Source organism: Gammaproteobacteria bacterium (assembly GCA_011682695.1).
Taxonomy (GTDB): Bacteria; Actinomycetota; Acidimicrobiia; order Spongiisociales; family UBA4744; genus BMS3Bbin01.
In genome coordinates, this window is record JAACED010000023.1 from 1 (window position 1) to 42,969 (window position 42,969).

The 42,969-nt window shown below is 63.5% G+C and carries 34 protein-coding genes, 1 tRNA gene and 1 pseudogene; 20 read left to right on the forward strand and 16 right to left on the reverse strand.

Annotation, left to right across the window (positions count from 1 at the left end):
- From GWP04_06315 to GWP04_06330, 4 genes are all read left to right on the forward strand, one after another.
- A partial coding sequence (locus tag GWP04_06315; GenBank protein ID NIA25168.1) for a hypothetical protein occupies positions 1-2,033 on the forward strand: 2,033 nt, incomplete at its 5' end.
- On the forward strand, positions 2,030-3,766 hold the full coding sequence (locus tag GWP04_06320; protein NIA25169.1) for a hypothetical protein: 1,737 nt from the start codon (positions 2,030-2,032) through the stop codon (positions 3,764-3,766). The genes GWP04_06315 and GWP04_06320, both read left to right, overlap by 4 nt.
- The gene (locus tag GWP04_06325) at positions 3,724-4,893 is read left to right on the forward strand and encodes a glycoside hydrolase family 15 (protein ID NIA25170.1); all 1,170 of its coding nucleotides are present in this window, start codon (positions 3,724-3,726) and stop codon (positions 4,891-4,893) included. The genes GWP04_06320 and GWP04_06325 overlap by 43 nt, the downstream gene beginning before the upstream one ends.
- Complete coding sequence (locus tag GWP04_06330) at positions 4,890-7,076, forward strand: glycoside hydrolase family 31 (GenBank protein ID NIA25171.1); 2,187 nt, start codon at positions 4,890-4,892, stop codon at positions 7,074-7,076. The genes GWP04_06325 and GWP04_06330 overlap by 4 nt, the downstream gene beginning before the upstream one ends.
- A 305-nt stretch (positions 7,077-7,381) precedes the next feature.
- Here GWP04_06330 and GWP04_06335 read toward each other — a convergent pair.
- The 5 genes and pseudogenes from GWP04_06335 to GWP04_06355 form a co-directional block, all read right to left on the reverse strand.
- Positions 7,382-7,489: pseudogene (locus GWP04_06335) on the reverse strand (DNA-binding response regulator).
- Positions 7,453-7,680, reverse strand: coding sequence for a hypothetical protein (locus GWP04_06340; GenBank protein ID NIA25172.1), 228 nt, complete (start codon positions 7,678-7,680; stop codon positions 7,453-7,455). Before GWP04_06340 ends, GWP04_06335 begins: the two are co-directional and overlap by 37 nt.
- 416 nt (positions 7,681-8,096) lie before the next feature.
- Positions 8,097-10,220 carry an acetate--CoA ligase gene (locus tag GWP04_06345; GenBank protein ID NIA25173.1) on the reverse strand — a complete coding sequence of 708 codons (2,124 nt, stop codon included), beginning with the start codon at positions 10,218-10,220 and terminating at the stop codon, positions 8,097-8,099.
- A 419-nt stretch (positions 10,221-10,639) separates the two neighbouring features.
- Positions 10,640-10,945: a hypothetical protein gene (locus GWP04_06350; GenBank protein ID NIA25174.1), complete on the reverse strand. Its 306-nt coding sequence runs from the start codon at positions 10,943-10,945 to the stop codon at positions 10,640-10,642.
- Between the two features lie 155 nt (positions 10,946-11,100).
- Positions 11,101-11,523 carry a hypothetical protein gene (locus GWP04_06355; protein ID NIA25175.1) on the reverse strand — a complete coding sequence of 141 codons (423 nt, stop codon included), beginning with the start codon at positions 11,521-11,523 and terminating at the stop codon, positions 11,101-11,103.
- Positions 11,524-11,884: 361 nt separating this feature from the next.
- Between GWP04_06355 and GWP04_06360 the strand changes: the two genes are divergently transcribed.
- On the forward strand, positions 11,885-12,118 hold the full coding sequence (locus tag GWP04_06360) for a hypothetical protein (GenBank protein ID NIA25176.1): 234 nt from the start codon (positions 11,885-11,887) through the stop codon (positions 12,116-12,118).
- 73 nt (positions 12,119-12,191) lie between these two features.
- On the opposite strand, the gene GWP04_06365 is transcribed toward GWP04_06360, so the two are convergent.
- From GWP04_06365 to GWP04_06385, 5 genes are all read right to left on the reverse strand, one after another.
- Entirely contained in the window at positions 12,192-12,812 is a 621-nt protein-coding gene (locus GWP04_06365) for a hypothetical protein (GenBank protein NIA25177.1), read from the reverse strand.
- Positions 12,813-12,816: 4 nt separating this feature from the next.
- Complete coding sequence (locus tag GWP04_06370) at positions 12,817-13,062, reverse strand: AraC family transcriptional regulator (protein ID NIA25178.1); 246 nt, start codon at positions 13,060-13,062, stop codon at positions 12,817-12,819.
- Entirely contained in the window at positions 13,059-13,673 is a 615-nt protein-coding gene (locus tag GWP04_06375; GenBank protein ID NIA25179.1) for a TetR family transcriptional regulator, read from the reverse strand. The genes GWP04_06370 and GWP04_06375 overlap by 4 nt, the downstream gene beginning before the upstream one ends.
- 270 nt (positions 13,674-13,943) lie before the next feature.
- Positions 13,944-15,170 (reverse strand): MFS transporter, encoded by a 1,227-nt coding sequence (locus tag GWP04_06380; protein NIA25180.1) that lies wholly within the window; start codon positions 15,168-15,170, stop codon positions 13,944-13,946.
- Positions 15,171-15,419: 249 nt separating this feature from the next.
- On the reverse strand, positions 15,420-17,891 hold the full coding sequence (locus GWP04_06385; protein NIA25181.1) for a hypothetical protein: 2,472 nt from the start codon (positions 17,889-17,891) through the stop codon (positions 15,420-15,422).
- A gap of 260 nt (positions 17,892-18,151) precedes the next feature.
- Between GWP04_06385 and GWP04_06390 the strand changes: the two genes are divergently transcribed.
- Both GWP04_06390 and GWP04_06395 read left to right on the forward strand, forming a co-directional pair.
- Entirely contained in the window at positions 18,152-22,063 is a 3,912-nt protein-coding gene (locus GWP04_06390; GenBank protein ID NIA25182.1) for a tetratricopeptide repeat protein, read from the forward strand.
- Positions 22,064-22,695: 632 nt separating this feature from the next.
- Positions 22,696-24,288, forward strand: a complete 1,593-nt coding sequence (locus GWP04_06395; protein NIA25183.1) for a hypothetical protein — start codon at positions 22,696-22,698, stop codon at positions 24,286-24,288.
- Positions 24,289-24,506: 218 nt separating this feature from the next.
- On the opposite strand, the gene GWP04_06400 is transcribed toward GWP04_06395, so the two are convergent.
- The gene (locus tag GWP04_06400) at positions 24,507-24,851 is read right to left on the reverse strand and encodes a hypothetical protein (GenBank protein NIA25184.1); all 345 of its coding nucleotides are present in this window, start codon (positions 24,849-24,851) and stop codon (positions 24,507-24,509) included.
- Between GWP04_06400 and GWP04_06405 the strand changes: the two genes are divergently transcribed.
- From GWP04_06405 to GWP04_06460, 12 genes are all read left to right on the forward strand, one after another.
- Positions 24,845-27,607 carry a phosphoenolpyruvate carboxylase gene (locus GWP04_06405; GenBank protein ID NIA25185.1) on the forward strand — a complete coding sequence of 921 codons (2,763 nt, stop codon included), beginning with the start codon at positions 24,845-24,847 and terminating at the stop codon, positions 27,605-27,607. The two genes, GWP04_06400 and GWP04_06405, sit on opposite strands and share 7 nt — an antisense overlap.
- A 334-nt stretch (positions 27,608-27,941) precedes the next feature.
- Entirely contained in the window at positions 27,942-29,306 is a 1,365-nt protein-coding gene (locus tag GWP04_06410) for an anthranilate synthase component I (protein ID NIA25186.1), read from the forward strand.
- Complete coding sequence (locus tag GWP04_06415) at positions 29,303-29,917, forward strand: anthranilate/aminodeoxychorismate synthase component II (GenBank protein ID NIA25187.1); 615 nt, start codon at positions 29,303-29,305, stop codon at positions 29,915-29,917. Before GWP04_06410 ends, GWP04_06415 begins: the two co-directional genes overlap by 4 nt.
- A complete protein-coding gene (gene trpD, locus GWP04_06420) occupies positions 29,914-30,924 on the forward strand; it encodes an anthranilate phosphoribosyltransferase (GenBank protein NIA25188.1) in 1,011 nt (336 codons plus the stop codon). Before GWP04_06415 ends, trpD begins: the two co-directional genes overlap by 4 nt.
- Positions 30,917-31,741: an indole-3-glycerol-phosphate synthase TrpC gene (locus tag GWP04_06425; protein ID NIA25189.1), complete on the forward strand. Its 825-nt coding sequence runs from the start codon at positions 30,917-30,919 to the stop codon at positions 31,739-31,741. The genes trpD and GWP04_06425 overlap by 8 nt, the downstream gene beginning before the upstream one ends.
- Positions 31,738-32,358: an N-(5'-phosphoribosyl)anthranilate isomerase gene (locus GWP04_06430; protein ID NIA25190.1), complete on the forward strand. Its 621-nt coding sequence runs from the start codon at positions 31,738-31,740 to the stop codon at positions 32,356-32,358. The genes GWP04_06425 and GWP04_06430 overlap by 4 nt, the downstream gene beginning before the upstream one ends.
- Positions 32,355-33,575: a tryptophan synthase subunit beta gene (gene trpB, locus GWP04_06435; protein NIA25191.1), complete on the forward strand. Its 1,221-nt coding sequence runs from the start codon at positions 32,355-32,357 to the stop codon at positions 33,573-33,575. The genes GWP04_06430 and trpB overlap by 4 nt, the downstream gene beginning before the upstream one ends.
- A complete protein-coding gene (locus tag GWP04_06440) occupies positions 33,568-34,353 on the forward strand; it encodes a tryptophan synthase subunit alpha (protein NIA25192.1) in 786 nt (261 codons plus the stop codon). Before trpB ends, GWP04_06440 begins: the two co-directional genes overlap by 8 nt.
- Positions 34,350-35,420: a 3-deoxy-7-phosphoheptulonate synthase gene (aroF, locus tag GWP04_06445; GenBank protein ID NIA25193.1), complete on the forward strand. Its 1,071-nt coding sequence runs from the start codon at positions 34,350-34,352 to the stop codon at positions 35,418-35,420. Before GWP04_06440 ends, aroF begins: the two co-directional genes overlap by 4 nt.
- A gap of 447 nt (positions 35,421-35,867) precedes the next feature.
- Positions 35,868-37,187, forward strand: a complete 1,320-nt coding sequence (locus tag GWP04_06450) for an aminotransferase class I/II-fold pyridoxal phosphate-dependent enzyme (protein NIA25194.1) — start codon at positions 35,868-35,870, stop codon at positions 37,185-37,187.
- A complete protein-coding gene (gene metX / locus GWP04_06455; GenBank protein NIA25195.1) occupies positions 37,184-38,242 on the forward strand; it encodes a homoserine O-acetyltransferase in 1,059 nt (352 codons plus the stop codon). The genes GWP04_06450 and metX overlap by 4 nt, the downstream gene beginning before the upstream one ends.
- 429 nt (positions 38,243-38,671) lie before the next feature.
- Entirely contained in the window at positions 38,672-39,238 is a 567-nt protein-coding gene (locus GWP04_06460; protein ID NIA25196.1) for a hypothetical protein, read from the forward strand.
- Positions 39,239-39,504: 266 nt separating this feature from the next.
- On the opposite strand, the gene GWP04_06465 is transcribed toward GWP04_06460, so the two are convergent.
- From GWP04_06465 to GWP04_06480, 4 genes are all read right to left on the reverse strand, one after another.
- Positions 39,505-39,786 carry a hypothetical protein gene (locus GWP04_06465; protein ID NIA25197.1) on the reverse strand — a complete coding sequence of 94 codons (282 nt, stop codon included), beginning with the start codon at positions 39,784-39,786 and terminating at the stop codon, positions 39,505-39,507.
- A 276-nt stretch (positions 39,787-40,062) separates the two neighbouring features.
- A tRNA-Pro gene (locus GWP04_06470) sits at positions 40,063-40,136 on the reverse strand.
- 37 nt (positions 40,137-40,173) lie between these two features.
- Positions 40,174-41,430 (reverse strand): DUF21 domain-containing protein, encoded by a 1,257-nt coding sequence (locus tag GWP04_06475; protein ID NIA25198.1) that lies wholly within the window; start codon positions 41,428-41,430, stop codon positions 40,174-40,176.
- A 19-nt stretch (positions 41,431-41,449) separates the two neighbouring features.
- Complete coding sequence (locus GWP04_06480; GenBank protein NIA25199.1) at positions 41,450-41,818, reverse strand: response regulator; 369 nt, start codon at positions 41,816-41,818, stop codon at positions 41,450-41,452.
- A gap of 132 nt (positions 41,819-41,950) precedes the next feature.
- On the opposite strand from GWP04_06480, the gene GWP04_06485 reads away from it, so the two are divergent.
- The gene (locus GWP04_06485) at positions 41,951-42,238 is read left to right on the forward strand and encodes a WhiB family transcriptional regulator (GenBank protein ID NIA25200.1); all 288 of its coding nucleotides are present in this window, start codon (positions 41,951-41,953) and stop codon (positions 42,236-42,238) included.
- Between the two features lie 19 nt (positions 42,239-42,257).
- Here GWP04_06485 and GWP04_06490 read toward each other — a convergent pair whose 3' ends face one another.
- Positions 42,258-42,911: a hypothetical protein gene (locus GWP04_06490; GenBank protein NIA25201.1), complete on the reverse strand. Its 654-nt coding sequence runs from the start codon at positions 42,909-42,911 to the stop codon at positions 42,258-42,260.
- Positions 42,912-42,969 lie beyond the last annotated feature (58 nt).

Genomic DNA, 42,969 nt, shown 5'->3' on the forward strand with positions numbered 1-42,969 from the left:
ACTTGAGCCACTTCTATGTCAACTTGGGGAGCTGGACCTGGGACTCCAACATCACCAGTGTCATCGCCCCCCAATGGGACACCGACACTGGTCGAATCGAGGCCGTCATTCCGCTCTCGGCGTTCGCCAGCACGGGAACACCCGTCATGGGATCCTGGGCGTACATGCAGATCGTGATCGTCTACCACGACTCGGTCACCGACACCTGGTACGACGACGACCTCTTCCAGATCCACTACCGGCTCACCGATGAAGGCGAAGCTTGGCTCTACGGCAACGAGGAGGGAAGTTACATTCAGAACGTTGCCACCGACGAGGCCCGCTACTCGCCCGGGGACCCGGTGGAGATCAGCGTCACCGTCGGCAACCGGGTCGGGATTCCCATTGTCGACGCCACTCTCCAGGTGGACTTCACTCAGCAGGGTTCGACGGTGGCGCTCAGTCAAACCGAGCTCCTGTCGCTGGATCCGGGCCAGACTGGGATATTCAAGTTCATCTGGAATCCGCCCACAACCGACTACAACGGCTACAGGCTCGACTTCACGCTCACCGATGGGAACGGCGTGGTCTTGGACACCGCCGCTTCAGCAGTCGACGTGTCGTCGGACTGGGCTCGCTATCCGAGATACGGGTTCATGACCAACTATCCGACCCAGAACCCTGCCGAGAGCGACTACCGGATGGCGCGACTCAACGACTTCCACGTCAATGGCCTCCAGTTCTACGACTGGCAGTGGATGCACCATGTGCCTCTGGCAGGGACGGTGCTCGAACCGGATGCCAGTTGGGAGGACATCCAAGGACGGTTCACAAGCGGGGAAACTGTGACGAACCAGATCGATGGCGCCCATGACTACAACATGGTCGCCCAGAACTACAACCTCGCCTACGGGGCTTGGGATGGCTATGGAGAAGACGGTTCGGGTGTCGACTACCACTGGGGTATGTGGTGGGCCAACAACTGCACGGATCAGGCCGGTTTCGACCTTCCGGAGGGTTGGGCAACTCCTCGGATGTACTGGTTCAACCCCGCTGACACCGACTGGCAGACCTACATTTTCAATCGGGAAACGGATGCCATGGACGTCTACCCGTTCGATGGCTGGCACGTCGACAGCTTCGGCGATGTCGGAACCGTCTATGACTGTGCCGGGAACCTTTTGGACAATGACGTCGGCATCAGCGATTTTCTCGCCGCGGCCGCAGTTGCGCTGCCGGATAAGAAGCTGACTTTCAACGCTGTCGCCAACTTCTCCACCGACGTCCACGATGCAGCAGACCTGGAGTTCAACTACGTCGAGGCGTGGGAGACTCTCGGACAGACGACGTACGGGGATCTCAAGGACATCCTCGACAGTAACTGGGATACCACCGGCAAGCCGACGGTGTTCGCGGCGTATCTCGACTACGAATACGCCAAGACGACCACGATCCCTCAGAAGCTGTTCAACGATCCGGGAGTGCGTTTCCTCGACTCGCTGCTCACCGCTGGTGGCGGGGGCCACTTCGAACTCGGTGAAGGTCTACAGATGCTGTCCAACGAGTACTTCCCGGCATTGAATGTCGAGATGAGCGCAACGCTGCGCTCAGCGGTACGAGACCTCTACGACTTCGCGGTCGCCAACGCGAATCTCCTTTACGACCCAAACCTTGTGGACAACACCCGGACCATCGACCTGCCGGCGATCACAACTAGCACCGACGGGACTGGCGGAACTGTCTGGACCTTCGCCAGAGAGAAAGATGGATACGACATCCTGCATCTCCTCAACCTGTTGAGCGCAACAACCAACGAATGGCGCGACCCTAACGCGGATATGCCGAAACCGACTACTGAAACAGATTTCACGGTCAAGTACTACTACGGAACAGGAACGGTGAGCGGCGTTCAAGTCGCCTCGCCGGATACGGACCAGGGCGCCTACGAGGACCTGTCCTATTCGACCGGGTCCGATGTCGGTGGCGCCTACGTCGAGTTCATCGTGCCCAGACTGGAGTATTGGGACATGATCGTCGTTGGAGTCGTTCGATGATGCTCCTCGATGTCTGGCCTACCCGAGCCCAGTTTCACCCTCAGGACACGGTCGGCGTGTGGGTGAGCGTGTCGGGCGTAGAGCCCGGCACGTTGCCGATCGTTGGTCGGGTCTTCTGCGGCGGGGAGGAAGTGACCCGGTTCGATCACCAACTCGAGATCGGAGGGGACGGTGTCGGGGGAGCCGAGGTGTCGGTCACCTTGCCACCTGTTGGGTTGGCTGATGGTGGCACAGTGGGGTACGCGGTTGAGGTGACCGCGGCCTGCACGGAGACGCAGGTTCGCGCAACGACCGCCTTCGACGTCGCCGGCCACTGGTCGGCGGCGCCCCGTTACGGGTTCTTCGCCGATTTCGCCCCCGACGAGCCGCCGGTCGAATCAGAGCGACGGGCCGACGACCTGCTCAAGCTGCATGTCAACGTGGTTCAGTTCTACGACTGGATGGCCTCTCACCACTCGTTCCTGCCGGCGACTGAGGAGTTCACCGATCCGCTTGGTCGTCGCCTGTCGCATGCGGTGGTGCGTAGGAAAGTGGACCTGGTGCACCGCCGTGGCATGAGCGCTCTCGCCTATGGCGCCCTGTATGGCGCTGAGGAAGATTTCAGTGGGGAACATCCGGAGTGGCTGTTGTACGACGGTGCGGAGCAGCCGCTGAAATTGGCGGATGTGTTCTATCTACAGGACTTCAGCGAAGGCTCGGGTTGGCGCGCATGGATTCTCGACCAGTATCGTCAGGCGGTCGTCGAACTCGATTTCGACGGTATCCACATCGACCAGTACGGGTTCCCCAAGCGGGCGCTGTCGCGGGCTTCGGGCTCCTGGCGGGAGGTCGATGTCGCTGACGAGTTTCCCGGTTTTGTCGAGGAGGCGGCGTCGATGCTGCTGGGAATTCGGCCCGAGGGAGGGTCGATCTTCAACTGTGTCAACGCTTGGCCCGTGGATGAAATGGTGCGAGCCGGCGCGGACGCTGCGACCTATGTCGAGGTATGGGAGCCCAACTCCACCTATCGGGATCTCTACGAGGTTGTCCGGCAAGCACGTCGTCTCCGCCCCGAAAAGCAGGTGATCCTCGCCGCGTATCTACGTCCGTTTCACCCGGTGGACGGTCGCACCGCAGGAGCGCTCAGAGCGTTCCGGCTCGCTTCGGCTGTGATCAACGCCAGTGGCGGGTTCCATCTCATCGCCGGGGAAGGAGACGGCCTGCTCACTGAAGCCTATTACCCGAACTACGGGAGACTCGAACCAAGTGAGTTCGCCGTGCTCCGAAGCTATTCCGACTTCATCGTGCGAAACACCGCCATTCTCCATGGTGCCTCTGGGCCTGATATCGCTTGGACACATGTCGGTCCCACCAATGAGGTGATTCTGCTCAACCATTCCGAACTGGACAGCTACGGAGCCGGGGCCCGGCTCGACTCGCTCTGGGTCACCGGCCGCGACAGCAACGATGTCGTGTCATTGCAGCTGGTGAACCTGCGGGGGTTGGAGAGCGACGAATGGAACACCGGCCATCCCGAGCCTCCCCGGCCGCTCGAGGACATCGAGGTTCGGGTGCGGCTCACCGGCGACATTGACGGCGTGTGGTGGGACACACCAGACGACGACATCGGCATCGCCAGGCCAATCCCGTTCGAGGTCGTCGATGAGGACGCCGGCCGCTTCTTGATGTTCCGGATCCCTAGAGTCGTCTCTTGGTCCGCTGTCTGGTGGCGGCGTTCGGGCTGGTCCCGATGACGGAAGCGGGACAAGGGATGGGGCAGACCGGTTCGGATCGATTGGCCGGCCTCGCCGAACGGAGTGTCGAGATCATCCTTGCCAACCAGGCGTCCACCGGTGCCTACGTGGCATCACCCAACTTCCAGGTGTACGGCTACAGCTGGCTGCGCGATGGCGCATTCATCGCCGATGCCATGAGCCGGGCCGGTCATCTCGAGAGTGCCTCCGCCTTCTTCGATTGGTGCCGCCGGGTCGTGGAGGCGCGCGTCGAGCGCATCGACGATCTGGTACGACGCCACCAGGCCGGCGAGAGCATCAAGGAACACGAGTATCTCCACATCCGCTACACGGTCGGTGGCGACGAGACGAGTGACGAATGGTGGAACCACCAGCTCGATGGATATGGTGCCTGGCTTTGGGGGCTGGGCGGCCACCTCGCACGCTCAACACGTGACGCCGAGGCCGAACGGTTTACCCTTGCCGTCGAGGCAACCGCCCGCTACCTGATCGCGTTCTGGGATCTCCCCTGTTATGACTGCTGGGAGGAGAACGGTGACCAGATCCACGTGGCAACGCTGGCCGCAGTCGCCGCCGGGCTGCGGGTCGCCGCACAGTGGCCGGGCGTGTCCGCCGAGGTTCGATCCAGTGCCGAAACTGTGGTCGCTGCCATCGAGACACGAGTCCGGGAGCAGGGGACTCTGGATGGCCATCTGGTGAAGTGGTTGGGAGGTCGCGACATCGACGCCAGCCTCCTGTTCTGTGCGATCCCTTATGGTCTGTTCACACCGGAGGACCCCTTGATGCAAGCCACCGTTGTCGAGCTATCCAACCAACTGGTCGACGATGGGATGCATCGTCACATCCACGACACCTTCTTCGGCGGCGGTGAGTGGGTGCTATTGACAGCGATCCTCGGATCGTACATGGTGGCAGTGGGGAACAGGGATGGGGCTCGAGCCAAGCTGCAATTCGTGGTGGATCAGGCCACCGATGATGGGTGGCTTCCCGAGCAGGTGAGCACCCACCTTCTCCACCCCGAACACCTCGAAGAATGGCAGCAGAGGTGGGGGCCGGTGGCGACACCACTGCTCTGGTCACATGCCATGTACCTGAACCTGTACCGAGAACTCAACCAGAAACGATGATTCGACATCGACCCGAAGGGCGAGGGCACCCCTACGATCCGAACGATGAGCAACGTGTTCCGCTGCTGCCATTGGCCGGCCGGCAGGTCGAGATCCGGGCCACCAGCCACCCCACCCTGACCCGGGCAGTGGTCGAGCTCGGCGACGGTGGATCGGTCGAGATGAGCGACCACGGACTCGACCGGCGTGGCCGTCGACGCTGGGTCACACATCTGACTGCTCCTGCGGCAGGCGCCGTGCTCCGATACCGGATCATCGCCGCTGACGGATCGACTCGCACACGGTGGCATCGGGCACCTGTCGCCGAATGGGCGACGGGCGGTGGATGGACGATCGACAAGGGGAACTTGGGTGCCGAGCTGACGCTGCAACCCGCCCTTACGTCCCAGGAGCGAGTGGACAGGCTCGAAACCGCGAGCCTGTCCTGGCTGCGGAGCAGCGAAGGGGTACATCGAGTCCGGTTCGCGGTGCGACTACAGCCGAGAGAACGACTGATCGGTTTTGGTGAGCGCTACGACCGGATCGACCAGCGGGGCAACCGGCTCGACATCCGAGTGTTCGAACCGTACAAACGGCAATGGGAAGGCTCCCGCACCTACCTTCCCATCCCGTTCTTCATCAGCAGCGGTGGATGGGGAGCATGGGTGGCAACTTCGCGACGGACCTGGTTCGATGTCGGGGCCACTGAACCAGGCCGATTGTGGATCGAAGCCGACCTGGACCCTGTCGATCCGCGTCTCCGCCTCGTCCTTTACAGTGGCACTCCTCAACAGGTTCTCGCCGAGTTCCTCGATCAGACTGGCCCGGCAGTGGCGCCGCCCGCATGGGTATTCCGCCCTTGGATGAGCGGCAATGAATGGAACACTCAACAACGTGTCCTTACCGAGGTCGAACGAAGCCAAGAGCATGGCATCCCGGTCGGCGTGGTTGTCATTGAAGCGTGGAGCGACGAAGCCGGCTTTGCCATCTTCCGTGACGCCGTTTATGAGCCGCATCCCGACGGGTCGCCCCACCGACTGGCCGACTTCCGGTATCCGACAGACGGGGCATGGCCCGACCCGCAGGGAATGATCGACTCCCTCCACGGACGTGATATCCGTGTCGTGCTGTGGCAGGTACCGCTGCTCAAACGGCGGTGTGATCTGACCGGTCAGGCCGTCCACGACCGAGAGGTGATGATACGTCGGGGCTACGCGGTGCGACGCAGCGACGGCCAGGCGTATCTGAACCAGGGAGGATGGTTCCCGCAAGCCGTAGTTGTCGACTTCACCAACCCCGAAGCTCGCGAATGGTGGATCGCCAAGAGGCGGTACCTGGTCGAGGAAATGGGTGTCAACGGGTTCAAGACCGACGGGGGCGAACACCCGTGGGGCGACAACCTACGCTATGCCGACGGACGCAGCGGAGCTGAGGTCAACAACGAATACCCGGTCCACTACCAGGCTGCCTACCACGACCTCCTGGCGCGATACCGCTCCGACGGAATCACCTTCAGCCGCTCTGGATTCACCGGCTCCACCCGCTATCCAGCTTTCTGGGCAGGTGACGAGGACTCGACGTGGGAGGCGTTGCGGGCAGCCATCATCGCCGGCCAGCAGGCAGGCGTATCCGGGATCTTCTTCTGGGGGTGGGATATCGCCGGGTTCTCGGGAGAGATCCCCAGCGCTGAGCTCTACCTGCGGTCGGCGGCGATGGCTTGTTTCTGCCCCATCATGCAGTACCACTCCGAATACAACGAACACCGCAGCCCGTCACGAGACCGCACCCCATGGAACATCGCCGCCCGAACCGGCGAATCACGCGTCATCTCCATCTACCGCCAGTACGCCCGGCTCCGCGACCGGCTTGTTCCCTACCTCGACCGAGAGGCAGGCTACGCCGTTTCGGAGGCGTTACCCCTGATGCGGCCACTCGCCTTCGACGACCCGACAGACGAGGAAGCCTGGGCCCATCCCCTCCAATACCGGCTGGGACGTCACCTGATCGTTGCGCCGGTCACCGAACCCGACGTCTCCAGAACAGATGTGTACCTCCCCGCCGGACAATGGATCGATCTGTGGAGCGGAGACGCCCTCGAAGGACCTGTGATCGTCGACAGAGAAGTACCACTTAGCTCTATCCCGGTATTCGTTGCCGCCGAAGCAGCGGCCGAACTGCGATGTGAACTCGGACTTATCACCTAACCGCCATCGCCGGCTGTCCATGCCAGGTCAATCTTCGGCTGCCGAGGGAGCCTGGTGGTCGATGGAGCTGGTGTGTGGTGTCTTCGCCACCCGTGTGGTCTTCTCTGATGCGAGACGAATCGGGCGGAAACCCGGAGGACATGCAAAGGGCCTCTGTTGCGGATTCCTGGAGTCTGAAGATCCTTGAGCAGCGAAGCGGATCTGATCGTCGGGTCGATCAAGGATGCCCTGCAAGACCGGTGAGCCGGCCGTAGACATCGGAGACACGGCCCCGAGTCGGGGCGGACCGTTCGACTGCGTTCTTGTCAGCGCTTCAGGTACGTCAGAACCGCCAGCACTCTGCGGTGGTCGTCTGGAGCCGGGAGCAGGGCGAGCTTCATGAAGATGGATGAGATGTGTTTCTCCACCGCACCGGTGACTGGCCGGTCAGCGCCGAGAGGGCGGCATCGAGCCCCCGGTCCGTGAGGATGACCCGGTGAATGTCACGCGCGAGGTCCCGTAGTTCGACGATGGCCTGTTTGGCATGTTGGTGGGCCAGGTCCATCAACACGGCGGCGCTCGCAGGGTCTGTGTCGAGCTTCTCCTTTGCCATGCCGAGTTCCATGGCCAAAGCCACCAATCGCGACTGGGCGCTGCGGTGATTCTGGACGCGACCATTGTTCGCTCGGTCCTGGTGCCTGCCGCCATGGCATTGCTCGGGGATCGCAACTGGTACCTCCCTCGCTGGTTGAGCTGGATCCCGAAGATCCGAGTGGAAGGACACCTGGATCCGTTGCCTGGCCAGGTCGTTTCACATGGGCACCCCCTGCGAGCGATAGCGGTTGCGGGTACATGCTTGGCAGCAGGGCCGGGCAGGTGCCGTCGTCGGAAGGATCGGAGAACGGCGGTGGCCGCCGTCGGTCACGTGGTTCCGGCACATGCAGTCGGCGCAGTGCCCGTGTGGTGACGCGTGTGCCTCCACGCCTCGGGCTCTCCGTAACCGGCTTCTCGGAGTCTGGTGTTCAGGGCCGGTGAGCGCAGCTACTCGGCGTGACCGAACGCCTTGATCTCTTCTACTTCCTGCACCGACAGCTCGCGCGGAACCTCGCCACGGGCCAGCTTCTCACTCTGGACATGGTGGCGGATGTCCTCGACGACCTCGGGGTTCGACAACGTTGTCGTATCCCCGACATCGGCGAAATTGGAGATTCCAGCGATAACCCTGCGCATGATCTTTCCGGAGCGGGTCTTGGGCATGTCCGGGACTATCCAGACGTTCTTCGGTCGCGCGATCTTTCCGATCTTGGTCTCAATCGCCTTGGCTACCTTGGCCTCTATGTCTTTGCTCGGAGTGAGCCCCGGTCTCAACGAGATGTACATTTCCACGGCCCGGCCGCGGATCTCATCCATCACCGGGACGGCGGCCGCCTCGCCGATCTCCTCGACGGTCATGCTCGCCGACTCGAGCTCTTTGGTCCCCAGCCGGTGTCCCGCGACGTTGATGACGTCGTCAATTCGGCCAAGGATCCGGAAGTAGCCGTCGGCTGCTTGGACGGCGGCGTCGCCGGCCAGATACGGCCAGTCGCGCCAGTCCTTGCTGTCTTTGTCCCGGCAGTACCTCTCGTAGTAGGTCTCGACGAATCGGTCGGGTTGTCTCCAGATCGTCTGGAAGATGCCGGGCCACGGGTTGCGGATGCAGATGTTCCCGGCCCGGCCGCTTCCGGCCTCGACTGCGTTGTCGTCGTCGTCGTAGATCACGGGGTAGATCCCGAGGACTCCAGGGCCGCAGCTGCCAGGCTTCATCGGCTGGAGGGCAGGCAGGGTGCTGCCGAGGAAGCCGCCGTTCTCGGTCTGCCACCAGGTGTCGACGATGACCGCTTCGCCTTTGCCGACGACATCGTGGTACCAGCGCCAGACATCGGGCTCGATCGGCTCACCCACCGTCGTCATGTGCTTGAAGTGGTAGTCGTATTTCTTCGGTTCCTCCGGGCCGAGCTTGCGCAGCATCCGGATCGTCGTTGGGGCGGTGTGAAAGATGTTCACGCCGAGCCGCTCGGCGATCCGCCAGGGCCGACCCGCGTCCGGATACGCAGGGGCTCCCTCGTACAGCACGCTTGTCGTCCCGAGCGCCAGAGGGCCATAAACGATGTAGGAGTGACCGGTGATCCACCCGATGTCCGCAAAGCACCAGTAGGTGTCCTCGGGGTGGATGTCCTGGTAGTACTTCGACGTGCCGGCGACGTAGGACAGGTAACCGCCAGTGCTGTGCTGGCACCCCTTGGGCCGCGCCGTGGTGCCGCTCGTGTACATGAGGAATAGCGGGGCTTCTGCCGGCATCGAGACCGGGTCGATCACCTTCCCTCGGTAGTCCTGTAGGAGTTGGTCGACGAAGAAGTCTCGCCCCTCGACCATAGGGCTCTTCGACGCGTACTGGCCGGGATGTCGCCGCCAGACCAGCACCTTGTCGACTTCGACACCGCGTTCGCGGGCCGCTGCCACCGCCTCGTCGGCTTTGACCTTGTGGTCGATCAGCTCACCATTGCGGTAGTAGCCGTCCATTGTCACCAGGATGTGGCTCTCCGAGTCGGCGATACGCTCTCCACAGGCCTCGCCGCTGAATCCGCCAAAGACTTCGGAATGGATGACGCCGAGACGGGCGCAGGCGAGCATGGAGACGGGCAACTCGGGGACCATCGGCAGGTGGAACGTCACCCGGTCACCGACCTTGACATCAGCGAAGCCGCGCAGGAGAGCGGCGAACTCGTTGATGCGCTTGTAGAGCTCCTGGTAGGTGATCACGTTGGTTTCTTCGGTCTCTGGCTCGGGCACCCAGATGAAGGCCGCCTTGTTGCGACTGGTCGCCAGGTGGCGGTCGACACAGTTGTAGGAGGCGTTCAGCTTCCCACCGGTGAACCACTTCCAAAGCGGCGCGTCGCTGGTGTCCAGCGTCGTGTGCCAGTAGGTGTCCCAGGTGAGCAGGTCGGCGTATTCCTTGAAACACTCGGGAAAGTGCTCCTCGCCGAATCGCTCGAAGATTGCAGGATCGGCGCCGTTCGCTTGAGCGATGAACTTCGCGGGAGGGTAGTAGTACTCCTCCTCGCGCCAATGAACGGCGATTTGTGACTCCGAGACCTGCGATTCCTGGGCGACCTGATCGTTTTCCATTGCTGCGCCTCCTCTGAAAGGACGGCTCCAAGGTCCCATCCTGATTCGTCTCTTGAGTTCTGGCAGGAGGACTGCGTCGCTGGGTGATGCCGTCCTGCCAGAACTCTCGGCCTCGGGTCCAGGAGGTGGATTCCTGCCCCACTTCTCATCTTGGAGAGCCGGCGTCGCACCGGTCACGTCCCGGGACGTCGCCAACATGGGTGATGCCGCGCCTGCCTCGCCGGGCTCTTTCTAGCCGATTGCCGGCCCGAATGCTCGGCTCACCTCCTCGAGTTGGTCGGGATCGATGAGTCGGATCCGGCCGTTGATCAGATCGTTTGGTGGGCGAGTCCGACACATGGAGGGGAGGCTTCCCACCGCTTCGCGGAGGGCGAGCCTTCTGTTCCCTTCGTCCTCGCTCCTGCCTCGTGTTCCGTCTATCAGGGTGCAGTTGTTCTGAATGGTGGAAGCAGGAGGGCGAGTTGTTGTGCGGGGAGACCTCCGTCGGTCTTGGGGGTAAGGTCGAGAACTCGCGTGCGGTACGTATCGAGGAGGGCCTGGTTGTCGCATCCCAGTTGAAGGGTGCGCCGTCTGATGGCGTCGGTTCGGTCCCGATACTGTCGCTGCACCATCACGGCGGGCGGAGTTGCGCCATCGAAGTCGGCTTGGGTGAGGTCAGCGCTGGCGGTGATGAGAGTTTCAGCCGAAGCCATCGCTACATCGACCAGCCGATCGCAGGAATGCACGGCCTGAGGGTCGGACGGTACGGCCCCCTGACAGGCCGAAGCCACCAGTATCACACCCAGCACCAGTACGAGGCGCCTTGCAGGCCGACCGGCTTTCCTGCGTTCCAATAGCAGACGCCGGCCTGAGATGCGGCCGTCCGGAAGGGCAGACAGGATCATTTCGCCGAACCGGTCCGGTACACGCCCTCGACGAGTCGCTTGTACTGCCTGTCACAGGCATCGTAGGCGGCGTCGAGAGGAGCCATCGCCTCCTGAGCGGCATCGACCTGCGGGGACCCTGGACTCGCGATGGTGATCGAGAACCCGCCGGCTCCGGGTGCCAGGTCGGCGTGGGCCTCGTACCCGACAGCCTCGAGGCAATCGACCGTGGCTTGCACAGCCTGCCCATACTCGGTGAACGTCACCTCCCCGTCGGCAAGGATCCCGGCCTGTGACTCCAACCCCTCACCCGCCGCCGCGGACCCCAACACTGCCACCCTCTGATCGGCGACACTCGCCGGTGCGGTCGTACCGACAGCCGCAGCCGAGAACCCCACCAGTGTCGCCACAGCCACTACAAGCACGATCATCGTCTTCATTCATGCCTCCATCTCAGACGTCGAGGCTTGCCGGAGCGTGACCTCCACTGACCCCAGTACCAGCCCGTGATGTCCGGGTTCGGATCACCGGAAGGTTGTCATGGGGGTCATCGCAGTAACTCGCTCGTCCGTGTATTCGCCGAACAGCGCCTTCTGGTTCCCGGGTAGATCGTCCCGCCCTTGTGCGTGGGGGGCCTGATGTGCTCCGAAACCGTGACGGCGGTCTGCCCTTCCCTGGCGAGGTGCCCGTGGCCGTGGTTGCTGACCAGATATGTCGATGCCATGTGTAGTACCGGAAACGATCACCGCAGTTCAATATACCACCCGCGCACACTGTCGATGGACGAAATGGACTGTGGCCTTGCGAACACCTGCGATTGTGCACGCGGGGATGCCTGTCACGCTCGCCGTCACCTGTAACGGCACCTTCCGGACACGGGACACCATCACCCTCGACACCCGAGGACACCTCATCGCCGAAACCAGCACACTGCTCGAACCCGACCCCGACCTCGATATCCCCGCGGGCGCCCAAGCTATGACCGCCACCTACACCATTCCCACCATCATCCACACCCTCGACATCACCCCCTGACACCCCACCCGGCCCACGGCGGGAACCCAGACGGGCCTTTCGGCGATTTCGAGTCTGGTTTCATCTCGGTTGCTTACTCGGACACCACCTCCACGGGTTGCCTGATCACCGTCCGCAGCCTGTCGGGTGCGGTCCGGCGCGGATCGCTCAGGTAGATCTCATGGTGTTTGCCCCGCAACCGGTAGCGGTGATCGGCGGCGAACTGGTGGAGCCGTGCGATGGTAGGGCCCTCCTCGGCATAGGGGCCAATGTGCATGATCTGGACAGAGAGGCCCTCTCGGAACGACTCGAACCGCATCCTGTCGAGGGCCGGTGGGTCTTTCTTGTGGCGCACCTCTTCGATCGCAGTTTCGAAGTGGGCGACGGTGATGTGATCGGGTTGCATCATCATCGACGTCCATTTCCACGCCGTCTTGTTATCCATCGAGAACTCGGCCATGTCGTCGGTCCACCACAGGCCCTCGAGAGCCATGACCACGTAGTCGATGCCTTCGGTCCTCTTGCTCAGGAACTTCAGCGTGTAGGACATCGCATAGAGAGCCTCGAGGGCCTCCCGGTAGGCAGTCGACGTGTTCGGGTCGCCGGAACCGTCGATCATCAGGAACTGCATCTCGGGTACGTCGACGATCGAGCCTTCCTTTCCGGAAGGGTTGTAGAACTGGCGGTACTCCTTCTTCAGGTCGAGCTTGGGCATGTCCTCAGTTCTCCTTCCAGGCCGGCAACCTGGCCATCATCTCCTCCACCGCCTGGCGGGCGGCGGTCTCGTCGATGCCCTGGGTCTTCACCATGAAGGCGGTCCAACCCTCGCGGGTCTCCTGTCGCGACCGCATCGTGCCGTCGGGGCGAGCGCAGTGCAGGCAGTAGTCCTTGGTCGGGTCGCCTACGGCGTGGTCCTCGGGCTTGCTCATCGGCATGCCACACGAGATGCATTGGGTCGTCGTCATACTTCTCCTCCTTCTCCGTCGGGACGTAGCAGCCCCAAGTAGTGATCCAGCAACGTCGGGCCCCACCGCTCCACGACCGACTGCCCGGGGGCGAACAGGTCCCGGCCTCCGAGGTAGTGGTGGACAAGACCCAGCCAAGTGTTGAACAGCAGGGAGATAGGCATGCGCCGGATCTCACCGGCTGCCATCTCCTGTTCCGCCACGTTGGCCAGGTGGGCAGAGATCGCCGATTGCATTCCCAGCAGCGTGGCGCGGGCATAGGGCGGCAGGAGCGGGCCCTCCATCACCAAACGGGAATAGAAGGCCTCGTCCTCGGCGAGTCCCGCGAGGTGAGCGGTCAGCACATCGCGTACCGTGGTTCCCTCGCCGGCCAACTCGTGCGAACGTTTGGCGATCCGTCCCGCATACACGCCCACGACCGCCGCGATCAGGTCCTCCCTGGTCGAGAAGTGCACGAACACCGTCCCGTGGGCCACCCCGGCTCGTTCCGCCACATCGATTGTGCGGGTGGCGATGATGCCCTTCTCGGCCATCAGATCATGGGCCGTCTCGATCAGCAACAACCGAGTCTGCTGTTTCCTCTCGCTACGGGTACCGGCCTGGCCGTCCATCCCTCTCCTTGTTGAGTATGAACTCAGTGAGTGAGTACTCAGCATATGTCGGTTGGCATGAGATGTCCAGGGGGGATCCGACGTCGCACCGAAGAGGGCCTCACCGGACTCAGATCGGCGGGCGGGTCTCTGCCAAAGCGGAGCGACAGCAGAGCCTCCGGCGAACTCGGACCGGTTCAACCTTCTTATGGTCGGCGGCCGGCAGCCCGCGCAGGGTGTTCTCGATCGGGCAGTTCGGCTCGACGTTATTCGACAGGGCGAGCGCCATCGCTACGAAACATGGCCTTGTGTGCTTGTGCTACCGGGTTGCGCCCGGCCGCTGGCCACGATTGCCACCATCCCTACCAGAAGCAGCGCCGTGAGCACCACGATCGCCGATTGGTAATCACCCGTGATGTCGCGCAACACACCGACGAGGGCGGGGCCGCTCGCGCCGACCAGGACGGCAATGGTCCATTGGGTGCCCATGATCCGTCCGTAGGCGGGTCCCGAGTACCAATCGGCCATGACCATGGCACGCAGTGGGAGAAGCCCACCGAATGCCAGGCCGAACAACGAGAAATGGCCGACCATCTGCCACGACTGTGTGCCGTTCACCATCAACAAGACACCGAGCGCCACGATCAGGGTGACACCTGCCTGGACCCGTGTCGCTCCGAACCGTGCCGCCAGCATGGGGGCTATCCAACGGCCGGGCAGGCTCATCGCCGAAGCGATGGCCGCCCACAATGCAACCGTTGCCAGAGAGAAGCCGACCTCTTCGAAACGGGTCAAACGATGGGCGATGACCCCCTGGGCGGCCATGAAGGTGACCGCCATCGCCACCGTGTACAGCACGAACCTACGATCCCGAAAAAGGCCCGAGATCGAGATTCCCATCTCGGACGCTGTCGCAGCCTCACCGGCATCGCGGCTCCGTCGTGGCAGGGCAAACAGGGCGGTAGCTTCACCAACGGTGAGCAGCGTCAACGCCAGCACGAGAACCGCCGGCCGCCATCCCAGGAGAGTCACCAGTCGCTCGGCGAGTGGGATGAACACGATACCGGCCAGACCTCCGATCAGCGTGACGGTGGCCAGCACGCGGGCACGGTTGCGGGCAAGGGTCCACTGGTTGATGGCGACATAGGCCGGTTCGTAATAGATCATGGCTTGGGCAGGTCCGATGAGCAGCCACCAGGCGACGATGACCTGCCATGCCTGGGTCGAGATCGAGAAGGCGATCAGACCCAGGGAACCGAGTAGCGCTCCCACACCGACCACCGCCCGTACTCCGTGCCTGTCGGCATACCGCCCCACCGGGAGAGCGAGGAGACCACCCACGAACACCGAACCTCCGTACGCGACCGACAGAACGGTTTTCGAGAACTCCCCTCCTGCCGCATGATCGGTGACATAGACGGAGAATCCGTAGAGGATCACACCGAATCCGACCATCACGGTGGCCGACAGCGGCACGATCCAACCCGATCCGAGAGATGACGCTTCCGGGCGATCCATGTCGCATGATAGAACCCCCCCGTTCTCCTCACTACGCGGACGGCGGACTCCTGGCCGGTCGCCCTCCGGGCCCTGAGCGTCCAGGCACCCGTGCACCGACGGCGGACCGGTTCAGCGTCGAGGTGTCTGCAAACCTGAGCTTCGCTGCGTACCGATCAGCGCTCGATCCTCGGGAAGAAACATTCCGGGGCGCCTTCAAGGCGCCCCGGAATGCTCGTTCCTCACTTCGATGTCGGCAGCCGGCACCTGTCAATCCGCTGCAACGAGAGCCCGTCCAACGCCGGCATCGAACCCGGTGTTACGACCGTGCCTATGCCGAATCGAGGTCTGGGTCCTCGGTGTGCGCAGCACGGTGACCGACTCGGTGTGTCCCCTCAGATCCTGGCGGTCCAGGATCATCGGCTTGTACGTCCACGAGGTGTACAAGGCCAGTTGATCGGAGAAGTGGGGGCTGAAGGGGTCGCCACTCTGCCCCGGAGCGATCACGTTGACGCCGTACATGTGCGGTCCTCTCCCAAGGTGGACAATCTGGTTGTACGTGCCCCGGTTCATCCAGATGGTGTCCGGCACCGTTCCTACGCCGAGAGGACTCCAATGGATCATGGCTACCGGTTGCAGCCACGTATCGGCGTCCGGCGAGTCATACACGACACTCAGCTCGTCGAGGGTATCGACCAGAGCGGCGGTGACCGCGTCCGTTACGGATTCACCATTCAGGTAGTCGTAGAGGAGCGGGACAGCCGGGTCATCCTCCAGCAGACGGGCCATCAGATTGCCGGCCACGTTGCCATTGAGGTCAGATCCCAGATCGTCCGCGAAGATCTGGGTGACCAGCGTCTTCCACCAGGTATTGAACACGGCCACCGATGGGCTGTCGTAGACACCGTCGTCGTTGGCGTCGACCTGTGACCAGTCCCATCCGTCGAGCATCGCCACGATCCCGGGCAACCGGGCGTCGGCACCGGTATCCGTATGAGCCAGCAGGTCATCGAGGAGTGTCGAGACGAATACGGTCTTTGCGCTCCCCGACGGCGTGTCGGTAGTCCATCCCGCCGTTTTGTTGATCGATTTCAGCGTTGCCATGTCGGCACTGTTCGGTTCGATCTGTTCCAACAGGTTGAACAGCGTGTTGACTCGATGCACAGGCCCGAAGGTCCCGAACCCGGCCACCGTGTTCTCCCATCCAGGCGTGGGCTTGTTGTTCCATGAGGCCATCCAGCCCCGCTCCGGATTCAAGGCGTGGGGCATCTGGTCCCACGGGACGTATCCCTGCCATTCGGCGCCGCCGGTGCCGTCGTGGGGCAGCCAGGGGTCGTCACCGTCGGCCCGGATCGGGATAGACCCGATGTGCCAGTAGGCGATGTTGCCGCGGGCATCGGCGTAGAGAACATTGAAGTTGTAGGCGATGTTCGTAAGCGACTCCTCGAAGTCGCCGATCGATCGGGCCCGTCCCAGGTTGGTCCACGCCTCGAGACTGTTCATCTCTTCCCCACGGGTGGGGGTCTTGAGCGTGAACGCCAGACCGGGAGCCGTTCCCATCACCGGACCATGGATCGATTCACATATCTCGGTGTCGACCGATAAAGAGACACGCACGTTGATCGTTTCGGTGCGGCAGTCGTAATCCAGCCAATCACCATCGAACAGGTATTGACCGGCCCCGTTCACCGTCTCCATGTAGATGTCGGTGTTGTCGGTGAATCCCGAGGTGAGGGTCCAGGCGTAGTCGCGGCCCACTCCGATGGGTGTACCCGGCCAGCCGGCAATCTCCATCCCGGTCACGTCGAATCCGGCCCCGTGGATGCCGATCTCGTGGTTGATCTGCGGGACCGAGTAGCCCATCTGCGGTCCGCCGAACAGAAGTGCGTGGCCGTCTGTGGTCAGCTTGGGCGCCAGCACGATGGCGTTGGAAGCCGGTCCAGGATGTATCCCTGCCATGTCGAGGTTGTTCCTCAAAGCCTTTCGGCCGGCTTCGAACTCGGCGGTGGCCGTATCGATCCCGTGTGGCAACTCGGCGTGAGGTCCGGCGCCGTGTCGGACCGTGCCGATCGCTCCAGTGGCGGGCGCGGTGGTGGGAGCGTCCGGGTCGTGTGACCAGTGTGTATCGGCGAACATCGCTGCCCCTTCCGACGGGCCGTGGGTGGCCACGAGATCGCCGAGCATCTGGGCATTGTCCAGCTCTTCGCCGCCGAACCAGCCGAACTGGCTTGCGAGGAGCATGAACGTGCCGATCGAATCATCGACGGTCCATGGGCGCGGAGCCAGCCCGAAGGCGCCATATTCGACCGGGAGTTGACCGTTGGCGGTCGCCTCATCGATCCAGGCGTTCATCCCGTCGGCAAACGCCTGCAACATCGCTTGAGCGTCGGGTGATGCTCCGGCGTAGAGGGCTGCGCGCCGTTCGGCCGGGCCGAACAGTTTCCGGGACTGGATGTCGCCTGCCACGGATGCAGGGCCGAAGAACTCGGCCAGAGTTCCGGTCCCGATACGCCGGAGGATGTCCGCTTGCCAGAGGCGGTCTTGTGCCTGGGCGTAGCCGACTCCGTAGAAGAGCGATTCGATCGTGGACCCGTATACGTGTGGGACGCCGTAATCGTCGCGAACGATCGTCACCGCACCGTTGCCGGGCGGTTGATCGGAGGATGGCTTTCCCGCCGCCACAGTGGCCCCGGAGATGACGAGAAGGAATGTCAAGAACAAGATGATCGAGGTGCGTTTCACGATCTGCCCCTCCCAGGTAGCTCGACCGCGAAGCCTAGACATCGTCTTGATGGCCAAGTCGGGAGAACGGTCACTTTTGTTCATGGATTCCACAGGCGCCGCAAGCGGCGTCGTTGCTCGGGGCAACGACCGGTGGGAGCCGTGCAGAGGGGCGATCGCAACATCCTCAACCGGTCACTCGGCGTTCCTGGCTCGAGGTCTGGCAGGCGGTATGTCATCGGGCCGCCCGGCGTTCGCCTCGCGTCGCTATTAGAGTGCCCATGAAGCCTGCACCCGTTCAGGGTGCGGATCGGTTGACGGCCTGGATGCGTGTAATGGAGCCACTGCGGGTGTACCTGTTCGGAGGCTTCTTCATGGAACGTGCCGGCAAGGCGTTACCGCCCATCGCGTCGCGTGTCGGACGCTCGCTGTTCGCTCACCTGGTGATGCATCGGGGCCGACCTTTGCAGCGTGACTTGCTGGCCGGTTCTTTCTGGCCCGACCTCCCCGAGGGGAGGGCTCGGCGCCGCCTCAGCCATACCTTGTGGCAGATTCAGGATACGGTGAGCGATGGTTCGGCTTCGCATTTGACGACCACCGCCGACACGCTCGCCTTCGATACCACCACACCGTACTGGTTGGACGTCGAGGAGTTCGATCACCTCTTCGATTCGCTGGAGATCTCTCGCCGTGACACCCAGCTTGGGCGCGCCGGTGACGCTGCTGCCCTGCGTGCCTGTGTGGAACTGTATCGAGGCGACTTCCTGGCCGGGTTTTTCGACAACTGGGTGATGGTCGAACAGGATCACTACCGCCAGCGCTACCTGGTGGCCCTCAGCCGTCTCGTCGAGGTGACCAAGGCCCAGGGTGCCTATGAGGAGGCGCTGGCCCACGCGCGACGACTCACCCACCACGATCCGCTCAGAGAAGAGGCGCACCAGGAGGTCATGCGCCTCTGCTTCTTGCTCGGGCGGACCAGCGACGCCGTCCAGCAGTTCGAACGGTGCCGGTCGGTGTTGGCCGAGGAGCTGGGCACGGAGCCTTCTGAGCCCACTGTCGAGTTGTACCGGCGCATTCTCCGGCAGCGTCGTGCTGCAATTCGGCCGTTGCAGGGGGAGGAGCGCGCGACGCTTCTGGGGAGCCGGTCGGGCATTCCCTTTGTCGGACGAGAAGAGGAACGGCGCAGCCTCATCAGCCATCTGGAACGGGTGTTGGCCGGGCCGGGCGGGGTCGTATTGGTGGAGGGGGAACCCGGAATCGGCAAGACCCGGCTGGCGCTGGAGACGGCGGACGCGGCTCGTTGGCGTGGATTCGAGGTCAGTTGGGGAACCTGTGTCCAGGGGACGTTGCGTCCGTTCGGCCCACTCGTCGAGGTGTTGGAGTCGATCAGTCCACTCCGGGCCGAACAGCTCTCTGAGCAACTCGAACCAGTCTGGTTGACCGAGGCGATGCGGCTCGCGCCCCGTCTGGGGAAGCAGAACCTCCTGTCATCCGCGTCTACTCCACTTCGCCCGGCAGAGGAGTCGACACGGATGCAGGAGGCGCTCGTGTTGACGCTTGGAGCGTTGGGCAGGATCGCTCCTCACCTCGTGATCGTCGACGACGTGCACTGGGCCGACCAGGACACGCTTGGTGTCCTCACCCAGCTCGGACCCCGGCTTGCCGATTCCCGAATCCTCGTGCTGCTGCTCTATCGAAGCGAAGAGGGTCGAGGCGATCCGGAAGTGTGGGATGTGCTTCGTGACCTGGATCGTGTCGCCGGTCTTGGTCGGGTCGTGCTGTCTCCCCTGTCGGTGTTCGAACTGGGCGACATGGTGAAAGCCATTCTGGGTTTGACGAGTATGGAGCCGGTGGTGGCGGCCCGCCTGCATCGGCGGACCGGAGGAAACGTTCTATTCACGTTGGAGACTCTGTTGGCTCTGCGCGATCAGGGTCTGTTCGAAGTTGGCCGTGATCCGGGCGGAGTACTCGAGCGAGAACTCACCGGTCGGACCATTGCAGTCGCGCCACGGGTCAGGTCGGTGATCGACGCCCGCATATCCTTACTCGGCGAGCATGCTCATACGGTGTTCAAGGTCGCCGCCGTGTGCGGCGGCGCTGTCGATCTGGCGATGCTGGCAGCTGTTGTCGGGCTTCCACGGGCGTCTGTCTTGGATGCCATGGACGATCTCATTCATCGTGGTCTTATCCGAGAGGAAGGCGACAGCCGCTACCGGGTATCCCACGATCTGGTGCGCGAGGTCGTATATGAGAGCCTCGACGAGGGCCATCGGGTGGAGCTGCACCGGCGGGTGGCGGCGGCGCTGGTCGACATCGACGCGGAAGACGTGGACGCCATCGGCTACCACTATCGGGAGGGCGGGATTCCCGAGCGGGCCGCCCACTTCCTGCTCGAAGCGGGTATTCGGGCCGAGGAGCTCCACGCCTTTGCGACGGCCCGTCAGCACTTTCAGGCAGCCCAGGAAGCGGCCGCGAACGCGAAGTGGTTGCCGGGGGACCGGTATCGGCTGGCGGGACATCTCGAGGCCGTCCTCAGCGTGCTGGGGCGTCGGAGTGAACAGGCCGAAGTGATCGAGCAGATGGCGACGTTCGTCGAGGCGAGGCCTTCCCTGTGGGGCGACCTCGAGCGGCGCAGGGCCTGGCTTCTCGCTCACACCGGACGCTTCGCCGAGGCCGAGGAATCGGCGCGCCGGTCGGTGAAGGTGGAGCGTCGCCGGGGGGATCGAGGCGCGTTGGCGGCGGCTCTGGTGGCGCTTGGCACCTGCCAACGTTGGTCAGGGCATCCCTTGGAGGCGGTGTCCCAGCTCGAGGCGGCAGTGGCGGCAGCGAGGGGCGACGACCGGCGGCGAGCCGAAGCCCATACCGAGTTGGGTAGCACTTTGGTGGAAGTGCAACGGTCGACTGAGGCGCTCCCTCACCTCGAACGTGCGCTCGCTCTCTTCGAGAAGCTGGGCGATCTGCGCGGAGAGGCCGAGGTGTTTGGCGGCAAGGCGCGAGCGCTTCGTCAGCTGGGAGACACCGACGGGTCTCTTGTCCACTACGGGCGGACAATCGAGATCTGCCAGAAGATCGGCTACCGGCACGGGGAGGGAGTCAACCGGGTGAATCAGAGCAACCTGCACTACTTCCTCGGTCAAGTGGCAGACGCCCTTTCCGGGTATGAGCAAGCGGCGCGAATTTTCGCCGAACTCGGCGACCTTCGGGGGGAGGCGATGGTCCGCGTCAACGCCGCCTCGGTGCGCCAGAGCCTCCTCGGTGACTCCCGGCGTGCCATGGCCGACGCTCAGAGGGCAATGACCCACTTCTTGAACATCGGGGACCGGGCCCGCCAGGCGCAGTGCATGGAGGTCCTGGCGGGGGTTGCCCTCCTCCAAGACCGACCTGCTGAGGCCGAGAGGCTGCTCGAAGACAGCTTCCGGACCCTCACCGGGACCGGAAACCGCTTCCTCGAAGGCCAACACCTCCGCTCTCTTGCCCTCCTTCACCTGACCACAGGCAACCACCAGGATGCTCTCGTCGCTCTCGATCGGGCAGATCGGCTGTGCGTGGAGATAGGGCTTGTGCCCCTGGCAGTAGAGCTGCTCTCAATTCGCGGGGCCACGCTGCTGGCCGCCGGGCATGTGGAGGAAGCACTTGCCGTCACTCGCCAAGCGGTCGAGCAGCTCGTGCCGGGGGTCGAGCGCGTCCACTTGATCCACCACCGTCATGCCGTTGCCGCAAGGGCTGCCGGAGAACGCCAAGAGGCCCGTCGTGCTGCAGCAGAGGCACATAGGCTGCTCGACGCGACGCTCCAAGGACTTCCGGCGGAAGAGCGTGAAGGCGCCCTGGAGCGAGTCCCCGAACACAGGGAGATCGTGGCGGCGCGGAATCAGTTCTCCCCGCACACCGTTGAGGTGCTGCTTCCGGCAGCCGGGACTCCGATCGGCCGGGCCCTGGGCGACGACGAGTTGCGGCAGGTCACATGGACGGTCACGGACCCCGAGGATGAAGAAGTATCTTCCCCCATCGACCGTCGCCGCCGCCGACTGTGGCGCTTGATGACCGAGGCCAACGACCAAGGTGCCGTGCCCTCAATGGACCAGTTGGCCGGAGTGCTGAATGTAAGCGCTTCAACGGTGGGCCGTGACCTGGCCGCTCTATGCAACGCCGGCCACCGCCTCGCCACTCGGGGGCAAAGGCCTCGCGCGTCATGACGGAAGGTTCGGCCGGCCGGCGCTAGCGCGTGAGATATCTGAGAGACGGGCTTTCCGCATACTCGACGCTGAAACAGCAGTCGGGCTCAAGGAGGTCCCTCAATGCGCCGTCGTATCATCGTGCTCGTTCTGGCGCTGGCAAGCGTCCTTGCCACCGCTCTCCCCGCTTTGGCATCGATCAGCGACATGAGCTGATCCGAGGTCCGGTAACACCGCGAACTGAGCAAGTGGGCTGACAGCTTGCCGCCGTCTCCGGGGGATTCGGCTGCGCAGCGTCCGCCCCAAGCCAGGGGTCTGTTGAGCGGTGCCGGTGCGTAGATCGGTGGCCGTGCACGTCAGTCGCAAGGCCGCTGATTCCGTCACTACCCGTGTCGTACTGGCGGGATCGAGAGCGGCGTGAATGGCGGCACGGTCGCCGAGATGCGTGACATGAAGTGCTCAACGGGCTTCTAGCCCGTGAGCATCTGCCATTACCGAACCGGTTCGTCTTTCTGAGACGTTGTGGGGTTGCGAAATCGTTCGCTCCGGTTGGGCTGTGGCGAGGGCGAGGTGGCTGGGTGGTGCGGGCCGGGCGCTCACCCGAGATGTATCGGGAGAGGTATTGGGGGTGTAGCGGACCAGATGGAATGAGGATGAATCCAGATGATGGTATTCCCTTGATCGAAACCCGGATTCCACGGTGGCAGACATGGTTTGAGAGTTTTGACCCGGTTGGACCGATTGTCGCGGTCCATGTGCTGGCGCTTGCCATGTTTGGTGACGTGCTGCGCCCGGTCGGTGCGCTGGTGGTCGCCGGCATTCTGCTGGTGTGGCGAACGGGGTTGGACACCCTCGCCGATCGGATGGCGTTAGTTCGTAAAGGCGGGATATATCTGGTTCGTGGTGTGGGCTCGCTGGCGCTGGTGGGTCTGATAGTTGCGTTGGATGGAGGCACCGAGAGCCCGTTCTTCTTCTCGATGCTGATCGTGGTTGTCTGGGATGCGGTGACCAGCCCGGTTCGACGGATAATCTGGCTGGCGATTGCTGCCGTGTTGGTGTACGTGGGTGTGATCGCGGGAGCTGACGATGTAACCGTCACCAGCGTGGTCAGGTTGGGGGTGTTCCTATCGTTCATCGGGTTGCTGGTTTGGGGGCGGGCCTTGTCCGAGTATTGGCAGAGGGAGTCGACTCGGGCGAGGACGCTTGCGGCCGGGATCGCCGAAGAGGCGCCGATCGGTTTCGCCTTGTACGGTGGTGACTCGCTGCGTTGCTTGTTCGCCAACGAGACGGCGCGACGCTTCGGGCTCGCCGACGCCGGCCATACGACGATCACTCGCTTTGGCGGGTCGACAGTTCCCGGTCAGAGGTTGGGGGAGGTGCTGGCGGGGATGGTGGCGTCAGGGGATGCGGGGCCGCCGTCGCTGTACGTGGCGCCTTCGGCCACCGGCAGGGAGACTTTCTTGCGAATCGGGGTGTCGTTGCGTCGGGTGATGGAAGAGCCGTCGCTGTTGATGGTCTACGCCGAGGACGTAACCAGTCAGGTGTTGGCGGGTGAGCTGCACCGGCGGTTCATGGAGTCGGCCAATCATCAGTTCAGGACCCCGCTGTCGCCGATCGTGGCGTATTCGGAGTTGATCGCAAGGGGAGAGTTGGAAGGTGCAGACTTGCGGGAGGCCGCCATGGCGATCTGGGACGCCGGCGCTCGGATCGAGCAGCTCTTGGACCGGATCAGTTCGGTGCTACGTCTGCAGCGAGATCCTCAGCGGTCGGTGGTGACGGTCACGATCGGAGAGCTGATCGACACCTACTTGCTTGCCGCCAGACCCGGCCTGGAGTCAATAGTGGCCATTGAAGGGGAGCGAGGCTTGGTGGTTCGTTGTGATCCCCTTCCTCTCACGAGCGCCCTCTACGAGCTCATCGACAACAGCCGAAGGTACGGGACGCCGCCCGTCACCATCTCGGTCCGGTCCGTCGACGCGGCGGTCTGCCTCCGCTTGTGTGATCGAGGCCCCGGACCCGACATCGACTCAGGGACACCCCTCGGTCAAACGTGGAGCCTTCTGGCCCATTCCGAAGTGATGCCACCAGAGATGGGCGACCGGCTTGGTATCACCTACGCCCACACCCTGACGGTGGCGGCGGGAGGTTCGCTCCGATTCGAACGGGCCGAGGCGAGTTGGGCGTTCGCCATCGATCTGCCTGTCGGCCGGTCGAGCAGCGTTGCCGGCGAGCGGCCGCAGGAATAGACCGCCGGCCTCCTCTCCGAAACTCGAGGGTCAGGATGTGCAGCCACTTGAGAGGCAACATACCTGTTTTCGCGACATCACATGTGTCTCCAGAACCATCTGTGCCCGGCCTACTCGGAAAGGGCAACGGACCGTTCTGGACATCTACCCGGCGTGGTGACACGCCGTGAGGCGCTGAGGGAGCCTCCGTGACGATCGGAGGAGGCTCTATCCGTCCATCAGAAGTCTGTCACGTTTGTGACCTGCTCCTGGAAGATGAACTCCGGGCAGGCAGAGCCGCCATGCTCTGAGTGGTCGAACCCGATCAATTCCTCCGCCGCTGTGACACGGATGCCGATGATCTTGTCGATCGCCTTGAGCACAGCGAAGGATGTAGCAAACGCCCACACCATGATCGCCAATGCTCCGGCGAACTGGATCGGCAACGGCGCATCACCTGTGAACAGGCCGACGGCGATCAGACCCCAGAGTCCCGCGGTGCCGTGAACAAAGATCGCCCGGATGGCGCCTGCGCAGACACCGTTGCGCGTGAAGGTGCGGTGGTGGACTAGGCGCCATGACAGGCCATTGGTACGCTCGTGTGGTGGACCTTCACAAGCGAGATGCGGCGTTACGAGCGGATATTCGACGGCTGGGAAACCAGCTGGGGGATTCGTTGGTCCGTCAGGAGGGCCCCGACCTGCTCGATCTCGTCGAGGACGTACGGGCGGTCACGAGGGGATTGCGCGACTCGGGGACGACCGGGGACGATGCACTCGACGCACTGCTCGGCGGCCTCGACCTGGCAACGCTGAGCACACTGGTGAGGGCGTTCACCGCCTATTTCTATCTTGCCAACGTGGCTGAGCAGACGCACCGACTCGACGAGTTGGCTGCTCGTACCCGACGGCAGCGGGGCTGGTTGGAGAGCACGGTCGACCAGGTCGACGCTGCCGGGTTGGACAGAGTGGAGATCAAGCGGATGCTGGAGCGGCTGGAGCTGCGTCCGGTGTTCACGGCTCATCCGACAGAGGCCTCTCGGCGTTCGATCCTCACCAAGCTCAACGCGGTCGCCGAGCTGCTCGACGAGCGTCTTGATACGCGCTCCACGGAGGCAGACAAGCGTCGAATCGACCGTCGCCTCGCCGAGCTGATCGACCTCATCTGGCAGACGGACGAGCTTCGCCGGGATCGTCCAGATCCCAGGGACGAAGCAGCGTCGGTGATCTACTACCTCGACGAGCTGTTCAGAGGGTCTGTGCCGGAGGTCCTCGACGGGTATGCCACCGAGATGATGCGTCTCGGGATCGACGTCGCGATCGATCACACGCCGATCCGATTCGGCACGTGGGTGGGTGGCGACCGCGATGGAAACCCGTTCGTGACGGCGGCCGTCACCGACGATGTGTTGGCGGCTCAGCACGATCACGCGATGCGCAACCTCATTGGAGCGGTCGAGGCATTGGCCGGGGATCTGTCGACGTCGTCGAAGATTCGTTGTGTCAGCGATGAGTTGCTTGCGAGCCTCGAGGTGGACCGATCGCTGCTACCAAGGGTGTTCGAGCGGTTCGGTGTCCTCAACGCGGAGGAGCCGTATCGGCTCAAGTTGGCCTACATCCACCAGCGGCTCGTCAACACCAGGGAGCGTATGGCTTCGGGCTCCCGGCACATGCCCGGCAAGGGTTATGGCACCATCGGTGAGGTACTCGAGGAACTCGCTCTGATCCACCGATCGCTCGTAGCGAACCGGGGCGGATTGGTGGCCGCAGGCATGGTTGCCCGGCTGACGCGCACGGCCGCGACTTTCGGGTTTCATCTGGCGACCATGGACATCCGCCAGCTCGCCGCGAAACACCACCAGGCGATCGCCGAACTGTTCGACCGGCTCGAGGTCCCCTACGACGAGCTCGACGCCGCCGGTCGAACCGAGAAGCTGGCCGAGGAGCTGGAGGGCCGACGGCCGATGACCACCACCGCTGCGGCGGTGAGCGAGGAGACGGCAGCCACTCTCGATGTGTTCCGAACCATCGGTCGTGTCAAGGAGCGGTACGGAACCGAGCTCATCGAGAGCTACATCATCTCGATGACTCGTGACGTCGACGATGTCCTCGCCGCTGCCGTCCTGGCTCGCGAGGTGGGACTCATCGATGTGCCCGGGCACATCGCCGAGCTTGGTTTCGTGCCGCTGCTCGAGACCACCGAAGAGCTTCAGATGGCAGGGGACCTGTTCGACCGCCTCCTGAGCGTCAAGCCATATCGAGAGATCGTCCGCCTTCGGGGTGGCATCCAAGAAGTGATGCTCGGCTACTCGGATTCGAACAAGGCTGGTGGCATCACCACATCTCAGTGGGAGATCTACAAGGCGCAGCAGCAGCTGCGCGACGTCGCCAGAAAGCACGGTGTCGTACTCCGGCTGTTCCACGGGCGCGGCGGCACGATCGGTCGAGGTGGCGGACCGACGCATGAGGCGATCCTCGCCCAGCCGTTCGGGACCGTTGATGGGCCTATCAAGATCACCGAACAGGGCGAGGTGATCGCCGACAAGTACGGCCTTCCCGAGCTGGCCGCACGCAATCTGGAGCTGGCCCTGTCCGCGGTCATCGAAGCATCGCTGCTGCATCAGTCGCCGCGTCAACCCGAAGAACAGCTCGCTCGATGGCACGAAACCATGGATGCGGTGAGCGATGCCGCCTACGCAACGTATCGTGATCTGATCGGGGATCCGGGGCTCGTCGAGTACTTCCTCTCTGCGACTCCTGTCGACGAGTTGGGGGCTCTCAACATCGGTTCACGGCCATCACGGCGTCCCAACGGCACCGGGTCACTGGATGATCTCAGGGCGATCCCCTGGGTGTTCGGCTGGACTCAGTCACGCCAGATCATCCCGGGATGGTTCGGGGTTGGATCGGGACTCGCCGCCGCCCGTCATGCAGGGCATGGGGCAACGATCGGTGAGATGTATGAAAACTGGTCGTTCTTTCGGACCTTCATGTCGAATGTCGAGATGACCCTCGCCAAGACGGATCTCGGAATCGCCAAACGGTACGTACAGGCTCTCGTCGCCACGGACCATTACCACCTGTTCGACACCATCGAAGCGGAATACCATCGAACGATCGACGAGGTTCTCGCCATCACGGGCGAACGCACGCTGCTCGAAGTCAACCCCGTTCTCCAACGTACCCTGCGAGTCCGAGACACCTATCTGCAACCGCTTCACCACCTCCAAGTGAACTTGCTGGTGCGTTCACGGAACGCAGATGGCGATGACTCGGTCCTGCGACGAGCGCTGCTGCTCACGGTCAACGGCATCGCAGCCGGCCTCCGCAACACAGGATGACCCGAAGCAACTTGGATCGGAAGCCGGTCCTCGCTGACCCGATGAATCTTCGGTGAGCCGCCGGCGCGAGCCTGTGCGGATGCGGGCGAGGGGAACGCCGGCATTACCCAAAACCGAACAATCGCTTGTCCCTGGTCCGATCTCCCGGTAGCATCACGCCCTCGATGAGCCGTACAAACACGCTTTCAACACAGCAGTGGTGGTGGTCGCCCCGATAAGAGGTGGCGATACCAGGCCTGTCCGAACACAGAACACACCAGCCCACCTCCGAGGAACGTGAGGTGGGTTTTCTGATGCATCAGACGCTCCTCACATCTCAAAGGATCGAGGAGAGATGCAGACACCATTCGACATCGCAGCCGACCTGCACACACCGGTCTCGGCATATCTGCGGTTGGAGCCGTTGGGTCCCCGCTACCTGCTCGAGAGCGTGGAGGGAGGGCATCAAGGTCGGTATTCGTTCATCGGTTTCGGTGAGACGCTTCATATCGCCGTCGAGCCTGAGGGCGTGCGCGTCGGCGGCGAACTCGTTTCGAGTGAACCGCTCGGTGGTCTGAGGATTGCACTCGAGAGGGCACCGCAGTGTGGCCCCTTCATGTCGGATCAGCCCTTCTCAGGAGGTCTCGTTGGTGTAGCGGCATTCGACCTGGTTCGGCGGTTCTATCCGTTGCCGCAGGCGCCGCACGTATCGACACAGCCCGAAGCCGCCTACATGGCGACCGAGTCGATCCTGGTCTTCGATCACCTGACCCGGCGCGTCGCGGTCCTCCATGCGGGAGCAGAATCCGACCGAGAAGCGCTCCGCCGGGAAGTGATCAGAGTTTTGCGTGGTCCCGTCGAGGTACGGAACGGTTCGAGAGGGCACGAGCCGCCAACTCTGAGCATGTCGAAGGATCAGTTCATTTCCGGCGTCGAGACGGTGAAGCGTCACATCACTGCCGGCGACGTCTATCAACTGGTCCTCTCGATCAACTTCGCGGGCAGGACTTCTGTCCAGCCCTTCGCCGCATACCGGGCACTCCGGCTTCTCAATCCATCGCCGTACATGTACTTCGTCGATTTCGGGGATCGCCAGGTGGTCGGCTCCTCGCCCGAGGCGCTCGCCAAACTCAGCGGCGCGAGAGCCGAGCTTCGACCGATCGCCGGTACTCGCCCGCGAGGTGACAACGACGAACACGACAAGCTCCTGGAGCGCCAGCTCCTGGCCGACCCCAAGGAGGCCGCCGAGCATGTGATGCTCGTGGACCTGGCGCGTAACGATCTTGGCCGTACGGCTGTGGCGGGCTCGATCAAGGTCGATCCGTACCGCATCATCGAACGTTACAGCCACGTCATGCACATGGTGAGCGGTGTCACCGGTGAGATGCGTCCCGGCCTCGACGCTCTGGATCTCTTTCGCGCCACGTTCCCCGCAGGAACGGTGTCTGGAGCGCCGAAGCTGCGGGCCATCGAGCTGATTGACGAGCTGGAGCCGGTGTCCCGGGGTCTCTATTCCGGTTCTGTCGGGTACTTCGGCCATGGCGGCTCGATGGACCAGGCCATCACGATCCGCACGATGGTGTTGGGAGAGGGTGGATACAGCTACCAGGCGGGTGCGGGAATCGTCGCCGACAGCGACCCGGCGCGCGAATACGAAGAAGTCCTGTCCAAAGCGGCGGCGCTCGAAGCGGCCTTCGCACTGGCAAAGGAGGGTCTATGAACCACCACGTGTTGATGATCGACAACTACGACTCGTTTACCTACAACCTGGTCCAAGCCTTCATGACCTTGGACGCCGAGGTGAGTGTCATGACCAACGACCAGATCACGGTGGACGCCGCGATAGCTCTCGAGCCCAGTCACCTGGTCGTCTCACCGGGACCGGGTCGGCCGGAGGGCGCAGGCGTCTCGATGGCCGTCATCGAGGCCTTCGCCGAGCGTGTCCCCATCTTGGGCGTCTGTCTCGGCCATCAGGCGGTGGCTGCCGTGTTCGGCAGCACGATCGGTCCTGCGCAGACGCTCATGCACGGGAAGGTATCCCCGGTGTATCACGACAGACGCACCATCTTCCAGGGACTCTCCAACCCGTTGCGGGCGGGCAGATATCACTCCCTGGCCGTGGCCGAGGAGGGGCTGGCTCCCGAGCTGATGATCTCGGCCTATACGTCAGAGGGAGAGATAATGGGCATTCGTCATCGGGAACTTCCGATCGAGGGGGTCCAGTTCCACCCCGAGAGTGTGCTCACACCAATGGGTGACCGGCTCCTGCAGAACTTTCTCGAACTCAGTCCGGCGAAGATCTCCCAGCCTCTCATGGCGGTCTCGCCATGAGAGCGCTCGTCGAGAAGGTCCTCTCTGGTGTCGACCTCACCGAGCACGACGCTCGTGCGTTGCTGGACCATCTGACCGACCCGGGTCTGGACTCGGTTCTGGCCGCGGCTGCTCTCGCCGGTCTTCGAGCCAAAGGCGAGACACCCGACGAGGTCAGGGCATTCGCCCTTGGGTTACGTGAGATTGCCATTCGTCCCGACATTCCTGCCGGCGTTCCGGCGGTCGACATCGTCGGGACGGGCGGCGACGGGTCGGGGAGCCTCAATCTCTCCACCGGCTCGGCCTTGGTAGCCGCGGCAGCAGGCGTGCCGGTGGTCAAACACGGGAACCGGTCGATCTCGAGCCGGAGCGGCAGTGCCGACGTGCTTGCTGCTCTCGGGATGAGTATTCCCTGGGACGCGAACGAGGCGGCACGCGTGTTCGAGGACACGGGGTTCACATTCCTCTTCGCTCCCACTTATCACCCGGCGATGAAATCCATCGCCCCGGTGCGGAGAGCTCTGGGGATCCGAACGATCTTCAACCTCGTCGGACCGCTGGCGAATCCGGCGACACCACCGTTCGCCGTGATCGGCGCCTACAGCCTCGGCGCCGCCCGGATGCTCGCCACAACCCTGTCCGCCATGCCGATCGAGCGGGCCTTCGTCGTGAACGGCGAATCGGGTTGGGACGAGCCCACCCCGATGGGGCCGTATCACCTGTTCGACGTGACCCCCGGCTCCGTCATCAGCTCGGTGGAAGATCCGGCCGACTTCGGACTCCGGCGATGCCTACCCCGGGACCTGGCAGGCGGCGACCCCGCATTCAATGCCGCTGCGCTCCGCCGGGTTCTCGAGGGGGAGGACGGACCCCACCGTGACGCCCTCGTTCTGGGCGCTTCGCTTGCCCTTCGTGTGACCGGGCGCGATCAGGATCCGCTTCGAGCACTGGCGAGTGCATCGGCCGGCATCGACGACGGCCGGGCGTTGGATCTTCTCGCCCGTCTCGGTGGGACGAACCATGTTTGATTTCCTGGCCACGATGGCCGAGTCCAGCCGCAGCCGGGCTGAAGCGACACGACGCAGGTTCGGTGTGACGGGGCTCTCCTCGCGTGCCGTGTCTGCTCGACCGGCTCAGCCTCTGGTCCTGTCCTCGGATGGTTTCGATCTGATCGCCGAGGCGAAGCTGACGAGTCCCGCCGACGGTCCGCTTCTCACAGACAGCGACCCGCAGGGCGCCGTGGTGAAACTCGCCCGGTCCTATGCGGAAGCGGGTGCCGCCGCTGTATCGGTCTTGACGGAGCCGACGCGCTTCGACGGCCACCTCGAGTATCTGGAAGCGGCGGCTTCGGCGGTGGGCGTGCCGATGCTCTGCAAAGACTTCCTGGTGGATCCGATCCAGGTGATCCAGGCTCGAGCCGCCGGCGCATCGGGGGTGCTCCTCATCGCCAAGATGATGGATTCTTCCCTTCTGCAGGAGATGACGGCAGTTGCCAACGAGCTCGGCATGTTCGCTCTCGTCGAGATCTTCGATGAGAGAGACCTCGAGCTGGCATCAGTCGTATTCGATGCCGGTGTTTTCGTCGGGGTCAACTCTCGGAACCTGACCACCCTGGACGTCGATTCGAGATGCCTGGCGTCTCTTGCCCCGTTGCTTCCCGAGCACCTTCCCTGGGTCGCGGAGAGCGGTGTGAGAACTTTTGCAGATGCCGCGGCGGCTGCTCGCCTCGGATACCGGCTGGCTCTGGTCGGAACGGCGCTGGTGACCTCGAATGAGCCGGGCGTCACCACCAGGGCCATGATCGCCGCCGGCCGAAAGGCTAGGCGGGCGGAGCCGGTGTCATGAGGATCCATGTCAAGATCTGTGGCATTACCGACCTTCGTGGGGCAACCGTGGCGGCAGAAGCCGGCGCCGACTCGGTCGGGTTCGTGTTTGCGTCTTCTCTGCGGCAGATCACGCCGGAAGAGGCGGCCCGGCTTGCACGAGGGCTTCCGAAGGGCATCGATCGGGTGGCCGTGTTCCTTCGTCCGACGGCCGCCGAGCTCGCGCGAACCCTCGCCGTGTTCGATGCCGACGCCGTTCAGGCAGATCACACCTATCTCCAGGAGCTGGACGGCAGACGGCTGCTGCCGGTGTTCCGGGAGACGGAGCGTGTCGACGCCGAACTCGACGCGTATGTAGGGAGCACGACTGATCGCAGGCTCGTCTACGAGGGACCCCGCAGCGGTGTGGGCCGTACGGTCGACTGGACCCGTGCCTTCGGTGTCGCCCGTCGCGGCCAGGTGACGTTGGCGGGTGGTCTTCACCCCGACAACGTGGGTGAGGCCATCAGGACGGTTCGCCCCTTTGGTGTTGACGTCAGTAGTGGTGTGGAGTCCAAGCCCGGTGTGAAGGACCCGGGCCGGCTCCGTGCGTTCGTCGAAGCGGTCCGAGAGGCCGAGAAAGCGTTGGTGGGAACATGACCGTGACAACTGCTTCGCTCCTGGATCAGGTACTCCAAGGCAAGCCGCCACCACAGGGTAGGTTCGGACCGTACGGGGGAGCATTCGTCCCCGAGACGCTGATCGGAGTGCTGGACAGGCTCGAACGTCGCGCCGTCGAGCTGCTCGCCGACCCCGGGTTCCTTGGCGAGTTGGAGAGGGAACAACGTGACTTCATCGGACGGCCCACGGCGCTGACCCCAGCCCCGTCGCTCGGTGCACGCTGGGGAGCGGAGGTCTATCTCAAGAGAGAGGATCTCTGCCACACGGGCGCGCACAAGATCAACAACGCATTGGGTCAGGCGCTGATCGCTCGTCGACTGGGAGTCGAACGGATCGTCGCCGAGACGGGAGCAGGACAGCACGGTGTCGCGACGGCCGCTGCCGCCGCCAGAGTCGGACTTCCCTGCACCGTGTACATGGGGGCGATCGACGCGCAGCGTCAGAAGCCCAATCTGGAGCGGATGAAACTGCTCGGCGCAGAGGTGATCCTCGTCGAGGCCGGCGACCAGACGCTGCGGGCGGCGATCGACGAGGCGATGCGCGCTTGGGTCGCCGATCCTGAAGGCACCTACTACCTGCTGGGTTCGGTCGTCGGTCCGCACCCCTATCCGTGGATGGTGCGCGAGTTCCAGTCGGTCATCGGCAACGAGGCCCGGGCACAACTGATCGCTTCGGGGGTCGACCTCCCCGGCGTGGCGGTTGCCTGTGTCGGGGGCGGATCGAATGCGATTGGGCTGTTCCGAGGATTCCTGGGTGACCCCGGTGTGGAGCTGTTGGGGATCGAAGCCGCCGGACGAGGAGGTGCCGGTGATCCGCATTCGGCAACTCTCGGCACCGGCAGTCCAGGGGTGCTGCACGGCGCCATGACGCCGCTCCTGCAGGATGGCGACGGTCAGATTCTCGAGACACACTCGATCGCTCCCGGTCTCGACTACCCGGGGGTCGGCCCCGAGCATGCCCTCTTGCGTGATCTGGGCCGGGCGAGATACGAGTCGGTGACCGACGACGAGGCCGTCGATGCGCTGCACGAATGCAGCGCGGTGGAGGGGATTCTCCCCGCACTCGAGTCGGCGCACGCTCTCGCCGGCGCACGGCGGTGGGCAAGGGACCACCAGGGCGGGCGGATCGTCATCGGTCTCTCGGGACGCGGAGACAAGGATCTTCAACTTCTGACCGGGGAGGTTTCCCATGTCTGAGTCGGTTGGTTCCAAGGTGATCTCCGACGCGATTCGGGACTCTTCGGGGCCCGCCATCTGCGCCTACATAACGGCCGGCTACCCGACGCTGGAAACCTTCCCGGACATCCTGACCGCGGTGGCACGATCTGCCACCGTGGTGGAGATCGGGGTGCCGTTCACAGATCCGATGGCCGACGGGCTGACCATCCAGAGGGCGAGTCACGTCGCGTTGGGCAACGGCGTCACTCTGGAGTGGATCTTCGAACTGCTCGTAGATCAACAGGAGAGTCTGGGCGCTCCTCACCTGCTCATGGGCTACTACAACCCATTCCTGGCATTCGGTCTCGATCGGCTCGCGGCGGCGATGATCGATTCCCGCACGTCGGGTCTGATCGTCCCCGATCTTCCCTTGGAGGAGGACGCTCCGATCGCAAAGGTGCTGGAGCCCGAGGGCTTGGCCTTGGTCAAGCTCGTCACACCCACCACATCTCCTGATCGTCTCGCCCGGATCGCTACGACGAGCAGGGGATTCGTCTATGTGGTGACCAGGACCGCGGTCACCGGCGGTAAGGCAGAGCTAGGTGTCGAGGAGTTCGCGTATCTGGATCGTGTGCGGTCGGCGGCGTCGCTGCCGGTGATGGCCGGGTTCGGAGTTCGCAGCCGGAGTCAGGTCGAAGCGCTTTCCGGCCATGTCGACGGGGTGATCGTGGGGAGCGCCCTGATCGACGCGATCGATCGGGGCGAAGATCCGGGCGCGTTTCTCGATGGACTACGGGTCGTGGAGGTGCAGGCGTGATCGTTGTTCTGGAAAAGAACTGCTCACTGAAGCACAAGGCCGGGGTGGTCCGTTTCATCGAACGGCAAGGGGGGCGGCCGTTGGTGACCGAGATCGGTGAGGAGACCCACATCGGACTCATCGGTGGTGATGCGCTCGCGCTCACTGCGGATCTCGCCGAGATGCCCGGAGTGGCCGAGATCCGCGCCACGGCGCCGCCGTACCCGCAGGTCTCCAGAGAGCACCATCCTGAACCCTCCGAGATCAGGATCGGGGACCTGCGAATCGGCGGAGACGAGGTCGTGGTGATGGCAGGGCCATGTTCGGTTGAGAGCCAGGATCAGCTCTCCATCGTGGGCACGGCAGTGGCACGTGCCGGAGCCCGGATGCTCCGGGGAGGCGCTTTCAAGCCTCGCAGCTCGCCATACAGCTTCCAGGGTCTCGGTGAGGAAGGGCTGGTGCTGCTGGCCCAAGCCCGCGAGGAGACGGGCCTGCCGGTGATCACCGAAGTGGTTGCCCCAGAGGACGTGGGGCTGGTTGCCCGCTACGCCGATATCCTTCAGATCGGCGCCCGGAACATGCAGAACTTCAGGTTGCTCTCCGAGGTCGGTGCACAGGCGCGCCCGGTTCTTCTCAAGCGAGGTATTTCGTCGACCATCGAGGAGTTTCTCTTGGCGGCCGAGTATGTCGTATCGGCGGGAAATCCCAGAGTCGTCCTCTGCGAGCGGGGGATCAGGACGTTCGAGACGACCACGCGGAATACTCTCGATGTCAGCGCCGTGCCGGTCCTCAAGCAACGGACCCACCTTCCCGTGATCGTTGACCCCAGTCATGCGGCCGGGGAGCGGAGTCTCGTCCCGCATCTTGCCCGAGCGGCCGTGGCTGCGGGGGCGGACGGGGTCATCGTCGAAGTCCACAACGATCCGGACTTGGCGCTCAGTGATGGCAAGCAGAGTCTGACTCTGGAGGGGTTCTCCTCGATGATGGATGAGCTGCGGCGGGTCGCTGCGGCCGTGGATCGTTACGTCTCACCTCCAAACGAGACGGTGATCGGACCGAACACCCAGCATTCCCTCGGTCGATCCTGAGTCTCGGCACCGGCTGAGCCTCTCGTCGGGACCAGTCCTGGTTCGGGAGCCGAGTGACTCGACCCATTCCTGTCAGGGAGAGGGTGGACGGCGTCGGACGAGTAGGTGCAGGTTCTTCTACGGCTCATCGGCCAACCGACCCCCCGGACGATCGTCGTGAGATGGTCGAGAATGCCGGCGACCTTGGCGGTGCCGGTTCGCTTCGGCCGGTCGCCGCAGAGTTGTTCGTTGACGAGCATGACCACGTCGTGTACGATCGCACGCCACATGAAGATTGTTTTCGACGCCCGAATGATTATTTGCATGGCTTGTCCGCCGCCGTGCGACATCGACGCGTAAAAAACAACAAACGCAGAACGAGGATCCGCACCGGCAAGAGGGAGCGGATCCTTTTTCATGGCACCGCTCCCACGGCCCACACCTCGGCCAGATTCAGGAGGGAGCAAAATGACCACCGATTACCGATACGAGACCCTGCAGGTTCATGCAGGGCAGGAGGCGGCCCCGGGCACGAATGCCAGGGCGGTCCCGATTTATCAGACGACGTCCTACACCTTCGACGACTCGGCACACGGTGCCCGCCTCTTCGCCCTAGAAGAGTTCGGCAACATCTACACCCGAATCATGAACCCGACCACCGACGTGTTCGAGAAGCGGATTGCCGCCCTCGAGGGAGGAGTCGCGGCGGTCGCCACGGCTTCGGGTCAGGCGGCGCAGTTCACCGCCCTGACCACGTTGGCCGGAGTCGGCGAGAACATCGTCTCGACCAGCTACCTCTACGGCGGCACCTACAACCAGTTCAAGGTGGCGCTCGCCCGTCTCGGCATCGAGGTCCGGTTCGTGGACGGGGATGACCCTGAGGCATTCGCCGCCCTGATCGACGACAACACGAAAGCGCTGTATGTCGAGACGATCGGAAATCCCCGGTTCAACATCCCGGATCTGCCTGCTCTCGCCGATGTCGCCCACAAGGCAGGTGTGCCGCTCGTCGTCGACAACACGTTCGGTGCGGCCGGTTACCTGTGCCGGCCGATCGATCACGGAGCCGACATCGTGGTGTCTTCGGCAACCAAGTGGATCGGCGGCCACGGCAACTCCATCGGGGGCGTGATCGTCGACTCGGGGAACTTCGACTGGCGCAACGGTCGGTTCCCCGTGTTCACTGAGCCTTCTCCCGGGTACCACGGCCTGGTCTTCGCCGACGTATTCGGTCCCGACGGCCCCTTCGGCAACATTGCGTTCGCCATTCGGGCCCGAGTGGAGGGTCTTCGTGACATCGGGGCAGCGTTGAGCCCATTCAACGCTTTTCTGCTGCTCCAGGGTGTCGAGACTCTGTCGCTGCGGGTGCAGCGCCATGTCGACAACGCTCTCGAGCTGGCGAAGTGGCTCCAGGCCCACGAGCTGGTGGCATGGGTCGACTACCCGGGTCTGCCGGAGCATCCGTATCACAAGAGCGCCACGCGGATCCTCCGCAACGGGTTCGGCGGCGTGCTTGCCTTCGGGATCGATGGAGGTTCCGCTGCCGCGCAGCGGTTCATCGACAGCGTGAAGCTCGCATCCCACGTGGCCAACGTCGGCGATGCGAAGACGCTGGTAATCCACCCGGCATCGACGACACATCAGCAGCTGGATGCCGAGGAGCAGCTACTCGCCGGTGTGACCGACGACCTGATCCGGGTATCGGTAGGGATCGAGCACATCGACGACATCAAGGCCGACTTCGAGGGGGCGTTCGCTCGGGCCGGGCTGCAAGGCGCCACGAGATGACGTACTCGATCTCGGAGAGCACCCGCTTCTTTGAGGTCGAAGGAGCGTTCTCCCTCTCCGAAGGGGGGACGCTGGACGGCGTCCGTGTCGCCTACCGCACATGGGGGCGTCCGTCGTCCTCGGCCATCTTGGTCAGCCACGCCCTCACCGGGTCTGCCGACGCCGACGTCTGGTGGGCCGGCATGTTCGGGACCGGCCGGGCCTTCGATCCGGATCGGGACTTCATCGTGTCGGCCAATGTCCTCGGTAGCTGTTACGGAACGACGGGTCCCATGGACGCCCCGCCCGGCGGGACCTGGTACGGACCGGACTTCCCCACGGTCACGATCGACGACATGGTGCGTCTCCAGAAGCGGTTGCTCGATCATCTGGGTGTGGAGAGGCTCGAGCTCGTGATCGGCGGATCCATGGGCGGCATGCAGGCGCTGTGCTGGGCGGAGCGGTACCCGGAGATGGTCGATGCGATCGCTCCAATTGGTGTCGGATCCGCGCAGTCGGCCTGGGCGCTCGCCATCTCCGAGGCACAGCGCGCCGCCATTATCGGCGATCACCGGTTCCGCGACGGCCGGTACGAACCGGAACGGCCTCCGGCGTCGGGCCTCGCCACGGCGCGGATGATCGCAATGTGCAGCTACCGCAGCCCCTACGACTTCGATACCAGGTTCGGACGCGAACTCACCGATGACGCCTTCGCGGCGCAGTCGTACCTGCGCTATCAGGGGGCCAAGCTGGTTGAACGGTTCGACGCCAACAGCTATCTGACGCTGATCGAGGCGATGGACGGTTACCGGATCGATCCGGGCGCCATCGAGACGCCTGCACTCGTCGTCGGGATCTCATCCGACGTCCTGTACCCGGCACAGGAGGTCCGTGCCCTGGCAGCGGCGTTGCCGCAGGCCGAGTTCTGCCTGCTGACGGCACCTCAGGGCCACGACGCATTCCTGATCGAGACCAATCGTCTGAGTCGGCTCATCATCAGCTTCCGAGAGCGAATGGCGAACGAGTGGACCCCGTCCCGACACGAGGTGTCAGCTCGGGGAGCGGCCTGGTTCTAGTGCCTTGGCCGGTGACGTTCGGGGTGTCGATGCCGAGGCAGGGGCGTCTGGTCGCAAGGCCGCACAACGAAGGCGCACCTGTGGGTGATGACGGCAATCACCACTCCACACGGAGGTCTTCACCTAATCAAGGACTGACATCAACGTCCTGGCCGGGTACAACTAGCCGCCGGTACTCTCGCGGATTGTCCCGAGGAAGCGTGACCTGGCTGACCCCCGAGGGCGTCGAGCGCAAGGCCGCCTCAACACGACTCGATCACGCGAACCCAAGACCGACATCGGCCGTCAACGCCAGGCCACAACCGAGGTGGATCGAGCGGCGACCGAACGTCTTGGCAGGCGGTTCCTGAGGGGCAGGACTCGCGGGATCGGCCAAGATCCGAGCTGATGGCGTAGCCTCCTTGCTGACATCAGGGTGTCTGGCATGTGATGAGAAGGGCGGCGATGGAGATCGCGATTCTCGGGTGGGGTTCTCTTGTCTGGGATCCCCGTGAACTCCCCAGAGAGGGTTCGTGGCAGACAGGAGGGCAGAGGTTGCCCCTGGAGTTCTCACGGGTATCGACCGATTGCCGCCTCACGCTCGTGATCGACCTCACGCATGGGGAGTGGTGCCCCACGCGCTTTGTCATGAGTCGCAGGACCGACATCGACGACACCATCTGCGACGTGCGGGCTCGAGAGGGCACGACCAGTCGAAACATCGGGTTTGTCGATCTCGGGGCAGGCACGGGACGTGGCCGATCCGGAGCGATCTGCAGCGAGATCAGGAACTGGTGCGCAAGGGAGGGGTTGGACGGGGCAGTCTGGACGGATCTGTGTCCAAACTTCGAGGACCAGACGGGCAATGATTACTCGGTGGGCAACGCCGTTGCATATCTCGAGGGCCTTCCCAAGGCTGGGCGAGAAGCAGCGTTTCGGTACATACGCAATGCACCGCACGAGGTGAACACATCGCTTCGGCGTGAACTCGAACGCTCCGGGCTACTCAGCAGGTGACGACGCCGGTGGCCGGCCACAGGGTGTGCTGTCGGCTGTGAGTCGAGCTGGTGCCTTGGCAGGCAACTGTCGATGCCGAGTCGGGGGCATCTGGTCGACACGGATCGACCCGTCTCTTTCGTTCGCGTCGAGTTGTCGGGTCGATCCGATATCGATCGCAAGACCCGCACAACGAAGGCGCACCCGCTGTGGTGCGTCGATGTGGAGGACGCAGCGAGCGGCGTTTCCTGACCGGCGCAACGGCGCAGAGGTCGTCTATCGAGGCGCTAGGTGCCTATGGAAGTGGAAGCGGGGCACACACCATTGGAGGGGAGCAAGACGTCCCTACGACCGTCCTGGGAGACGTGACGAGTGTGGTCATTGGCGCCGGCCCCATCGAAAGCGGCAGTGTCGACTTCGATGATGACCCAAGGATTCGATACCGAGTTGGTGACATGGCAGATGGTCACCGTGTGGCTCCCATCCTCCCCTGGTGGCGTTGCGGACGCCGGACCGGCGATCGCCCCCATGACTAGAACTGCAAGCAGGAGCGTCAACAGTTTCCTCACCACACATCTCCTCGTAGAGTGATAATGATACTACTCTCCGTGGCAGCCTGAGGGAATGAAAAATACGCCAGCCGAGTTTTCTCGAGCGTCTGCCAACCGGGCGAGGTGAAGCACATCGCTTCGACGTGAGCTCGAACGCTGCGGGCTACTCGGCAGGCGACGACGCTGGCGGTCACTCAGGTTCGTGTTCAGGTCGACAACTCGTCTGACGCGCGCGATGGGATCGATCTTAAGCACCAAGGGCCGCCCCGAAAGGCGACCCCTGATGTTTCTGAGTCGGGACGGCCGGATTTGAACCGGCGACCTCAGCGTCCCGAACGCTGCGCGCTGCCAAACTGCGCCACGTCCCGAAGGCCCGTGATGATACCAGCCGGTGGAAGGGTCGGATCAGGCGCGTTGGACCCGCAACCGATCGATGCGCCTGCCTTCCATGTGCAGCACGGTAAAGCGGAGACCGGCGATGACGATCGAGTCGCCTTCGCGGGGGATATCGCCCGAAACGGACAGATAGAGGCCTCCCACCGTCCCGTAGGGTCCCTCGGGGAGGTCGACTCCGGTCTGCTCTGCGAGGTCTTCCACGGTGACGCGGCCGTCGGTGATCCAGCCTTTGTCACCGAGACTCACGGTGACGGGCACTCCAGGGTCGAATTCGTCTTGGATTTCACCCACGAGTTCTGAAATGAGATCCTTGATCGTCAGGATTCCTTCGACGCCGCCATGTTCGTCGAGGACCGCTGCAAATCCGGACCGCTTCCGGCGCAGCAGTTGGAGGGCCTCGAGGACCGACGCGCTCTCCGGTATGTAGAGCGGTTCGCGTAAGAGCTCGAGGAGCTGCTCGGGCGTCGGATCTCCCGGCGTTCGCAAGAGATCCTTGACGTTGAGAACTCCAAGCATGTGATCGAGGTCTCCCTCGCGTTCGACGACCGGGTAGCGGGAGTGCCCGGTCTCGACGACGGCCTGACGAATTGCCTCTGCTGTCAGTGAAGTCCCGAGTGTGACAATGTCGATTCGCGGGGTCATTACCTCCCGAACGGGACGATCGGTCACTTCGAAGAGCGAATCGATGATCTCTCGTTCGGCGGATTCGATCTCGCCGGAGCGCTCTCCGAGCATGGCGAGAGCGCGAATATCTTCTTCAGTGACCAACGCCGCATGATTGTCCTGGGAGACTCCGAAGACGCGAAGGATCGCTCTGCTGATGGCGACGAACACCGCGGTGATCGGATCGAGGATCCGAGTGAGGCGAAAAAGGACTCCGGCAACCGCGAGAGCGTATTGGTCGGGTCGGCGGGTGGCCAGGGTCTTGGGCGTGATCTCACCGACAATGAGGATGACCGATGTGACGGCGGCGGTGGCCAGCCATGGCCCCCACGTCTCGCCCACGAGGGCGATGGCGAGTGCCGTCGCCACCGATGCAGCGAGGATGTTCACGAAGTTGTTGGCGACGAGCAGCGTCCCGATGGTGCCTTCGAGGTCGGTGAGAAGGTCCTCGAGGCGCCTGCCCTTTCTCCCTTGCTCTGCGAGTTGATGGGCTCGCTCCCGCGGAACACTCACGATCGCAGTTTCGGAGCCCGAGAGGAACCCGGAGGAGGTGATGCAGAGACCGAGAACCACGAGGAGGATTACCTGGAGGGGGGTCATCATGTACCGGTATCCCGGGAGATCACTCCCTTGCCGCGACCGGGGTGAGCAGTACCTGGAGGTGTTGGGCCGTGAACGGTTTGACCAGCCAGGCGTCTGCGCCCGACCGGCCGGCGAGGAACGTGTCGGCCTCTCTGTCCAGCAGCAGCACAATGGTCGTGTCTTCGATCTCTCCGGACAGGATGGCGTCTCGCAGCAACCTCGTTACTGCCATGCCGCCCATGCTGCCCACTTGGAGATCAACGATGACGATGTCGGGCGCGGATTCCACGCAGGCGGCGACCGCCGAGCGTGGATCCGCTTCTTCGATCAGTTCGAGACCAGGACTGTTTGCGGCGGCGGCAACCTCGTTGCGAACCCATGGAGCGTCTGCGATGACCAGCACTTTCATGGTCAGAACCTTAGTCGGTTGTTGCAGGGCCACCTTCCGAGAAACTGGGCTCTGCGCCAAATCGAGAGCGCGAAAAACCTCTCTGATTTGGCAAATGATTCCTGGCTGCCCCCTCGTCGGGCTACTAAGTTCATAACGCTCGTCGACCATTGGAGGGATTTCGTGCTCGCACCTTCTCGTGATGTTTGGCAGCCTCGCGCGCTGTGCTGTGGCAACCATTCGCATCTGTTTTTCCCGCCGAGTGCCTTTGAACGCAAGGATGAGCGAGAACGTCGAGAAGCACGAGCAAGGGCAATCTGCAAGGTCTGTCCCGTGCGAGAAGACTGTCTGCGTGCGGCGCTGGACATCAAGGAGCCGTACGGGATCTGGGGAGGCCTCACCGAGGGTGAGCGGCGGGAGTTCGTTCTCCGCTCCGTCTGACGGGTCCGATCGTCGAGTCTCAATACGTGCGGACGTCGTCGCTGCGCTTCGTCACCGCTGCGGCATCGAGCCACTCGAGGAGCGGCACCGCGTATTTGCGTGAGATCCCGAAACGGTCTCTGAACTGAGCGACGGTGAAGGGGTTGGGGAGATCGCTCAGGCCCGTCCTGATCGTATCGATGTGTGCCGGCAGGAAAACGAGATCTTCGGACACCTGGATGAGATCTCCTCTTCGCAGGAGCGCATGAAGCAGTTCCCGATCGATTCCGAGGTCTCGAACTCGCGGCACGGTCAGGCCGGCGTTTTCCAGGGTGGCGATCACCGCTCTGCGAGCAGCGTCCTCTGCGGGTCCAAAGGCGGGTGAGAACGTGGTCGTTGCGACGACCGGACCTTCATCGCGCACATGGGGAGAACGGGCGATGAGCGCGTCGAGAATCGTCATCGAGACGCCGAGGCGGCTCGCAAGGTCGGCTTTGGGCAATCCGGGACGGAGCGGGTTGCCGTCATGAAAGGTTTGTACCTCGTGTGAGATTCGGCCGATCAGGCTGTCGGTTGTGTCGTTGGAGATCGCCAGTCTGTCTGCCAGAAGGCCGGCGGGTGTGCCGCCACCGGTGTGTTGAGCGATTGTCTCGATCTCGTCGAAACCTCGTACTTGCAGCAAGGTCGTGGCCATTTCCGCCGGAGAGCATTCGAGGACGGCCGACAGAAGCGGTCCAACTGCGAGCGCGGCT

Excerpts from the sequence above, each read along its gene's own strand:
- GWP04_06320 (NIA25169.1), top strand. The coding sequence starts at position 2,030 with ATGATGCTCCTCGATGTCTGGCCTACCCGAGCCCAGTTTCACCCTCAG.
- GWP04_06330 (NIA25171.1), top strand. The coding sequence starts at position 4,890 with ATGATTCGACATCGACCCGAAGGGCGAGGGCACCCCTACGATCCGAAC.
- GWP04_06340 (NIA25172.1), bottom strand. The coding sequence starts at position 7,680 with ATGGAACTCGGCATGGCAAAGGAGAAGCTCGACACAGACCCTGCGAGC.
- GWP04_06345 (NIA25173.1), bottom strand. The coding sequence starts at position 10,220 with ATGGAAAACGATCAGGTCGCCCAGGAATCGCAGGTCTCGGAGTCACAA.
- GWP04_06355 (NIA25175.1), bottom strand. The coding sequence starts at position 11,523 with ATGAAGACGATGATCGTGCTTGTAGTGGCTGTGGCGACACTGGTGGGG.
- GWP04_06365 (NIA25177.1), bottom strand. The coding sequence starts at position 12,812 with ATGCCCAAGCTCGACCTGAAGAAGGAGTACCGCCAGTTCTACAACCCT.
- GWP04_06370 (NIA25178.1), bottom strand. The coding sequence starts at position 13,062 with ATGACGACGACCCAATGCATCTCGTGTGGCATGCCGATGAGCAAGCCC.
- GWP04_06375 (NIA25179.1), bottom strand. The coding sequence starts at position 13,673 with ATGGACGGCCAGGCCGGTACCCGTAGCGAGAGGAAACAGCAGACTCGG.
- GWP04_06380 (NIA25180.1), bottom strand. The coding sequence starts at position 15,170 with ATGGATCGCCCGGAAGCGTCATCTCTCGGATCGGGTTGGATCGTGCCG.
- GWP04_06390 (NIA25182.1), top strand. The coding sequence starts at position 18,152 with ATGAAGCCTGCACCCGTTCAGGGTGCGGATCGGTTGACGGCCTGGATG.
- GWP04_06395 (NIA25183.1), top strand. The coding sequence starts at position 22,696 with ATGAATCCAGATGATGGTATTCCCTTGATCGAAACCCGGATTCCACGG.
- GWP04_06405 (NIA25185.1), top strand. The coding sequence starts at position 24,845 with ATGACAGGCCATTGGTACGCTCGTGTGGTGGACCTTCACAAGCGAGAT.
- GWP04_06410 (NIA25186.1), top strand. The coding sequence starts at position 27,942 with ATGCAGACACCATTCGACATCGCAGCCGACCTGCACACACCGGTCTCG.
- GWP04_06415 (NIA25187.1), top strand. The coding sequence starts at position 29,303 with ATGAACCACCACGTGTTGATGATCGACAACTACGACTCGTTTACCTAC.
- trpD (NIA25188.1), top strand. The coding sequence starts at position 29,914 with ATGAGAGCGCTCGTCGAGAAGGTCCTCTCTGGTGTCGACCTCACCGAG.
- GWP04_06425 (NIA25189.1), top strand. The coding sequence starts at position 30,917 with ATGTTTGATTTCCTGGCCACGATGGCCGAGTCCAGCCGCAGCCGGGCT.
- GWP04_06430 (NIA25190.1), top strand. The coding sequence starts at position 31,738 with ATGAGGATCCATGTCAAGATCTGTGGCATTACCGACCTTCGTGGGGCA.
- trpB (NIA25191.1), top strand. The coding sequence starts at position 32,355 with ATGACCGTGACAACTGCTTCGCTCCTGGATCAGGTACTCCAAGGCAAG.
- GWP04_06440 (NIA25192.1), top strand. The coding sequence starts at position 33,568 with ATGTCTGAGTCGGTTGGTTCCAAGGTGATCTCCGACGCGATTCGGGAC.
- GWP04_06450 (NIA25194.1), top strand. The coding sequence starts at position 35,868 with ATGACCACCGATTACCGATACGAGACCCTGCAGGTTCATGCAGGGCAG.
- metX (NIA25195.1), top strand. The coding sequence starts at position 37,184 with ATGACGTACTCGATCTCGGAGAGCACCCGCTTCTTTGAGGTCGAAGGA.
- GWP04_06460 (NIA25196.1), top strand. The coding sequence starts at position 38,672 with ATGAGAAGGGCGGCGATGGAGATCGCGATTCTCGGGTGGGGTTCTCTT.
- GWP04_06475 (NIA25198.1), bottom strand. The coding sequence starts at position 41,430 with ATGATGACCCCCCTCCAGGTAATCCTCCTCGTGGTTCTCGGTCTCTGC.
- GWP04_06480 (NIA25199.1), bottom strand. The coding sequence starts at position 41,818 with ATGAAAGTGCTGGTCATCGCAGACGCTCCATGGGTTCGCAACGAGGTT.
- GWP04_06490 (NIA25201.1), bottom strand. The coding sequence starts at position 42,911 with ATGGCCACGACCTTGCTGCAAGTACGAGGTTTCGACGAGATCGAGACA.